The 47,053-nt window shown below is 56.9% G+C and carries 53 protein-coding genes; 21 read left to right on the top strand and 32 right to left on the bottom strand.

Translation table 11 applies throughout. From position 1 onward, the window contains the following. The first annotated feature begins 499 nt into the window (after window positions 1–499). Genes dapF through xerC form a run of 3 tightly spaced genes read left to right on the top strand, consistent with a single transcriptional unit; the run spans window position 500 to window position 3,033 of the window. Window positions 500–1,390, top strand: coding sequence for a diaminopimelate epimerase (gene dapF, locus ABWO67_RS04060; RefSeq protein WP_353147876.1), 891 nt, complete (start codon window positions 500–502; stop codon window positions 1,388–1,390). Continuing rightward, the gene (locus ABWO67_RS04055) at window positions 1,390–2,073 is read left to right on the top strand and encodes a DUF484 family protein (RefSeq protein ID WP_353147873.1); all 684 of its coding nucleotides are present in this window, start codon (window positions 1,390–1,392) and stop codon (window positions 2,071–2,073) included. The genes dapF and ABWO67_RS04055 overlap by 1 nt, the downstream gene beginning before the upstream one ends. Window positions 2,074–2,082: 9 nt before the next feature. Then, the gene (gene xerC, locus ABWO67_RS04050) at window positions 2,083–3,033 is read left to right on the top strand and encodes a tyrosine recombinase XerC (RefSeq protein ID WP_353147870.1); all 951 of its coding nucleotides are present in this window, start codon (window positions 2,083–2,085) and stop codon (window positions 3,031–3,033) included. A gap of 16 nt (window positions 3,034–3,049) precedes the next feature. On the opposite strand, the gene ABWO67_RS04045 is transcribed toward xerC, so the two are convergent. From ABWO67_RS04045 to ABWO67_RS04035, 3 genes are read right to left on the bottom strand one after another with little or no spacing between them, the layout of a single operon-like run. Then, window positions 3,050–4,069, bottom strand: coding sequence for a metal ABC transporter substrate-binding protein (locus ABWO67_RS04045; RefSeq protein WP_353147867.1), 1,020 nt, complete (start codon window positions 4,067–4,069; stop codon window positions 3,050–3,052). Then, a complete protein-coding gene (locus ABWO67_RS04040) occupies window positions 4,069–4,920 on the bottom strand; it encodes a metal ABC transporter permease (RefSeq protein WP_502929958.1) in 852 nt (283 codons plus the stop codon). The genes ABWO67_RS04045 and ABWO67_RS04040 overlap by 1 nt, the downstream gene beginning before the upstream one ends. A 47-nt stretch (window positions 4,921–4,967) precedes the next feature. Next, complete coding sequence (locus ABWO67_RS04035; RefSeq protein ID WP_353147861.1) at window positions 4,968–5,684, bottom strand: metal ABC transporter ATP-binding protein; 717 nt, start codon at window positions 5,682–5,684, stop codon at window positions 4,968–4,970. Between the two features lie 296 nt (window positions 5,685–5,980). Between ABWO67_RS04035 and ABWO67_RS04030 the strand changes: the two genes are divergently transcribed. The 5 genes from ABWO67_RS04030 to hslU all read left to right on the top strand — a co-directional run bounded on the left by ABWO67_RS04030 (window position 5,981) and on the right by hslU (window position 10,321). Continuing rightward, entirely contained in the window at window positions 5,981–6,481 is a 501-nt protein-coding gene (locus ABWO67_RS04030) for a Fur family transcriptional regulator (protein ID WP_353147858.1), read from the top strand. Window positions 6,482–6,670: 189 nt separating this feature from the next. Continuing rightward, on the top strand, window positions 6,671–7,762 hold the full coding sequence (locus ABWO67_RS04025; protein WP_353147855.1) for a CobW family GTP-binding protein: 1,092 nt from the start codon (window positions 6,671–6,673) through the stop codon (window positions 7,760–7,762). A 70-nt stretch (window positions 7,763–7,832) separates the two neighbouring features. After that, window positions 7,833–8,276 carry an RNA polymerase-binding protein DksA gene (gene dksA, locus ABWO67_RS04020; protein ID WP_353147852.1) on the top strand — a complete coding sequence of 148 codons (444 nt, stop codon included), beginning with the start codon at window positions 7,833–7,835 and terminating at the stop codon, window positions 8,274–8,276. 126 nt (window positions 8,277–8,402) lie between these two features. Further along, window positions 8,403–8,936, top strand: a complete 534-nt coding sequence (gene hslV / locus ABWO67_RS04015; RefSeq protein ID WP_132638368.1) for an ATP-dependent protease subunit HslV — start codon at window positions 8,403–8,405, stop codon at window positions 8,934–8,936. A 53-nt stretch (window positions 8,937–8,989) separates the two neighbouring features. Next, the gene (gene hslU / locus ABWO67_RS04010; protein WP_353147848.1) at window positions 8,990–10,321 is read left to right on the top strand and encodes an ATP-dependent protease ATPase subunit HslU; all 1,332 of its coding nucleotides are present in this window, start codon (window positions 8,990–8,992) and stop codon (window positions 10,319–10,321) included. Between the two features lie 56 nt (window positions 10,322–10,377). Here hslU and ABWO67_RS04005 read toward each other — a convergent pair whose 3' ends face one another. Continuing rightward, entirely contained in the window at window positions 10,378–10,680 is a 303-nt protein-coding gene (locus ABWO67_RS04005; RefSeq protein ID WP_353147845.1) for a copper-binding protein, read from the bottom strand. A 51-nt stretch (window positions 10,681–10,731) separates the two neighbouring features. Between ABWO67_RS04005 and ABWO67_RS04000 the strand changes: the two genes are divergently transcribed. Next, a complete protein-coding gene (locus ABWO67_RS04000) occupies window positions 10,732–11,232 on the top strand; it encodes a GNAT family N-acetyltransferase (RefSeq protein ID WP_353147843.1) in 501 nt (166 codons plus the stop codon). Window positions 11,233–11,247: 15 nt separating this feature from the next. Then, window positions 11,248–11,787, top strand: a complete 540-nt coding sequence (locus tag ABWO67_RS03995; protein WP_353147840.1) for a cob(I)yrinic acid a,c-diamide adenosyltransferase — start codon at window positions 11,248–11,250, stop codon at window positions 11,785–11,787. On the opposite strand, the gene ABWO67_RS03990 is transcribed toward ABWO67_RS03995, so the two are convergent. Continuing rightward, complete coding sequence (locus tag ABWO67_RS03990; RefSeq protein WP_353147837.1) at window positions 11,784–12,308, bottom strand: carboxymuconolactone decarboxylase family protein; 525 nt, start codon at window positions 12,306–12,308, stop codon at window positions 11,784–11,786. The genes ABWO67_RS03995 and ABWO67_RS03990 overlap by 4 nt on opposite strands. A 20-nt stretch (window positions 12,309–12,328) precedes the next feature. After that, a complete protein-coding gene (locus ABWO67_RS03985; protein WP_353147834.1) occupies window positions 12,329–13,654 on the bottom strand; it encodes an aspartate aminotransferase family protein in 1,326 nt (441 codons plus the stop codon). A gap of 149 nt (window positions 13,655–13,803) precedes the next feature. Between ABWO67_RS03985 and ABWO67_RS03980 the strand changes: the two genes are divergently transcribed. Further along, window positions 13,804–14,691, top strand: coding sequence for a MurR/RpiR family transcriptional regulator (locus tag ABWO67_RS03980; protein WP_353147832.1), 888 nt, complete (start codon window positions 13,804–13,806; stop codon window positions 14,689–14,691). An 8-nt stretch (window positions 14,692–14,699) separates the two neighbouring features. Beyond that, a complete protein-coding gene (locus ABWO67_RS03975) occupies window positions 14,700–15,743 on the top strand; it encodes a C45 family autoproteolytic acyltransferase/hydrolase (protein WP_353147829.1) in 1,044 nt (347 codons plus the stop codon). 13 nt (window positions 15,744–15,756) lie between these two features. Here the strand turns inward: ABWO67_RS03975 and ABWO67_RS03970 are convergent, their stop codons facing one another. From ABWO67_RS03970 to nirK, 8 genes are all read right to left on the bottom strand, one after another. Beyond that, entirely contained in the window at window positions 15,757–16,617 is an 861-nt protein-coding gene (locus tag ABWO67_RS03970) for an N-formylglutamate amidohydrolase (protein WP_353147826.1), read from the bottom strand. Continuing rightward, window positions 16,614–17,660, bottom strand: a complete 1,047-nt coding sequence (locus ABWO67_RS03965; RefSeq protein ID WP_353147823.1) for an ABC transporter ATP-binding protein — start codon at window positions 17,658–17,660, stop codon at window positions 16,614–16,616. Before ABWO67_RS03965 ends, ABWO67_RS03970 begins: the two co-directional genes overlap by 4 nt. Further along, window positions 17,657–18,655 (bottom strand): ABC transporter ATP-binding protein, encoded by a 999-nt coding sequence (locus ABWO67_RS03960; protein WP_353147820.1) that lies wholly within the window; start codon window positions 18,653–18,655, stop codon window positions 17,657–17,659. Before ABWO67_RS03960 ends, ABWO67_RS03965 begins: the two co-directional genes overlap by 4 nt. After that, window positions 18,652–19,563, bottom strand: coding sequence for an ABC transporter permease (locus ABWO67_RS03955; RefSeq protein WP_353147817.1), 912 nt, complete (start codon window positions 19,561–19,563; stop codon window positions 18,652–18,654). The genes ABWO67_RS03960 and ABWO67_RS03955 overlap by 4 nt, the downstream gene beginning before the upstream one ends. Beyond that, entirely contained in the window at window positions 19,560–20,534 is a 975-nt protein-coding gene (locus ABWO67_RS03950) for an ABC transporter permease (RefSeq protein WP_353147815.1), read from the bottom strand. The genes ABWO67_RS03955 and ABWO67_RS03950 overlap by 4 nt, the downstream gene beginning before the upstream one ends. Before the next feature lie 15 nt (window positions 20,535–20,549). Beyond that, window positions 20,550–22,133 (bottom strand): ABC transporter substrate-binding protein, encoded by a 1,584-nt coding sequence (locus ABWO67_RS03945; protein WP_353147813.1) that lies wholly within the window; start codon window positions 22,131–22,133, stop codon window positions 20,550–20,552. A gap of 197 nt (window positions 22,134–22,330) precedes the next feature. Next, window positions 22,331–22,666, bottom strand: coding sequence for a c-type cytochrome (locus ABWO67_RS03940; RefSeq protein WP_353147811.1), 336 nt, complete (start codon window positions 22,664–22,666; stop codon window positions 22,331–22,333). A 64-nt stretch (window positions 22,667–22,730) separates the two neighbouring features. Beyond that, window positions 22,731–23,750 (bottom strand): copper-containing nitrite reductase, encoded by a 1,020-nt coding sequence (gene nirK / locus ABWO67_RS03935; RefSeq protein ID WP_353147888.1) that lies wholly within the window; start codon window positions 23,748–23,750, stop codon window positions 22,731–22,733. A gap of 425 nt (window positions 23,751–24,175) precedes the next feature. Between nirK and ABWO67_RS03930 the strand changes: the two genes are divergently transcribed. Beyond that, window positions 24,176–24,913 (top strand): Crp/Fnr family transcriptional regulator, encoded by a 738-nt coding sequence (locus ABWO67_RS03930; RefSeq protein WP_353147808.1) that lies wholly within the window; start codon window positions 24,176–24,178, stop codon window positions 24,911–24,913. Between the two features lie 43 nt (window positions 24,914–24,956). Here the strand turns inward: ABWO67_RS03930 and ABWO67_RS03925 are convergent, their stop codons facing one another. The 8 genes from ABWO67_RS03925 to ABWO67_RS03890 all read right to left on the bottom strand — a co-directional run bounded on the left by ABWO67_RS03925 (window position 24,957) and on the right by ABWO67_RS03890 (window position 32,646). Continuing rightward, complete coding sequence (locus ABWO67_RS03925; protein ID WP_353147806.1) at window positions 24,957–25,910, bottom strand: SUMF1/EgtB/PvdO family nonheme iron enzyme; 954 nt, start codon at window positions 25,908–25,910, stop codon at window positions 24,957–24,959. A gap of 928 nt (window positions 25,911–26,838) precedes the next feature. Then, window positions 26,839–27,834 (bottom strand): lipoyl synthase, encoded by a 996-nt coding sequence (gene lipA, locus ABWO67_RS03920; protein WP_353147803.1) that lies wholly within the window; start codon window positions 27,832–27,834, stop codon window positions 26,839–26,841. 185 nt (window positions 27,835–28,019) lie between these two features. Next, window positions 28,020–28,805, bottom strand: a complete 786-nt coding sequence (locus ABWO67_RS03915) for an enoyl-CoA hydratase (protein ID WP_353147800.1) — start codon at window positions 28,803–28,805, stop codon at window positions 28,020–28,022. A gap of 22 nt (window positions 28,806–28,827) precedes the next feature. Beyond that, window positions 28,828–29,478 (bottom strand): lipoyl(octanoyl) transferase LipB, encoded by a 651-nt coding sequence (lipB, locus tag ABWO67_RS03910; protein ID WP_353147797.1) that lies wholly within the window; start codon window positions 29,476–29,478, stop codon window positions 28,828–28,830. A gap of 15 nt (window positions 29,479–29,493) precedes the next feature. Beyond that, window positions 29,494–29,769 carry a DUF493 family protein gene (locus ABWO67_RS03905; protein WP_353147794.1) on the bottom strand — a complete coding sequence of 92 codons (276 nt, stop codon included), beginning with the start codon at window positions 29,767–29,769 and terminating at the stop codon, window positions 29,494–29,496. A 28-nt stretch (window positions 29,770–29,797) separates the two neighbouring features. Further along, window positions 29,798–30,661 carry a D-amino acid aminotransferase gene (locus tag ABWO67_RS03900; RefSeq protein WP_353147791.1) on the bottom strand — a complete coding sequence of 288 codons (864 nt, stop codon included), beginning with the start codon at window positions 30,659–30,661 and terminating at the stop codon, window positions 29,798–29,800. Window positions 30,662–30,676: 15 nt separating this feature from the next. After that, the gene (locus tag ABWO67_RS03895) at window positions 30,677–31,930 is read right to left on the bottom strand and encodes a D-alanyl-D-alanine carboxypeptidase family protein (protein WP_353147788.1); all 1,254 of its coding nucleotides are present in this window, start codon (window positions 31,928–31,930) and stop codon (window positions 30,677–30,679) included. A gap of 71 nt (window positions 31,931–32,001) precedes the next feature. Beyond that, window positions 32,002–32,646 (bottom strand): alpha/beta hydrolase, encoded by a 645-nt coding sequence (locus ABWO67_RS03890; protein ID WP_353147785.1) that lies wholly within the window; start codon window positions 32,644–32,646, stop codon window positions 32,002–32,004. A 63-nt stretch (window positions 32,647–32,709) separates the two neighbouring features. On the opposite strand from ABWO67_RS03890, the gene ABWO67_RS03885 reads away from it, so the two are divergent. Then, complete coding sequence (locus ABWO67_RS03885) at window positions 32,710–33,588, top strand: biotin--[acetyl-CoA-carboxylase] ligase (protein ID WP_353147782.1); 879 nt, start codon at window positions 32,710–32,712, stop codon at window positions 33,586–33,588. After that, a complete protein-coding gene (locus ABWO67_RS03880; protein WP_353147779.1) occupies window positions 33,585–34,391 on the top strand; it encodes a type III pantothenate kinase in 807 nt (268 codons plus the stop codon). Before ABWO67_RS03885 ends, ABWO67_RS03880 begins: the two co-directional genes overlap by 4 nt. Here the strand turns inward: ABWO67_RS03880 and ABWO67_RS03875 are convergent. Beyond that, entirely contained in the window at window positions 34,388–34,561 is a 174-nt protein-coding gene (locus ABWO67_RS03875) for a hypothetical protein (RefSeq protein ID WP_353147776.1), read from the bottom strand. The two genes, ABWO67_RS03880 and ABWO67_RS03875, sit on opposite strands and share 4 nt — an antisense overlap. Window positions 34,562–34,779: 218 nt before the next feature. Here ABWO67_RS03875 and galU point away from each other — a divergent pair, with 218 nt between their 5' ends. Continuing rightward, window positions 34,780–35,610 carry a UTP--glucose-1-phosphate uridylyltransferase GalU gene (galU, locus tag ABWO67_RS03870; protein ID WP_353147774.1) on the top strand — a complete coding sequence of 277 codons (831 nt, stop codon included), beginning with the start codon at window positions 34,780–34,782 and terminating at the stop codon, window positions 35,608–35,610. Here the strand turns inward: galU and ABWO67_RS03865 are convergent. From ABWO67_RS03865 to ABWO67_RS03850, 4 genes are all read right to left on the bottom strand, one after another. Next, entirely contained in the window at window positions 35,605–36,948 is a 1,344-nt protein-coding gene (locus ABWO67_RS03865) for a 3-deoxy-D-manno-octulosonic acid transferase (protein WP_353147771.1), read from the bottom strand. The two genes, galU and ABWO67_RS03865, sit on opposite strands and share 6 nt — an antisense overlap. Window positions 36,949–37,038: 90 nt before the next feature. Beyond that, window positions 37,039–38,046: a lipopolysaccharide heptosyltransferase I gene (gene waaC, locus ABWO67_RS03860; RefSeq protein WP_353147768.1), complete on the bottom strand. Its 1,008-nt coding sequence runs from the start codon at window positions 38,044–38,046 to the stop codon at window positions 37,039–37,041. Window positions 38,047–38,085: 39 nt separating this feature from the next. Further along, window positions 38,086–39,060, bottom strand: a complete 975-nt coding sequence (locus ABWO67_RS03855; protein WP_502929957.1) for a DMT family transporter — start codon at window positions 39,058–39,060, stop codon at window positions 38,086–38,088. 30 nt (window positions 39,061–39,090) lie between these two features. Next, a complete protein-coding gene (locus ABWO67_RS03850; RefSeq protein ID WP_353147765.1) occupies window positions 39,091–40,059 on the bottom strand; it encodes a D-2-hydroxyacid dehydrogenase family protein in 969 nt (322 codons plus the stop codon). A 28-nt stretch (window positions 40,060–40,087) separates the two neighbouring features. Here ABWO67_RS03850 and ABWO67_RS03845 point away from each other — a divergent pair, with 28 nt between their 5' ends. Beyond that, on the top strand, window positions 40,088–40,300 hold the full coding sequence (locus ABWO67_RS03845; RefSeq protein WP_353147762.1) for a hypothetical protein: 213 nt from the start codon (window positions 40,088–40,090) through the stop codon (window positions 40,298–40,300). A 13-nt stretch (window positions 40,301–40,313) separates the two neighbouring features. Here ABWO67_RS03845 and ABWO67_RS03840 read toward each other — a convergent pair whose 3' ends face one another. The 4 genes from ABWO67_RS03840 to def all read right to left on the bottom strand — a co-directional run bounded on the left by ABWO67_RS03840 (window position 40,314) and on the right by def (window position 43,074). Further along, window positions 40,314–40,835: a gamma carbonic anhydrase family protein gene (locus ABWO67_RS03840; RefSeq protein WP_353147759.1), complete on the bottom strand. Its 522-nt coding sequence runs from the start codon at window positions 40,833–40,835 to the stop codon at window positions 40,314–40,316. Window positions 40,836–40,919: 84 nt separating this feature from the next. Then, window positions 40,920–41,549 (bottom strand): class I SAM-dependent DNA methyltransferase, encoded by a 630-nt coding sequence (locus tag ABWO67_RS03835; protein ID WP_353147757.1) that lies wholly within the window; start codon window positions 41,547–41,549, stop codon window positions 40,920–40,922. 14 nt (window positions 41,550–41,563) lie between these two features. Then, complete coding sequence (gene fmt / locus ABWO67_RS03830; RefSeq protein ID WP_353147754.1) at window positions 41,564–42,508, bottom strand: methionyl-tRNA formyltransferase; 945 nt, start codon at window positions 42,506–42,508, stop codon at window positions 41,564–41,566. 53 nt (window positions 42,509–42,561) lie between these two features. Further along, window positions 42,562–43,074, bottom strand: a complete 513-nt coding sequence (gene def / locus ABWO67_RS03825; RefSeq protein WP_353147752.1) for a peptide deformylase — start codon at window positions 43,072–43,074, stop codon at window positions 42,562–42,564. A gap of 126 nt (window positions 43,075–43,200) precedes the next feature. Between def and dprA the strand changes: the two genes are divergently transcribed. From dprA to ABWO67_RS03805, 4 genes are all read left to right on the top strand, one after another. Next, complete coding sequence (gene dprA, locus ABWO67_RS03820) at window positions 43,201–44,331, top strand: DNA-processing protein DprA (protein WP_353147882.1); 1,131 nt, start codon at window positions 43,201–43,203, stop codon at window positions 44,329–44,331. An 86-nt stretch (window positions 44,332–44,417) separates the two neighbouring features. Beyond that, window positions 44,418–45,326 (top strand): hydroxymethylglutaryl-CoA lyase, encoded by a 909-nt coding sequence (locus ABWO67_RS03815; RefSeq protein ID WP_353147749.1) that lies wholly within the window; start codon window positions 44,418–44,420, stop codon window positions 45,324–45,326. A 2-nt stretch (window positions 45,327–45,328) separates the two neighbouring features. After that, window positions 45,329–45,805, top strand: coding sequence for a hypothetical protein (locus ABWO67_RS03810; RefSeq protein WP_353147879.1), 477 nt, complete (start codon window positions 45,329–45,331; stop codon window positions 45,803–45,805). Between the two features lie 49 nt (window positions 45,806–45,854). Next, window positions 45,855–46,844: a Bug family tripartite tricarboxylate transporter substrate binding protein gene (locus tag ABWO67_RS03805; RefSeq protein WP_353147746.1), complete on the top strand. Its 990-nt coding sequence runs from the start codon at window positions 45,855–45,857 to the stop codon at window positions 46,842–46,844. 20 nt (window positions 46,845–46,864) lie between these two features. Here the strand turns inward: ABWO67_RS03805 and ABWO67_RS03800 are convergent. Further along, window positions 46,865–47,053: hypothetical protein (locus tag ABWO67_RS03800; protein ID WP_353147743.1), on the bottom strand; the 189-nt coding region annotated here is incomplete at its 5' end.

The following is a 47,053-nucleotide window of genomic DNA, read 5'->3' as shown; positions in this document are numbered from 1 at the left end:
GGCACTCCGGACATTGGGCCAGGTATAAGCGACGGTCGTTGCGATGATTGCGCCTGTTCGCTCACCTGTCACCTGCCGCCAATCGCCAGCCTCACGCAAAGATGCCAAGCACGCTGCCCGTCTCAGCGATGTTTCAATCTTCCATGACACAGCGGGACAGGTCCTGGGAGGGGATGTTGCAGCGACTTTCGGGGCGCCCGGCGTAGGGGGCGAGCGAGCCGGAAGTGAAGGGAACCCCGGACGGGGTGGACGAACGAGGCAAAGCGATGTTCGGCGCCGCAGGGCGCCGAACCGTCAACGAGGAGCAAAACATCCCCTCCCAGGACCTGGCCCGCGTATCAAGAAAGAAACAATGACGCTAAGACCCTGACATGCGCACTAGGAAAATATACAAACGCGAAGAATCTAACATACGGACTAGGGACAAAGTAAACTCAAAGACGCAAACATGCGGATCAAACTGCGGACAAACCCGCCGTAATCCGGGATAATTGCCCTCATGACCTGGAACTTCGCAAAAATGCATGGCGCCGGCAACGATTTCGTTGTCCTCGACGGCGTGCGACAAGCTATCGACATGACGCCCGAACGCGCGCGTGCATTGGCCGACCGACACTTCGGCATAGGCGCCGACCAGATACTGCTGGTCGAAACCCCATTGCACCCCGAAGCCGATTTCCGCTATCGGATTTTCAACGCCGATGGCAGCGAAGTCGAGCACTGCGGCAATGGCGCCCGCTGCTTCATGCAATTTGTGTATGAACAGGGATTATCCCGGCGCACTCCCCTGCGCGCCGAAATCTGTACTGGCCTCATCACCCTGACCCGCCTGGACTCTGGCGAGATCTCAGTCGAAATGGGCAGCACCCGATTCGAGCCTCAAGCCGTCGCTTTCGACACGCAAGGGCTGCAATCGGCACCCTGCAGCGACGATACGCTTTGGACCCTGCCGCTGGACGGCCACAATGATGCCGTGTTGTCTCTCGTCGCCATTTCCAACCCTCATGCGGTGCAAGTCGTTCCCGATGTCAGTACTGCAGCCGTTGCCGAAACCGGCCCGCTGATTGAATCGCATCCGCGGTTCGCGCAGCGCGTCAATGCCGGCTTCATGCAGGTTATTGACCGCCACACCATCAAGCTGCGGGTTTACGAAAGGGGCGCTGGCGAAACTTTGGCCTGCGGCACTGGGGCATGCGCGGCCGTCGTTGCCGGCATCCGGCGCGGCCTGCTCGATAGCCCCGTGCGCGTGCATACACGCGGCGGCCTGCTTACGGTGGCATGGAACAACAACGTCCTGCACATGAGCGGGCCGGCCGTTACTGTCTTCACCGGACAAGTCGATATCGACGCTTTGACTGACTCGTCCAATACCAAGGATTCCCTACTCTAATGACCACAAGCAGCTTTTCTCCCGACGATGTCGCGCATTTTCTGAAAGAACACCCTGGCTTTTTCCAGGAGCATGCCGAACTGTTCTCCAATTTGCGCGTGCCCCATCCTAACGAAAGCCGCGCCATCTCGCTGGGAGAGCGACAAATCATGACTTTGCGCGCCCGCACCAAGGACTTGGAATGGAAACTTTCCGGCTTGGTTCACAACGCCAATGGCAATGAAAAAATCAGCGACACTATTAACCAGTGGTGCTGCCGCATGTTGGCCGAAGATGATGCCAAGCAGATTCCTGCCCATATCATACGCAGCCTGGGCGACTTGTTCGACCTTCCCACGATTGCGCTACGGGTCTGGAACCTGCCCAAGCTGGGCGATAGCGAATTCACCCAAGATGTGACCGATTCCATCCGCAGCTTTGCACGCGACCTGACCAAGCCTTATTGCGGGCCGCTGAATGACCAGGAAGCGGCGGGATGGCTGGGCACGCCGCCAGCGTCGTTGGCCATCATTTCCTTGCGGCCTACAGGCCACATCGAACCCATCGGCCTGCTTGTGCTCGGCTCGGACGATGCTGAACGATTCACCCACGACATGGGCACCGCCTTTTTGGACACGATTAATGAGTTAGCCAGCGCCAGTCTGCTGCGCTTGCAGGATCCAGCCACTCAAGAGCGCGCTTAGGCGGTAGCCATGCACGCCTTGCCTTCACCCATGGAACAGTGGCTGCGGCATTTGCAGGCCAACCGCCGTTACTCGCCACATACGCTGGCGGCTTATCGGCAAGACTTGCGACACCTGGTTCAATGCCATCCCGACACGGCACTGGAAAGCATTACTGAAAGCCATATCCGCCACGCTATCGCGCGCCTGCACAGCCAGGGCCTCAAACCTCGCAGCTTGGCGCGGGCGCTTGCAGCCTGGCGGGGCTTTTTCCAATGGCGCGCTCCGCTTGCCGACATGGATAGCAATCCGGTCGCAGGTGTGCGCGCACCGAAAGCGCCACGCGGTCTGCCCAAGGCCTTGTCGGTTGAACAAACCCAGGTTCTGCTTGATCGGCCCGGCTTGCCTGAACCGGCGAGCGCGGCGGATTGCCGCGACCAGGCCATGTTTGAAGTCCTGTATTCCAGCGGTTTGCGCCTGGCAGAACTCGTCAGCCTGGACTGGCGCTATACCCGTCAGGGGCAATACGAATCCCAAAGCTGGATCCAGCTTGCAGAGCAAGAAGCGATCGTCAAAGGCAAGGGAAACAAGACGCGCAGCGTGCCGTTGGGCGGCAAAGCGATAGTCGCAATAGAACGTTGGCTGGCGCTGCGGCATCAAATGCTCTCAGGCCAGCAAGACACGGATACGACGTCGGCACTTTTCCTTGGCGTACGGGGCAAGCGTATCAGCCCACGTATTGTTCAGTCGCAACTGGATAAGCTGGCTATCCTTGTCGGGCTACCGGTTCATGTGCACCCGCACAGTCTGCGCCATAGTTTTGCCAGCCATATGCTGCAATCGGCGCAAGATTTGCGCGCAGTCCAGGAGCTGCTGGGCCATGCCAACATTAGCACCACGCAAATTTATACGCGCCTTGATTTTCAGCACCTGGCGCAAGCGTACGATCAAGCTCATCCCCGCGCCAACCGCAAACCTTGATATGCCAACGCCGGCGCTAATTACTTGGTTTCATCAAGTAAATCAACCGCCCCGCGTTCCAGCTGAACATGCCTAAATAGGTCGCCGCAGGCTGGTCCGCCGGCGCAAGCGCATCGGAATATAAAGTCCCAACCACTTGAGCGCCAGTTTCCCGGGCAATTTGCTTGGCCAGCTTCGAGTTCGTGGTGTTCTCAATAAACACCCCTGAAATACGCTCTTTTTTTGCAAGGCTGATGATGGCCGCGACATCCTTGGCCGACGGCTGTGCGTCGCTGGACAAGCCCACTACCGAAATGAACTGTATGCCGTAGGCCTGGGCAAAATAGCCGAACGCGTCATGCGAGGTAATCACCTTGCGCCTGGCCAAAGGAATTTCAGCGAACCCTTGCCTGATCTCGGCATCCAGCTTTTTCATCTGGGCAACATAAGTTTGCATACGGCTTTGATAATAGGCTCGGCGCTTAGGGTCCGCCTGCGACAAGCCATCCGCAATATTCTTTGCATAAATCATGCCGTTGCTCAGATCCTGCCAAGCGTGAGGATCGACATCACTATGGGCATGCCCGTCCTTCGCCACACCATGACTGTGATCATGTTTGTGATCGAGATCACCGTCGTTATGGTTATGGCTAGGCTGATCGGCTTCGGTCAAATGGCGTAGGGCGACGTCTTTGGAGGCAAGTACTTGCACTCCCTTGAAACCCGAGGCCTGCACCAGGCGCGGCAACCACCCTTCAAAATCCAGCCCGTTGATGACAAGCACCTGAGCCTGCGATAACGCCTTGGCATCCTTGGGAGTAGGCTCGAACGAATGCGCATCGGCATTAGGACCAACAATAGTCGTCAGGGAAATTTGTTCCCCGCCAATTTCCTTGACCATATCGCCCAAAATCGAAAAACTGGCAACGACACGCAAGGGCTCGTCGGCAGCGAACCCTGCGGGTACCCCCAAGATCAATATGCCGCCAGCCAATATCGAGAGCGCGGTGCGGCGGGAAAATCGAAAAGCATGCTCAATGCTATTGGCTCGTAACATCAAAGTCGCTCCGAAATTTGGGATAAGCGCTGGTGGCGCGCATGTGCCTGCTTGACTGCCTGCAATAACCCACCCTGCGGGCCAAAAAACACAGATAAAAAATACACAGTCCCTGCAGACAAAATAATAGACGGAGAAGCCGGCACATTGGCATAGTAAGAAAACAATAATCCGACGTAGGACGAAAAACTACCTATGATGGCCGCCAGCACCATTTGCCGGCCAACAGATCTAGCCCAGAATCGCGCCGCCGTTGCCGGCAACATCATTATCCCCACCACCATCAACGTTCCGAGCACCTGGAAGCCCGCGACCAAAGTCATCACCAAAAGCACCAAAAAAACCATATGAATATACGAACCTGCCCTGCCTTCCCCCTGTAAAAACAAGGGGTCCAGGCACTCCAGCACCAAAGGCCGGAAAATCGCAGCCAGCAACAGCAAGGTAATCGTGGATGTCGATGTAACCAGCAATAGCGAGCTATCGTCCAGGCCCAGCACCGTACCGAACAAGACGTGAATCAAGTCCATGTTCGAGCCGCGCAAAGACACCAGCATCACACCCAGCCCCAGCGAAACCAGATAAAACGCCGCGAAGCTGGCATCTTCACGCTGGGGGGTCAGCCGCGCCACCGCGCCAGCCAGCATCGCCACCACCAGTCCGGTAATCATGCCGCCTATCGTCATGGCGCTCAACGACAAACCTGCCGTCAGGAAACCCACCGCCACACCTGGCAAAATGGCGTGGGCCATGGCGTCGCCCATCAAGCTCATGCGGCGTAATACCAGGAACACGCCTAGAGGGCCTGCGGCAAAGGCCAAAGCCAGTGCACCCGCCAGCGCACGGCGCATGAAGTCATATTCGATAAAGGGGCCGAATAGCCCATCCAAGATCCATGTCACAGATAGTCTCCTGCGCATAGATGACGCGCCAAATGCAGATTTTCAGGCGTCAGGACGGTATCAGTGGGCCCCCAGGCAACTGCCTGCCCAGCCATCAGCAAGGCTTGCGGAAAGCATGCGCGCACCATATCCAGATCATGCAATACGGCGATCACCGTACGGCCTTCGCGATGCCAGGTTTGCAACAACAACATCAAGTCTTCGGTAGTATTGCGGTCCACCGCGGCAAAAGGTTCATCCAGCAATAACGTGTGCGCATCATGCAGCAAGAGCCGTGCGAACAGCGCGCGCTGCAACTGTCCGCCTGAGAGCGTCCCTATGATGCGCGGGCCGAAATCAGCCAGCCCTACCGTATCAAGTGCCGCATGTACGCGCTCGCGCTCGGCCGCATCAAACCGTTTCCAGGCACCAACCCGCCTCCATGCGCCCATGGCAACCAAATCATAGGTGCTGATGGGGAAGCTGCGGTCGAGCTCGCCCAGCTGCGGCAGCCAGGCCATCTGGCTGCGCGAGTCGCCCGCCAGGCGAATATGGCCTCGCAAAGGACTGACCAGTCCCATGATGCCTTTGATCAGGGTGGACTTGCCGGCGCCATTCGGACCTACGATAGCAGTCAACGAGCCGCGGGCAAAAGCGCCCGTAACATCGCGCACCGCCACGCGATCCCGCCAACCCAAGGAAAGCTGATCCAGTTCGATAACAGAACTTGTCATGGTGCCATTACCACCATTCCATTGCCCATCCGGTCAATATCCACAGGAACGCCACTGCGAACAACATGCAGACCAGTCGCTGGACGCATGACGCTAACAGGGAGGAGCCGCGGTAAGCGCGCGGCTCCTGGGGTGAGGCAAAAAAAATTCGGCGCATGATTCCGCAGAGAAGGGGCGAGATGTAAGAATATGGCTGTTATGTTATAACATACGGAAGGTTGTTGCACAGCCTCACGTCCGGGAAGCACTCAGTTCGTGTGCGTTTCGTGTACTCATGAATCACATTGTCCAGCATCATGCCAGCCAAACATTCGACTTCTCCGCCTGCCATTGCGGCAACGCTACGTACCGCCGAATCGCTATGCATACAGCGCGGCAAACGCCTTACGCCCATACGGCGCAGGGTGCTGGAAATTCTGCTTGTACAACAGCGCAGCCTGAAAGCCTACGAGTTGCTGGAACTGATACGCGATGACCAGCAAGGCGCCGCGCCCCCCACGGTCTATCGCGCGCTTGATTTTCTGGTCGACGAAGGCTTGGTGCACAGGCTGGATGCCATCAACGCCTGGACGGCATGCCTGGACGCCGGCGGCGAACGTCATGATTTGCTAGTGGTGTGCACCCAATGCGGCGCAGTCGCCGAGTTAAGCGATCCCGAACTAAGCCGGCAACTGGCCGGTAAAGTGGCAAATGTGGGATTTATGCTTTCCGGCCACGAAACCGAGCTTAGGGCCTTGTGTGGCAAATGCAGCCTGCTTGCGCCGCCCCACAACCACGCGCACGCCCACCACGGCTAAGGCGTCTATACCCGCCAAACGGCGTTTATTCCACAGAGAAGTAAAGTTTCCCCCCCGTATATTTGCTCTAAAGCGTATGCTGTGATGTAATCGCACGTTATGTTTTTTTTGCGCGGTACGAAATTTATGATATAGCCGCCTCTTTTTCCGGCGGCATACATATTTGACCCGCGCCATGCGAGGCCTACGATGAAACCCGCTATTAGTACAGAAAAAATGGTGCCGGTCACCATCCTTACCGGTTTCCTCGGAGCAGGGAAAACCACACTGCTCAAGCGCATTCTTACCGAATACCACGGGCGCCGGATCGCTGTCATCGAAAACGAATTCGGACCGGAAAGCATCGACAACGAATTGCTTATCCAGGACAGCGAAGAAGAAATCGTCGAACTCAGCAATGGCTGCGTCTGCTGCACGATCCGTGGCGACCTGATGCGCACGCTCAATGAATTGCGTGTCAAGCGTCAGGCCGGGCAACTGAATTTCGAACGCATCATCATCGAAACCACCGGCATGGCCAACCCGGGTCCTGTTTGCCAGACCTTCTTCATGGACGACGAAATCGCCGATTACTACCGGCTTGATGCTGTCATCACCGTGGTCGACGCCAAACATGGCATGCAAACCCTGGACGACCAGGAAGAAGCGCAAAAGCAGGTGGGTTTTGCCGACCGTATCCTGATTTCGAAAAAAGATCTGGTCAACGAAGTCGACTACCAGGCATTGCGCTCGCGCCTGATACGCATCAACCCGCGCGCCTCGATCACGCCAGTCAATTTTGGCGAAACCGACCTGAAGGTGCTGCTGGACATTAGCGGCTTCAACCTGAACACCATCCTGGATATCGACCCCGATTTCCTCGATAACGAACATCCCGACGCCGCCCATGATCACGGACATGGCCACGATCACGATCACGACCATGATGGCGAATGCCACGATCACTGCGGCCACCACCACGATCATCACCACGCGCAACACAACGACGAAATCAGCGCATTTGTGTTTCGTTCCAAGAAGGCCTTTGATCCCGAACGGCTCGAAGAATTCCTGGGCGGCATCGTTCAGGTGTACGGACCCGACTTACTACGCTATAAAGGCATCTTGTACCTAAAAGGAATCAACCGCCGCATGCTTTTCCAGGGAGTCCACATGATGATGGGTGCGGAACCTGGAAAACCCTGGCTATCCAGTGAAAAGCCTAATACCAAAATGGTGTTCATTGGCCGTAAACTTCCCCAGGAAATTTTTACCCGGGGCCTGGAGCAATGCTTGGTCTGAGAGCGAACCCCGTCGCCGCAGAAGTGCCGCAGTGGTTTCAAGCACCAACATGAAAAGAAAAGGACATACCATGGCAAGCAAATCAGCAGCCGCAAAGAGTCAAATCCACTTGCCCACAGAAAAAGAACTGTTGGCAATGCCGGAAGCCGAATACATGAATGACATCCAGCTGGCATTCTTCCGAAATCGCCTGAAGGAACTGGAACAGGAAATCCTGACCAACGCTGGCACGACTACCGAAAATCTGCGCGAAACCCAATTCGTGCCCGATCCTGCCGATCGCGCCACGATCGAGGAAGAACACGCCCTCGAATTGCGCACTCGCGACCGCGAACGTAAATTGCTGAAAAAAGTGCAGCAATCCATTACCCGTATCGATTCAGGCGATTATGGCTGGTGCGAAGAAACCGGTGAACCTATCGGCGTTCCCCGTCTTTTGGCGCGCCCTACGGCAACTTTGTCGCTGGAAGCCCAAGAGCGCCGCGAAATGCGCCAAAAGCTGTACGGAGATTAAGGCGGCATAGTGGCTTAATGCAGGATTTGGGCGCTTGGGCGCCTGATCCAGCTGCCACGTATTCTCTGGATTTACCCTTGAACTTTCTGGCATTGCCCCCAGCTAAGAAATTCAAAGGAAGAATCCATGGAACAATTTCACGCTACCACCATCATTTGTGTTCGCCGCGGCGATCAAGTCGCTTTGGGCGGCGATGGCCAGGTCACCCTGGGCAACATCGTCATCAAAGGCACAGCGCGCAAAATACGCCGTTTGTATAACGACAAAATTCTTGCAGGGTTTGCCGGCGCCACAGCCGATGCCTTCACGCTCCAAGAACGTTTTGAAGCGAAGCTGGAAAAATACCAGGGCAATCTCATGCGCTCGGCTGTCGAGCTGACGAAAGACTGGCGTACAGACCGCGTTCTGCGCCGCCTGGAAGCCATGCTGATTGTCGCCGATCGCGAACATACTCTTGTGCTGACCGGCAACGGCGACGTGCTGGAACCCGAACATGGCTTGGCAGCCATTGGCTCTGGCGGCGCTTATGCCCAGTCGGCCGCACTTGCGCTCCTGCACAATACCGATATGGCCCCTGCCGACATCGTCAAGAAGTCGCTGGAAATCGCTGGCGACCTGTGCATCTACACTAACCAGAACCATATCGTCGAAACGCTGTAAGCGCGGCTTCCGCCGCAAGGCACAACGCTCTCGCACCCAACATACAGAACATTATGTCAGCTACCACTATGACCCCCGGAGAAATCGTCTCCGAGCTCGACAAGAATATTGTCGGACAGAATCGCGCCAAACGCTCCGTAGCCGTTGCCTTGCGCAACCGATGGCGCCGCCAGCAGGTGCCCGAACCTTTGCGCAACGAAATCGTCCCCAAAAATATCCTGATGATAGGGCCTACCGGCGTGGGCAAGACCGAAATCGCCCGCCGCCTGGCCAAACTGGCCAACGCCCCCTTCATCAAAATCGAAGCCACAAAATTCACGGAAGTCGGCTATGTCGGCCGCGACGTGGACACGATCATCCGCGACCTGATCGAAATTTCCGTCAAACAGACTCGCGACGTGGAAATGCGCCGTGTCCGGACACAAGCTGAAGACGCCGCCGAAGACCGCATCCTGGACGTGCTGGTATCGCCTCCGCGTAATGCCCAGGGCGAACCCGAGCGCGAAGAGAACAGCGCCCGCCAGACCTTCCGAAAAAGGCTGCGCGAAGGCAAGATTGACGACCTGCAGATCGATATCGAAGTTGCTCAACAAGCGCCGCAGATGGAAATCATGGCGCCTCCCGGCATGGAAGAAATGACCGAGCAGCTTAAGGGCATGTTCGCAGGCCTGGGGCGCGATAAGAAAAAAACGCGCAAAATGTCGGTAAAAGAAGCCTTCAAGCTGCTGATTGAAGAAGAAGCCAGCCGCCGCGTCAACGAAGAAGATCTGCGCACGGCGGCCATCTTCAATGCCGAACAAAATGGCATCGTCTTCCTGGACGAAATCGACAAGATAGCTACCCGCCAAGAACACCAAGGCGGCGACGTATCGCGCCAAGGCGTGCAGCGCGACCTGCTGCCACTGGTCGAAGGCACCACCGTCAACACTAAGTACGGCGTAGTCCGCACCGACCACATCCTATTTATTGCCTCGGGTGCGTTCCACTTGTCGCGTCCGTCGGACCTCATCCCCGAACTGCAGGGGCGCTTTCCGATACGCGTCGAACTCGACTCGCTTACCGCTGATGATTTTGTGCGCATTCTTTGCGACACCGATGCATCGCTGACCAAGCAGTATCGCGCCTTGCTCGGTACGGAAGATGTCATACTGGACTTTACCGACGAAGGCATTCAGCGCATGGCCGAGCTCGCGTTCGAAGTCAACGAGCGTACCGAAAACATCGGCGCTCGCCGCCTTTATACGGTCATGGAGAAACTGCTCGAGGACTTGTCGTTCGACGCCTCGGCAAGCAGCGGAAAAACCGTGGTCATCGATGCTGCCTATGTCAACGACAAGCTCGAAGAGGCTGCCGGCAACCAGGACCTTTCCCGCTACGTACTGTAAAGCGGTATACCACCCTGGCGCTCATCTGGAGCGCCAGGGCCTTTATCAAGCCCGAATCACTTCGAAATTTGGGTCACCACATATTTGCCAGGCTCGCGCTTTGCGGTGAACTTCACCTTGTCGCCCGGCTTGATATCCTTGAGCAGATCGGGCGCTATGCGATACACCAGCGTCATGGCAGGCAATTCAAGGTCTGAGATTGCGCCGTGCTTGATTGTTATCTTTCCTGCTTGCGCATCCACACGGCGCACCTCGCCGGACGCGCTAGCCTCTTGCGCCGCAACTCCCGTTGAATAGAACGACGTCAACGCCAATGCCGCTGCAATAGTCCGCAACTGCCACTGATTAGCCAAAGCCATAAGCTACACTCCTGTTAAGTTCTTATCGTAACGCCAATCCAAGGAAAAGGTTTGACCGACGCAAGCAAACGCTACCAGTTGCGCACAGCTGTAGCACAAGACATCCCACACATCCTGGGCCTGATGCGCGAAATGGCTGAGTTCGAAAAGCTGACAGATATATTCAAAGCCACCGAAGCCAGCCTGCACAACAGTTTTTTTGGCGCCCAGCCTGCGGCCCATTGCCTGGTGGGGCATACCGAAGACGAGCCCGGGTTGCCCGTTGCCTATATCATGTGGTTTCACAATTACTCCAGCTTCCTGGACAAGCGCGGCCTGTATCTGGAAGACGTCTATATCCAGCCTGCGCATCGCGGCAATGGCTTGGGAAAAATGGTGCTTAAACACCTTGCCCGGCTAGCTATCGAACTGGACTGCGGACGTTTCGAATGGACCGTGCTCGACTGGAACCAGAACGCCATCGATTTTTACAAACATCACGGCGCCGAGATTCTGCCGGAATGGCGCATTGTCCGCGTCACAGGCGATGCCATGCGGCAGCTCGCTGAATAATCAGGAAAACTTAATATGTCCATACGCCTTTCAGTGATTACGACCCGTACCGGCGACCAAGGTACAACAGGCCTGGGCGACGGCAGCCGCGTCGACAAAGATGCGCCGCGCATTGCTGCATTGGGTGATGTCGACGAATTAAATAGCACCATCGGCGTATTGCGCGCCGAACCACTGCCGCACGCTATCGATATGTTGCTGGGCCGGGTGCAGAATGACTTGTTCGACATGGGCGCCGAGCTGTGCATCCCCGGTCATACGGCAGTAAACCAAGACCACGTCCTGTTCCTGGAAGAAGCCTTGGCAGAACACAACGCCAAGCTGGGAAAACTGCAAGAATTCATCTTGCCCGGCGGCTCGCGCCCTGCGGCACTGGCGCATGTTGCCCGCACAATCTGCCGGCGCGCCGAACGCGCCGTCATTACACTGAACCGCAGCGAACCCGTCAATGCACCGGTTATTCAATACCTGAATCGCTTGTCGGACTTATGTTTTGTGTTGGCTCGTATATTGAATAACGCGGCCGACAAGCCCGACGTGCTGTGGGGCCGTTAATGCCCGTCGGCAGTATGGATTTCCAGCGCTTCCAAAAAGCGTGACACCATATTGTAGGTAGCAATGGTAGCAGTCAGCTCAACCAACTGGCGGGGCTCGAAATGCGGCTTGACCGCCGCAAAGACCTCGTCGGGCACCTGAACGTGGCGCGTCATTGCATCGGCATACGCCAAAACGGCACGCTCTTTATCGCTGAACAAAGACGATGACTCCCATTGGGGCAAATCATCCAGTTGCGCCTGCGTCATGCCTTCCTTCAGTGCGATAGGCGCATGCTGGTCGGCTTCGTAAGGCGCACGATTCACAATGGCAATACGCATGATCACCATCTCGCGCAGATCGCCAGTCAATGAGCTGTTATGCCGTATACCTGTCAGGTGATTAAGCCAGCCACGCGCAACTGGCGGGCTTTGCAATAGCATTTGGTACAACAGCAGCACGCTGCCGCGCTCGGCGACAATCTGCTCGACTAGCGGACTGACCTCGGGATGGGCCAGATCGGCGTAAGGTAAACGGGCCATGTAAAAAAGCTTCCTTGAATTCAAGCCGGTAATATCTGGCTTACTGTGCTGACAAAACGTGCAACGATTTCGCTAATATTGGCATCGGTGCAAATGAAAGGAGGTGCAAGCAAGACATGGTCGCCGTGCACGCCGTCGATGGTGCCGCCCATAGGGTACATCAGCAAGCCATTTTGCATTGCCTGTTTCTTGAGCTTGGCATGAGTTTTTTGAGCCGGATCCAGAGTCGCCTTGGACGCTTTGTCTTGCACAAACTCGACACCAACGAAAAGGCCCCGGCCGCGTATATCGCCAACGTTAGGGTGCTCGCCAAGCGCGCTACGCAATTCCGCACGCAACTGTTCACCCCGCGCCAATACATTGGCCAGCAAATGATCTTGTTCGATAACTTGTTGCACTGCCAGCGCAGCCGCGCACGCCGTGGCGTGCCCCATATAAGTATGGCCGTGCTGGAAGAAACCGCTGCCGGCCAACAGCGCATCATAGATTTTGCTGCTCGCGATCATGGCCCCGATAGGCTGATAGCCAGCGCCCAAGCCTTTGGCAATGGTAATGATGTCGGGCGCGACGCCATCTTCGGCACATGCAAACAAATGCCCGGTACGGCCCATGCCTGACATGACTTCGTCCAGAATCAGTAATACGCCGTAGCGATCACACACCTGGCGAATACGTTGCAAATAGGTATTGACCGGCGCTACCGCCCCAGCGGTTGCACCCACCACGGTTTCAGCAACAAACGCCGCCACATTCTCTGGGCCAAGTTCAAGTATTTTCTGTTCCAGTTCCTGGGCCAGGCGCTCTGCATACTGTTCCTGGGTTTCGCCAGGCAACTGATCGCGATAGGCGTAGCAGGGTGCAACATGATGCGCCGGCACCAATAAAGGCAGAAAGGGCTCCCGCCGCCAGGCATTACCCCCTATCGCCAATGCGCCCAACGTGTTGCCGTGGTAACTTTGACGTCGCGCAATGAAGTGGCGGCGTGTAGGCTGACCGATTTCAACAAAATACTGACGCGCCAGTTTCAAGGCAGCTTCTACCGCCTCGGAACCGCCCGACAGAAAATAAACATGATTCAAGTCGCCGGGCGCCCGACTGGTCAGGAAATCGGCCAAGTCTTCGGCGGCCTGCGTGGTAAAGAATGAAGAATGGGCGTATGCAATCTTGTCAAGCTGGTCTTTGATAGCCTGGATGACGACCGGATGGCCATGCCCCAGGCACGACACCGCCGCCCCCCCAGACGCGTCGATATAGCCCTTGTTGTTCTGGTCGAATAGTTCGATACCCTGGCCGCGTATGGCAAAGTCGAGCTGCTGTTTAGGATTGCGATGGAAGACGTGTGTCATGGGTTTCTCAACCAGAATAATTCAACATTTGGATCTTTAATCATATACCAAACAACAAATAAATCAATATGCCTGAGATCAAAATGCATTTATGATTATCGGGTGTTGCTGTTTTCTCACATATCAGCCGATCAACCGATTAAATTCCTATGACAGAAGAACAACATACACCTCCCCAAAGCCTGGATGCTCTGATCGTGCTTATACAGCAAAACTTTCCCAGCATGACACGGCAGTTCCAGGTCAGCGCACGATATCTGATCGATTTCCCTGGGGAAATCCCGATTGCGTCCATGCGCCAGGTCGCCGCACAGGCCGGCGTGCAGCCCGCCACGCTGGTGCGACTGGCGCAATCCTTGGGCTATGAAGGCTGGAACGCACTCAAGAGCGTTTTTGCCCAGTCCCTCAGGCAAGTACCGCACCGCTATACCGAGCAAGCCCGCAAGGTAATCCGCAGCAAAAATCCACGTGATGTGCTGGGCAAGGCCGTCGCAACACAAGCCCGCAATATCACCCTGCTCGAAGAAATGAATGCTGATCGCCTTGCCTCGGCGGTCAGCTTGCTATCGGCCGCCAAGCGGGTCTATATCGCGGGCTTTCGCGCCTCGTTTGGGCCCGCTTTTCTCTTCCAATATCTGTATCGGTTATTTCGCCCATCTGTCAGCATGTTGCGCGGGGATGCCGGTTCGCTCGATATGGAACTCCGCGCAATAAACAAAGGGGACGTCGTCGCCATCATCGGCTTTGCCCCCTATTCCCACGAGTCCATGCGGGTTGTGCAGGCGGCACGCCAGTCGGGCGCCCGCATACTCGCCATTTGCGACAGCATTGTGGCGCCAATCGCACTGGACGCCGACTGCGTGCTGGCATTTCCCACCGAAACCCCTTCTTTTTTTCCGTCCAGCTCTGCCGCCGTGGCGCTACTAGAAATTCTGACCGAACAACTGCTGGCCAAGGCCGGCAAGCAGGCAGTGAACGACATAGCGCGCACAGAAGATCAGTTGCATCAGGCTGGCGCCTATTTGAATACTAATTAGGATCAGTCATGTTGTCATTGCTTGAATTGTCGGGCTCACCGTTTCAAATTGGGCAAACCCTGGGCAAATTCGGTGCGCAAGCCGCTCATTCCTACTTGATATCGTCCTCTTCCTGGAACAGCGTCATGGCATGGCGCGGCAGCGATGCCGCCCGCGCGATGCAGGCGCTGGTTGAGCAACATTTTCCGCTCATTCACCAAGAGCTGCTGGGGCTGGCCGCCGGACTTGAACTTCCCCCTGAAGATGTATTTTTATGGAACTGCCGGGGCGACGTCTGGTCCATGGCGCCCGATGGCTGCACGACTGTACAACTGCCGGTGGCTGGCGGCTCGCGCATCACGCACAACGAAGATGGAGACCCCGGATTTGCCGGCTACTGCGGAATAGCGCAGGCGGCCCCTGACAAAGGGCCGCGTTTTGTATCGTTTGTGTACCCCGCGTCCATCCCTGGCCATACCTTTGCCGTCAACGAGCATGGCCTGGCCATGACCGTCAATAATCTGCGTTCCCGGCAAGTCACTGTGGGCGTACCACGCATGGTCCTGACCCGCGCCCTGCTGAATCAATCGGAACTGCCGCAAGCCGCCGAACTCCTGCGCAATACCCAGCGCGCTGGCGGCTTTCACTTAAGCGTGGCTCAACGCGCAAGCCCCGATCTGCTCAGCATAGAGTTCAATTCCCAGGGGGTTTCATCCCGGTCCATACAAACACCGGCCCTGCACGCCAACCACATCGTGCACGAGGCAATGCAAGCCTTTCCACAGGTTGTTACCGACTCGTCCCTGCATCGCCAACAGCGCGGCGACGCGTTACTTCGTGATGCCGAATCCGCCAGCCCAGGCAACCCCGCCGATATCGACCCATTGCGCATCCTGGCGGATCAGGAAAACAAGCAGTTCCCCATTTACCGCGCAGCCCCCGATGACAGCGACGCCGAAAACACCATGGCGACGGCCGATATGCGTATTGGTCCGAAACAGGTGGATTGGGAAGTTTACGAACGCCCGGGGCAATCCTCGCGCTTCACGTTTATCGACACGCAACTGGTTTAAGGCGGCACATCGGTCAGATCAACAGTTTCACGAAATCGGCAACTTTCACACCCAGTTGCGCCAAGTCTTTTTGCAGCGTCGTGAAATTGGCTGACTTCTCGTAGCTGTCTTCATCCATGTATAGCGCCCGATTCACCTCAATTTGCAAACTGTGGCGATTTTCTTCGGGGCGGCCAATGCGCGCAATCAACGCCACACCCTTGAATGGATCATTACGCGCTACCGTATAGCCGCACTCAAGAAGAAAGTCCTCGATAATTCCAGTCAAGGTCGGATCGCAGGTGGTTCCGTCGCGGTCGCCCAGCACAAAATCGGCCAAAGGCTTGTCGGTGTCGATTTCAAGCAATTCGTAGGAATTGGATGGCATGGAGTGCAGATTCAAATGCCATACGCCACCGAAGCGCTCGTAGGCGTTTTCGATCTGCTGGTTCAATGCCGCGTGATAGGGCTGGTGATACGTACCTATGCGGTTTTCCACCTCGGCCACCCACAACTTGCGATCGTACATCTCTTGATTGCGCACACTGCTCCATATCAAGCCGTGTCCCAGGCGCGACTTCTCGGTCGGGTGTAATTCCGACGTCCACGGCTCAGCCAATATATTCGGGTCGATGTCATCCAACTCTCGATTTGGGTCAATATAAGTGCGGGGAAAATTGGCAGCCAACAACGTCGCGCCCACCGACGGAAGCGCCTGCCAAAGCTCATCGACATAGGTGTCTTCGCCGGAACGCAACACCGACGCAGGCAGGCAGCTCAGGAAATCGGCCGGATAGATCACGCCGCTGTGCGGCGAGTCGCATACCAATGGAATAGCGGTACTGGTCGGCATGGACAACACATAAGGCTCAAAGCCTTCGTCGGCGAATCTCATTTCGTCTCCATAGATTGTGGGTCATTCAAATGACAGGCACTTTGATGCGGCGTAACTTGCGCGTGGAGCAAGCCGTATGCCTGCTGGCCCCGGCCTACCGTCTTCAGCAAGGGACGCTCAACCTTGCACCTGGCCATGGCCATGGGACATCGCGGATGGAAGGGGCACCCTGAAGGCGGCGCAAGGGGCGACGGCAATTCACCTTTGATCGGTACGAATTGCCGCTGGTCAGTACGCAATGCCGGGAGCTCCTTGATGAGCGCCTGCGTATACGGATGATTGGCGTGGCTGAAAATGGCTTCGGTATCGGCGATTTCAACGATGCGCCCCAAATACATGATGGCGACGCGGTCGGCAACGTGGCTGACCACGCCCAGGTTATGGCTAATGAAAAAATAGGTCAGCCCCAGGTCCCTGCGCAACTGGATAAACAAATTAAGCACCTGCGCCTGAATAGACACATCCAGTGCCGCCACCGGTTCGTCGCATACGATCAACGCTGGCTTAAGCGCCAAGGCCCGTGCAACCCCGATACGCTGGCGCTGCCCACCTGAAAACTGATGTGGGTAGCGGAATCGATACGCGGGATCCAGTCCGACCTGCTGCATGAGCTCAGCCACATACGCTTCCTTTCCACTTCGCTTGACCATGCCATGCACGACAGGCGCTTCACCGATAATATCGATAACACGCATACGAGGATTGAGCGACGAAAAGGGATCCTGAAAAATCATTTGCACGCCCAACTCGTAGTCGCGCCGGGCTGCTTTGTCTAGCTGGCTGACGTCCTGCCCTTTGTAAATGACTTCGCCGGATGTAGGCGGCAATATCCCAGTAATTACGCGACCGAGGGTGGATTTGCCACAGCCGGATTCGCCCACGATGCCCAAGACCTCGCCCGCCCTCACATCCAGGTCCACGCCCGCGACAGCCTGCACCGACTGCGGCTCGCGGCGCGCCTTCACCAGTCCGCCCAAACGTTCCAGCCAGTCCACGGGCTGCGTATAGTGCCGATGCACCTGGCGCAAGCTCAGTATGCTCATGTTTTTTCCACCCCCTTGTGCCAACAGCTCACCCAATGCCCAGGAGCAACCTCCTCAAGGACGGGATCACTTTCGCATTGGGCGCTGGCACGATAGCAACGCGTGCGAAACGGACAGCCCACAGGCAGGTTCAATAGCGACGGTGTGGAACCGGGGATCTGGAACAGATCATGGCCCCGCGTTTGCACAGACGGAATCGAAGAAACCAGCCCGTGCGTATAAGGATGCTGGGCCGCGCCTATGATCTGGCTCGTCGGGGCCGTTTCGACGATACGCCCGGCATACATCACCGCCAGCCTGTCGGCGAGACCCGACACAATAGCCAGGTCATGCGTAATCCAGATCAGCGCAGTACCGGTTTCACGGCACAGCTTCTGGACCTCGTAAAGGATTTGACCTTGTATCGTGACGTCCAGCGCCGTTGTCGGCTCGTCGGCAATGATCAATTTGGGCGAATTCAGCAAGGCAATGGCGATGGCGATGCGTTGGCGCATACCGCCCGACAAATGATGTGGATACACCCGCAGGCGCTCTTCGGGCGCCGGTATACCTACCTTCTTCAACACTTCCAGGGCCCGCGCCCTGGCAGCGCGGCGCGATATCGGCTGGTGCGCCTGCACGGCCTCTATCATTTGCGTGTCAATGCGCAATACCGGGTTCAAGGTTGTCGAAGGATCCTGAAAAATCATCGCCATATCGCGACCGCGCAAGTGACGGTATTCTTCGGGCGACAGCTTTTGCAGATCCTGGCCATCGAAGAAAAGGCGGTCAGCCCGCATGCGCCCTGGCTCATCTACCAAATTCAACAAAGAAAACCCGGTAATGCTCTTTCCCGAACCTGACTCCCCAACCAGCCCAAGGATTTCGCCCTGCCGCAACTGCAGTGATACGCCATCCACAGCCTTGACAATGCCCTCGCGCGTATGAAACCAGGTTCTGAGTCCCTGGACATCCAGCAGCAGTTCGCCGGATAGCGAGATGTGATCATGGTTCACAAGCTCGCCCCCTGGATCTCGTTTCGAGGATTGAGAATATCGCGCAAATGATCGCCGACCAGGTTGATGGCAATCACCACCAGCGCCAACGCAATGCCGGGGAAAAAAGATATCCAGTAATTGCCCGACAGCAAAAACTCGAAGCCATTGGAAATCAGCATGCCCAACGACGGCTCGGTAACCGGCACTCCCACGCCCAGGAACGACAGCGTGGCTTCCAGAGCGATAGCATGCGCCAGATCAATGGTGGCGATAACCATGAGTGGCGGAATGCAATTGGGAAACACATGGCGCCACAGGATGCGGTGCCACGACAACGACATGCACCTGGCCGCCTCGACATATTCTTTATTGCGCTCGACGATAGCCGCCGCCCTGGCTGCCCGCGCAAAATAGGCCCATTGCACGGCAATCAAGGCATAGATGACCTTATCCACGCCTTTGCCAAGCACTGCCAGCAATATCAAGGCCACCAGAATTGCTGGAAACGATAACTGAATGTCGACGATACGCATCAACACAGCGTCGACACGTCTTCCAAAGTAAGCCGACACCAGACCCGCGGCGGTACCGATAAGAAACGCGGCCGACACCGAAGTCACACCTACGAACAGACTAATGCGCATGCCGTACAAGATGGCGGAAAACACATCGCGCGCCTGTCCGTCGGTTCCCAGCCAATACGTCATGCTGCCATCGGCATTGACGCTGCCCGGCGGCAGCTTGGAGTCCATGATGTCCAAAGTAGCGATATCAAAGGGGTTCTGCGGAGCGATCCACGGCGCGAAGATGGCCAGCACCAGAAAGATCACCAGCAGCACCAGCCCCACGATGGCAAGCCGACTGGCCAGGAATTGCGCCATGAAGACCCGCCACAAGCTCTCATGTGCCAGCGCCGCCGCCGTCATGCCGCTCCCCCTAGACGCACCCGCGGATCCAGCAGCGTGTACGCAATATCAACCAACAAGTTCAAGCCAGCAAGAAAAACGACCGTCAACATCAAATAAGCCACCACGACGGGTCGATCCAGGGTAATGATGGAATCGATCAATAGCTTGCCCATTCCTGGCCAGGAAAATACGGTTTCGGTTACGACAGCGAAGGCGATGACCTGCCCATATTCCAGCCCGCCTATGGTCACGATGGGGATGAGTATGTTCTTGAGCAAATGTACGCCTAACACGCGCCGGTCGCGCAAGCCTTTAGCGCGTGCGTACTTGATATAGTCTTGTGGCAGGCATTCTCGGGTAGCGGCTCGGGTCACCCGAATGATGAGCGCGCATTTGGCCGTGGCAATCGTCGCCACAGGCAAGGCCAGACTTTGCAAACCCTGCCAACTGAAGATGCTGAGCTGTATCGGCCCCACCCACTGCACCGGCCCGCGTCCACCCGCAGGAAACCAGCCCAGCATGACGGCAAACAACATGATGAGCATCAACCCCACCCAGAAATTAGGCAAAGAGAAGCCCAGCACTGAACCCGTCATGATGGAGCGCGCACTGACGCTTTGCGGTTTGAGACCTGCATAAATGCCCAGCGGCACGCCGATAAGCATGGAACTGAGCATAGCCAACGTGGCCAGCTCGAGGGTGGCCGGCATGCGCTCCAGGATCAGGCGCATGGCCGGCTCGCCGGTCAAGAAGCTATTGCCGAAATCCAGCTGCGCCGCCTTGCCCAGGAAAATGAAATACTGTTGCCACAGAGGCAGATCCAGGCCCAGGCTTTGGCGCAAAAGTTCACGCTGGGCGTCGCTGGCCTCCGGGCTGGCAAGCATGGCCACCGGGTCGCCGACCAGGTAAAGGCCGGCGAACACCAGTGCCGACATGACCAGCACGACCAGCACCGTCTGCAGCAGCCGGTGAAGAATGGTTAGCAGCACAGGCTTTTGCCCGGCTTACTTGGCCAGCGTCATGTACTGCGCCAGCGTCATCTGGTCAGTCCGTCCCCCGTATTGAATGTCTTTCTTCATTGCCCATACGGACAATTCAAACTGCAACGGCAAGATGCCGTAGTCCGCCATGACCATGGTGCCGGCCTTCTGTAGCATTTCCGAGCGCTTGTCGTCGTCCAGCGTTCGGGAAGCCTCAAGCACCAGCTTGTCGAGCTCCGGGTTGGTGTACTTGCTCCAGTTGGTCGTGCCCAAACCCAAGGCAGGGTCTTTAGTGACCACGAGCGCCATAAGCGGGTTGAGCATTTCACCGGAACTTGCCGCCCACCCTGCCAAGTAGGTACTAAAGGCATAGCTGTCGCGTTTTTTGAAGAACACGGGTGGCGCCATGGTCTCGACCTCGGTTTTTACACCGATGCGCGCCCACATGGAGGCGACAACCTGGGCGATGCGTTGGTCATTGGTGTAACGCCCCGCAGGAGACCCCAACGAGACCGTAAAGCCATCAGGGTAACCGGCTGCCGCCAACAGTTCTTTGGCTTTGGCTGCGTCTGCCGGCGGAACTTCCGCTAAGGCCTTGGCTGTGCCAAAACCGGGATATGCCAGCAGATTGGCCGCGGTTTGCGCCGCCCCGCCCATTACCCGCTCGACAATGGCCTTGCGGTCGATAGCCAGCGACAAGGCTTCGCGCACGCGCTTGTCGGCCAGCGGGTTCTTCCCCGAAGTGCCAGACATCCCCGGGGGGACTTCCTTGCCCTGATTCAAGGCAATATAAATGACACGTACTGATGGGGTTTCCTGGACATGCAGATTCTTGTCTTGCTTTAATTTAGGCAAATCGTCCGTGGGCGGATCTTCGATAAGATCGACATCACCAGCCAATAGCGCGGCAACCCGCGCGGCCGAATTGGAAATTGGCCGATAGATGACCCTATCCCAATCGGGCTTGTCGCCCCAATAATGGGGATTGCGCTTGAAGACGATTTCAGCGCCGCGCTTCCAGGAAACAAATTGATAAGGCCCTGTACCCACCAGCCCATCGCCGCGATTGAGTTCGACTGTGGTTTTCCCCTCGGGCGCGGCGCCGGCCGCAGCCTTATGCGACATGATGGGCACCATGGACAAGTTGGGCAGCAGCACTGGTGACGGCCCCTTGGTCGTGATCTTGATGGTCAAGTCGTCTAGCGCCTCGACCTTGTCGACGGCGCTCAAGTACAAGGAATAGGACGACGGACTATTGGGCACCTTGGGAACCCGCGCATACGTAAACAGCACATCAGCAGAGGTAAAGGGCGAACCATCGGCAAACTTGACGTTGGGACGAAGCTTGAAAATCCAGACATTGCCATCGACCGTCCAGGATTCGGCCAACGAGGCTACCGGTTTGGCATTGGCATCAGTACGGACCAGAGGGTCGAAAAGGGTTTCAGAAAGCTGAGTGTTCGGAGTAAGCGAATGAAACTGCGGATCCATAGAGCTGGGTTCGGAACGCAGCGCAATGGTCAGATCACGTGCTTGCGCAATACCTGCCAAGCTGAAAAAGCCGGCGGCCAATGCGGACAAAAGTATGGTTTTCTGGATTAACTTCATGTTTATGCTGCCCTTTTTATAAATACGTTAGACGGGTAGACCAATAAAACAACGAAATAAAAAAGCTCCATGCCTATGACATGGAGCCAGTGTAACGAGCTAATCCAGTTTAAAGATCAGTATTTTCCCGATGCATTATGGGAATTGCATGGTGCAAAAAAGATACTGTCGATTACTTGCACCAGGCTCCCATCAGCCTATTGGGACGCATGCACCATATATTCAACAGCAGCGCGCAACGTGACGTCGTCAGCCGATGAAGCACCACGTGGCGGCATGGCACCCTTACCTTTGATGGCAACTTCCACCATGGCATCCATACCTTGCGCGATCAAGGGTGCCCAGGCAGCCTTGTTCCCAAGTTTGGGCGCATTGGCTATGCCAGTACTATGGCAAGTCACGCATGCGCTTTTATACAGTTTCTCGCCAGCCGGATTTACGGTTGCCGCAGCATCGCCTGCGGCGAAAGCCGCAACCGGCGCCAGCAGGACTCCCAGTGCAATGGCCAAGGCAGCATAGGCAAGCTTAAACATTATTGTCTCCAATATTTCGTCAGTCGGGTCCGCCGGTTGACGGACCTTTTTCTAAAAACCGCTTTTACTTCACAATAGGACCAGGCGCCTTGACCTGTTTCATCAAGTCGTCGTTCCATTTGCCTTCGACTACCACGTGGCCTGCGGCGCCTAATTCAAAGGCTTCGATCAGGTTGTGGTTGACGTAGGCGTACACACCAGGCTGCTTGAAGGTATAGAGTGCCGCGCCTGCCGAACCGCCGCGGATGAACCAGGTTTCAAGGTTCTTTTCAGGCGCGTTGTCGAACTTGCCAGTTTCCCAGACCCAGTCGCCATGCCCGCCGATAAGGTGAGGACGCGTATCGCGGTTGGCCTGTGAATGAATGAACAAGACAGTTTCCCCGACGTTGGCCTTCATGGCGCCTTCGCCCGTCAGTGCCCCGACCTTGCCGTTGAATACCACATGACTGGGAACCAGGGTGCGCATGACAGCAACCGTATCTTCGTAGCTATCGGCCAGGGTGGCGTATTCCTTGTACTTGCCATCGGCGCCTTTAGGAATGTAAAGGTCGAATTCGCCAATGGTGTAGACCTTGTCGTAACGCAAGGATTTGCCGTTGGGATCCTTTAGGCCACCGCGTGGCAGCACCATGACAGTACCGTTCATGCCCGACACTACATGCCATGGGACCATGCCCGTCGGCGCGCAGTGGTAAACGAACGTACCGGAACGGTCTGCCTTGAAACGCAGGGTTGCCTGTTCGCCGGGGTTAACGTTGGTGAGGGAGGCGCCGCCCAGTGCACCGGTTGCAGCGTGGAAATCCACGTTATGCGGCATGGCGTTGGCAGACGGATTGATCAGCGTTAGTTCGAGATAATCGCCTTCATGCACCACCAGGGTGGGACCAGGCATGGAGCCGTTGAAGGTCATGGACTGGATCGTTGTACCCTTGTCGTCGATCACCATCTTCTTTTCTTCTATTGTCATGGTGAACTCGACAACACGCGGGGCGGCATCGACCACCTGGTCATGTTTGTGCACCATGGGAGGCGCAACCAGGTCTACTTTGATGCGCTTGAGTTTGCCGATTTCCGCTTCCGTCATTGCCTTGCCTTTCACGGCATCAGGATTGCCTTTGGCTAATGCGGGAGCTGCCATTGCGGCCGAGCCGGCCATTGCACCCAAACCTGCTGTTTTAAGAAATGAACGACGTTCCATGATGAAGCTCCGTTTACAAAGAAAAGTTCGAATGATTTCGAACACCTACAAGGCTGGTTTGACGGTGAGGCAAACTACTTGAAGCCGTGTTATTGGTGCATGTGTCCATTTGATACTGGCAGCACAATGCCTTCTTTGTTGCAGCGCAAACTTCCAAGTACATTTATTCGGGTTTCTACTAATTATGTGCGATTCGTGGGTTTATTTACACAACGTCGTCGCCCGCCACAGCCGACCCTGGACCTATAAGCCCAATGTTCCATAGGCTGCAATGCTAAAATCGGCTTTCTGCTTACCCACATGGATTCGCAATGCCTGCTCAGCTGAGTCGGTCTATTATTAAAAATCTTGATCTATTCAAGTCACTGCCTGATGCGGCTTTGGATACCATATTGCAGACGGCTCAGGTCTGTCGTCTGAATACGGGCGACGCCGCCTTTCGCCAGGGCGAAGTGGCCGATCGTTTTTTCGTACTGCTTCATGGCCATCTGAAAGTCGTCCAGATAACCCCCGACGGTGAACAAATAGTGGTCCGCTATGTAAGCCCCGGCGAGGTATTCGGTATTGCACGCGCCATGCGCCGGCCCAACTACCCGGCATCGACCATTGCCGTTCAAGAAAGTCTTGCGCTTAGCTGGCCCTCAACGGAATGGGAGCAGTTCACCACTACAAATCCCCACTTTGCATCCAACGCACTACAAACCGTAGGCCAGCGCCTGCAAGACGCCCATTCCCGCATACAAGAACTTTCCACGGAAGAAGTCGAACAACGAGTCGCGCGCGCCATATTGCGGCTGGTAGACCAGTCTGGCCAGCAAACGCCCGAAGGCGTCATGATCGACTTTCCCATTACGCGCCAGGACATCGCCGAAATGACCGGCACCACGTTGCACACCGTAAGCCGACTGATGAGCGCCTGGAAAGAACGCGGCCTTGTCACTAGTGGGCGCAAGCGCATTGTGGTCTGTGCCATAGACGACCTGATACGCCTGGCCGAGGGGCCGCATGCTCCTGCCACGGCCCGCACCACACGCATCATCGTCGAGTAAGCCTGACGGTTTAGCTGCCCACCCGGCATTGCCGAGCCATTCCTCATGAAATGGTCAGACGGGAACGCAGGGTTTGTTCAGCCTTGCCCCCTTTGCCGGTAGTATCACGCACCAGACGGATCCCCAGGTTGCTGGGAGGCACGCCGACCGAGCATGCCCCGTTTTTAGGGTCGCGTATAAAATCTGAAATATAGCTGCGGTGTTTGCCCGCCGTGACACGAATCCCGCAGTTTTCCCCAGGCGGCATGACTTCGCCGCCATCCTGATCTACATACTGGCGCAAGTGGCAGGTATCGGTCCAGTCCCAAACGTTCCCCGCCATATCCAATACGCCCGTCGAACTAGTGCCAAAACGGCCAAAGACTTGAGGCTCCTCGTCCACGACAGCCTTGCGCTGGGTTTCAAGGGCGTATTCAGCTAACCAGCGCTGAGCAGGATCGTTGGGGTCGGAAACATCGACGATCAGCTCTTCTTCATAGGCCGAGCCAGCCGCATAGACCCATTCGGCATAGGTAGGCAAGCGATACGACTGCCCTACGCGCGCCGAGAACCAGGCAGCATAGGCAGTGGCATCACGCCAACTGATGCCTACAGCAGGCCGGTCGGGCGCGATCGCCTCACGCAAAGCCTTATCCAGCTTTTTGCATGCCCCGTCGCTGACGCAGGCCGCATATTCGGCCTGGCTGACCTGTCGTTTCATGATTTGAAAGTCGTGGTCAAACCGCAGGATGCGGGCCTTGGGGTTGACCGGATTGCCATTGTGCAGAAAATCGCCTGCCGGGTAATAGCTGAATTCACCTGCCTTGATGGTTACCAACTCGGTTAAGTCCTGTTTTTGCCAGGCGGTACCGTCCACTGAAAAGTACGTTGCCGTACCGGCTACAACCAAGCCGGCAATTACAGTGATCTTGAACAGGGTGCGCATGTCGCTACCTTCGGTGCTTTCCATGCAGGCCGGCAACGTGCCGCTGCAATACCATTGGACTCGCTGTTGCATGCGGCGTCTTTGTCGCAACGCAAACTCGGCACTGGAATAGAAAAGACGGCCCCTAAATACGCTGTTTTTTTATATACGCTAGTGGGCTAGGCGTTCTTGCTTGATTTTGGCTTCTTTCTTGATACGCGTGTCAGGTCCTGGGAGGGGATGTTTTGCTCCTCGTTGACGGTTCGGCGCCCTGCGGCGCCGAACATCGCTTCGCCCCGCTCGTGCGCCCATTCGGGCTGCCTTCGCGTGCGTCTCGCTCGCCACCGAAAGTCGCTGCAACATCCCCTCCCAGGACCTGCCCCGCTGCATCATGGAGGTTTGAATCGCCGCCGGGACGGATAGCGTGCTTGGCGTTTTTACGTGAGACTGGCGATTGACCTGTGCAGGCAACAGTTATGGCAATCGTCACCACTACCGACTACCGTCGCTCGTATCAGCCCCAATGTCCGGAGCGTCCCGGCTGGCGGGGCGCGGAGGACGGGCGCATGAGTTCTTTTGAACCTGCCGAGGCCGTCGATAGCATGCCAAGCACGCGACCCATCCCAGCGATCTTGCGAATCGATCTAACGCAGCCGTTGGTGTGGTGAGGGGGATATGAGCGACTTTCGGGGCACCCGGCGTAGGGGCCAGCCAGCGGGACGTAGGCGAAGGCAGCCCGAATGGGCGTACGAGCCAAGCCGCGCTGGTTCGGCGCGCAGGGCGCCGAATCGGGCCACGAGGAGCCCATATCCCCCTCACCACACCAGCGGCGTGTGACGGCAAGCATCACTGAACAAGAATCACTGAGCAACAATCATTACCGACACCAACGCATCAAAACCAAAAGGCCTGAACCCAGTGCAATACCGAATTCAGGCCTTATACCCTTAGCGTTTCACTGCCCAAACTTCTTCAGGCCAGTTCAAAACAGAGCTGCTTCTTATTCCAGCGCTTTACAGAATCATGCAACACCGGCCGAATGCGCCTGCTCGTCGGCATGGTAGGACGAACGCACCATGGCGCCCACGGCAGCGTGGCTAAAGCCCATTGCGTAGGCTTCGCGTTCCAGCATCTTGAAGATATCGGGGTGCGCATAGCGCAAAACCGGCAGGTGATGTTCGGAAGGCTGAAGATACTGACCTATGGTCAGCATATCGACGTTATGCGCCCGCATGTCGCGCATGACCTCGAGGATTTCCTCGTCGGTCTCGCCCAACCCAAGCATCAGGCCGGACTTGGTCGGCACATTGGGGTGCAGCACCTTGAAATCAGACAGTAGTTTGAGCGAATGATGGTAATCGGAACCTGGCCGTGCCTGCTTGTACAAACGCGGCACGGTTTCAAGGTTATGGTTCATGACGTCCGGTGGACCATCATTAAGAATACCCAGCGCACGATCCAGGCGGCCACGAAAATCGGGCACCAATACTTCGATGCGGGTAGTGGGCGACATTTCGCGCACCTTGCTGATGCATTCGACAAAATGAGCAGCGCCGCCGTCGCGCAGGTCGTCGCGGTCGACCGAGGTAATAACCACATACGACAGTTTCATGGCGGCGATGCTGCGCGCCAGGTTTTCGGGCTCGTTGACATCAAGCGGATCGGGACGGCCATGCCCCACGTCACAGAAAGGACAGCGACGGGTGCATTTGTCGCCCATGATCATGAACGTGGCGGTGCCCTTGCCGAAGCATTCACCTATGTTCGGACACGAAGCCTCTTCGCAAACCGTATGCAGATTATGTTCGCGTAATATGCGCTTGATGTCATAAAAGCGCGAACCAGGCGCAGCGGCCTTGACCCGTATCCATTCGGGCTTTTTCAGGCGTTCGGCCTGAACGACCTTGATGGGGATACGCGACGTCTTGTCACCCGCCTTCTGCTTTTGCGTTGGGTCGTAAGGGACGGGACGTACAGTAGGTTTACGTTCTGCAGGCTGGTCAACGGAAGTAGTCATACGATTTCCTGCACCGAAGCATATACGCTTCGTGCTCAAAAGCGGCAGCGTGCTTCACGCCGCCCGCTATCGGGTGAAAAGATCGACGTGGACTTGTAGGCGTTGCCGCGCAAGCCCCACGTAAAACGGTTGCAAGGTACTATTTTAACGCGCGCAGGCCCGGCCTGCCTAATCACCCTGCTGGCTCAGCGGCCTTTCCAGACAGGATGGCGCTTTTGCATAAAGGCGTCGATGCCTTCGCCAACATCCTCGGCCATCATGTTTTGGGCCATTACCTGGCCCGCATAATCGTAGGCATCGCTAAGGTTCATACCGCGCTGACGATGATACATGGCTTTGCCGGTACGCACTGCCACCGGACTTTTGGAGCAAATGGCCTGCACCAGGGCGTCGACCGCCGCATCCAATTGGTCGGGGGCTACCGCCTGATTGATCAGCCCGTTGTCCACCGCGTCGGCGGCACTGATGAACTGACCGGTTATCAGCATTTCAAACGCTTTCTTGGCGGGCACATTTCGCGTCAAGGCCACGGCGGGAGTGGAGCAGAATAAGCCGACATTGATTCCGGAAACGGCGAATTTAGCGGTATCGGCGGCTACCGCCAAGTCGCAGCTGGCCACCAGCTGGCATCCAGCCGCCGTTGCCGTGCCTTGCACTCGCGCAATAACCGGCACAGGCAAATTAACGATGCTTTGCATGACCCTGCCGCACTGCGCAAATAACTGTTGGTAATAACGCTCGTCGGGCGTCGCGCGCATTTGTTTCAGATCATGACCCGCACAAAAAGCCCGCCCCTCGGCGGCCAGCACCACGCAACGCAATGCGTCGTCTTGGGCGGCGCCATCAAGCTGGCGTTGCAACTCGGCCAACAGTTCCTCGGACAGGGCATTGAACTGATCTGGCCGGTTAAGGGTCAGTGTCAGCACCCCGTTCTGCTTGGCGGATAATAGCAATGCGTTTTGCGTAGTCATGTTTTTTGTCTCCGGAATTGGTCTAGGTATCGGTATTGCTGCCAGCCTGGGCGGCAAACGCCTGCGTTAAACGTACCGCGAGCATTTCGCCTACTTGAGCAACATTAGCGTCTACCCCACAATACCGCAAATCGACAGTTTCCAACCCTTCGTAGCCGCATGGGTTGATGCCCAGGAACGGCCCCAGATCCATGTCGACATTCAGAGCCAGGCCGTGATAGGCGCAACCCTTGCGGATCTTGATGCCCAGGGCGGCGATCTTGGCAAGACTGCCATTGGCCACAGGCACATAGACCCCTGGCGCACCAGGCTTGAGACAGGCGCCCGCTATGCCCAAATCGGCAAGCAGTTGAATGGCGACGTCTTCCAGCAGCGCGACATATTCTTTGACGAAAATTTTCAAGCGGCGCAAATCGATCAGGCAGTATGCGACCAATTGCCCCGGCCCGTGATAAGTGACTTGCCCGCCCCTATCGCATTGGACTATGGGAATATCGCCGCTATCCAGAATATGCTGGGGCTTGCCGGCCTGGCCCAGGGTATAAACCGGAGGATGCTCGACCAGCCAGATCTGGTCAGGGGTGCTTTCGTCGCGCGTTTCGGTAAACTCGCGCATGGCATCCCACACCGCCAGATAAGGCGCGGGACGCGGCCACCATTTATGCTCGATCATTGACGCAGCGCACGCCTATAGAACAATAGAAACCATGTCATGACCATGCAAGGCGCGATACAAATCATCCAGCTGCTGGCGCGAGGTGGCCCGAACAGTAAACGTCAGGCTTATATAATTGCCGCCCTTACTGGGCCGCATTTCTACCGTCGACGGGTCAAACACCGGGTCAAACTGCAGCACAAGTTCAGTTAGCGTTTGCGCAAAATCAGGATGCGCCTTACCCATCACTTTAATGGGAAAGTCACTGGGATACTCGATCAGAGATTCTTCGGGTGGTATTTCGTGCATACGCGTACTGATAACCTGTGCAATAAACTTAAAGAGCGGCAATGGCCTTGTCGTAGCCTGCCCGCAACGCGGCATAGACCTTGCCCGGCTTACCCGTGCCTACTGGCTTGCCGTTATGCGTGGTGATAGGCAGGATTTCTTTGGTGGCCGAAGACAACATCAGTTCGTCGGCGCTTTCAGCTTCTTGCTGGGAAATCGGACGCGCGTTGAATGCAATACCCGCTTCGGCGGCGAGCTCTTCCAGCAAGCCATAGCGTATTCCTTCCAGAATCAGGTTACTGCGCGGAGGCGCCAGTAAAACGCCGTCTTTGACGACCCAAATATTGCACGAGGAACCTTCCGACAAATAGCCGTCGCGAAATTGCAGGACTTCGTCCACACCGGCATCGACCGCGTATTGTTTGGCCAGCACATTGCCCAGCAAAGAAACTGACTTGATTTCACAACGCAACCAGCGGATATCCGTCATGCCCACAGTGCTTAGGCCCTGTTCGCGCGCGGCTGCGCCAGGTCGCGTAAATGGCGTAACCATGCAGAAAACAGTAGGCTTGGTGTCTTTAGGGAAAGCATGGTCGCGCTTGGCCACGCCGCGACTTACCTGAACATACACCATGCAGTCGCCCAGCCCGGACCGCTTGATCAAGTCATTGACCAGTTGCTCCCAATCGGAACGCTTAAGGTCAACCTTGATGTCGATGGCTGCCAGGCTGCGCTCAAGACGGGCCAGATGGCCATCCATGCGGAACGGCTTGCCGTTATAGGCAGGAACCACGTCATAAATGCCATCGCCGAAAATAAATCCGCGATCCAGCACGGAAATCTTGGCATCGCCCAAGCGCACGTAATCGCCATTCAGGTAAACAATACTGTCGCAATCGACATCAGGAATCATTTTCGGGACCTTTTATTATTCAAACATCAAACGAATCTTGTCGTACATGCGGCCAAAAAACCCCGCTTCCGGCACATCATCCAATACGTAAAGCGCATCTTCACGCAATACTTTGCCGTCAAGCGACAGCGAGACCGTACCGACCTTGCTGCCCTTTTTCAGTGGCGCAATGAGGGGCTGGGTGTACTGCGCCAGTGGGATGACTTGCGGGCCCTTGCCGCGCGGTACAGTGACCCAGGTAGGCTCCATGCTGCTCAGGCCAACTGTTTCGACCTCACCTTCCCACACGCGCGCTTTGACGGCGGGCTGAGTGTTGTCGAACAATTTGACGGTGTCGAAGTTCTGGAAGCTCCAGTTCAAGAGCTTCAGGCTGTTTTCCGTACGAGCCGCATCGCTGCTGGCGCCAACAATAACCGACACGACGCGGCGTCCATCGCGCATCGCGGTGGCCACCAGACAATATCCCGCCGATTGGGTATGACCAGTCTTCAAGCCATCAACCGTAGGGTCCGACCATAACAGGCGGTTGCGATTGTTTTGCTTAATCTTGTTATAGGTAAATTCTTTCTGGCTGTAATAATGAAGATACTGGGGATGCTTTTCCACCATATTACGAGCCAATGTCGCCAAATCGCGCACGGTCGTCAAGTGGGTGGGGTCAGGCAGGCCCGTGGAATTCACGAAATGGGTATCGCGCAAGCCTTGTTTGGCGGCTTCCTCGTTCATGAGGGCGGCGAACGCCGACTCGCTTCCTGCTACCGCTTCGGCCAGCGCCACTGTAGCGTCATTACCCGATTGGACGATAAGGCCCTGCAAAAGCTCATCCACCGACACTTGAGTGTTGGGTTTGATGAACATGCGCGAACCTTCGGTTTTCCAGGCCTTTTCGGAAACATTGACCAATTGATCCAAAGCCAGACGCTTATTGTCGATAGCTTCGAAAATCAGATAAGCCGACATCAGCTTAGTCAGGGAAGCAGGCTCGATTTTTTCGTCAGGGTTTTGCGCGGCGATGATTTGCCCGCTGTTGGCATCCAGCGTAAGCCAGGCACGGGCCGTCAGGTTAGGCGCCGGAACGGTTGCCAATTCGCCCACTGTAGCGATGCCGCCGGCGTTAAGCACTGCAGGCTCGACAACGGCGGGCGCATCAGCGGCCGGCGGTGTGGGGGTGTTTTGGGCCGATGCAAAAACTGGCGAAATGGCCAGAGCAAATCCGGCAAGGAAATGTGAAAAACGGGAAGATTGAAAGCGGAAATTATTGAGTGTCATCGCCATATCGTAAAGAATATCCGTTAGTAAAACAAACGGCATTGAAGCGCCATTATAGGGCCCGCGCATTTTTATACGGAAGCCAGGCGTTGCTCGATCAGTAGCCTGAGCGCAATTAGCTTGCCATGGAAAAAGTGGCTGGCCTCGGGCACGACGACCATAGGCAACCCATGCCTGCGTGCAAAATCCATAGCTTCTGACAACGGTACGACCTCATCGGTTTCACCATGCACCAGAAAAGTTGTTTCAGGAACGACAACATCACGGAATTTGAAGCGGTCTACCGCCGAACCGGCCAGCAACAGGGCATCCGGCAATTTATCGGCAGCTTCTGCCAGCTCGGAATACAGTTGCGCCGCCACAGAGGTGCCGAACGAAAACCCCGCCAGCACCCACTTGCCTGCCGCAGCATCAGGATAAGCACTGGTGAACTGGCGAACCAATTCCTGCATATCGGCAGTTTCGCCTACCGCACGGTCGAACTCCCCAGCCGAATCGCCCACCCCACGAAAGTTGGGGCGCACCGCTATCAGGCCGTGCTGCACGCAAGCGCGCGCTATGGTGGTAACGATTTTATTCTCGCGGGCGCCGCCATGTAGCGGGTGCGGATGCAACACCAGCGCCCAGCCACGCGGCGCGCCCATGGGGAGATCCAGCACGCAATCGATGGCGCCGGCCAAGCCTTGGAATGAGATTTTTTCGGTACGAGCAAGCATAATAGACCGTTTGAGTTATAACCTAAGCTTGCCCATTTTACGCTACACATTGTTGCCGAATTAATGTCTACTTCGCCCGCCCTGCTCCTGCCCTCGCCTGCCCAACTCACAGAGGGCTTGTCAGCCGCCCTGCCCGGCTTCAAACACGTCGAATGGAAAGCCAGGACCCTGTCGACCAACGCCGAGCTCATGGCCAAGGCTCGTGCCGGCAGCGGGCAATTGGCGCGCCCGTGGCTGTTGGGTGCCCATCTGCAGGACAGCGGCCGCGGCCGGTCAGGCCGCACCTGGCAAAACAGAGAGGGGGCCAACTTAATGTTTTCCTGCGCCTTCGACGTTTTTTTGCCGTCCCAGCAATTGCCCACGCTATCGCCTTTAGCAGGCCTTGCAGCCTGCGAGGCGCTGCGCGAACTGATCGGCCGGCCACTACGCAATCAATTGAGCATGAAATGGCCCAACGACCTTCAATGGAAATTCGCCAAGCTCGCCGGCATACTCGTCGAGGTCACACGGGCGGGAACGGCACGGCTATCCTCAGACCATTACGTTGCCATCATAGGAATGGGAATCAACTTGAGCGACGCTCGTGCACTTAGCCAATCGCTTAACCGCCAGGTAGCGGACTGGTCTGAAATCGTCCAGGAAGATCAAACCGCAGCAACCGTCGGTGCGGTCGACATCGTCGCCTGCATTGCCCGGGCGTGGTATGCCAGCCTTAATGACGCAACTGCACATGGTTTCGATGGCCTGCCTGCCCGTTACAACAATGTCGACGTTCTGGCGGGTCAGCATATCAATGTGCTGGATGACGGCCGCATTACGCAGGCAGGGATCGCTTGCGGGGTCAATACGCTGGGGCAATTGATACTGCGCACCCACGCAGGCGAAACCCCCATTTCCATTGGCGAAATTTCCGTGCGACCGCAACAGGACCCCGCAACGTGATAGTACTGATCGATGCCGGCAACACACGTATCAAGCTCGGCTGGCTGGACCCCGCCACCGGGCTTCGTGAATCCCTGGCCTTGGCGCTGCCCCATGCGGATATCCACGGCCTGTCATCCTGGCTGGGCCAATTGGCAGCTCCGGCTACAGCAGCGATCGGCGTCAACGTCGCAAGTAGCGCGGTAGCCCACAGCCTGGATGCCCTCTTTCAAGACAATGGCATCGGCATACAGTGGATCACCAGCCGCGGACTAGCGGCAGGCATACGCAATGCCTATGATGTTGCCGCCCAATTGGGCGCGGATCGATGGGTATCCATGATAGGGTTGGCACAACACACCGACCAGGCAGCCATATTGGCCAGCTTTGGCACCGCGACGACTATAGACACACTGGGGCCGCTTGCCGCAAGCCGCGCCGGTTCAACGCGGCTATTCCATGGCGGCCTGATTTTTCCCGGCCCGGCGTTGATGCGGTCATCGCTCGCGGCGGGCACCGCCAATCTGCCCCAAGCGACTGGGCCGGCCGCCGCATACCCCACGCACACTCACCAGGCTATCGTCAGCGGAATTGCTGCGGCACAAGCCGGGGCGCTGATCCGGCAGTGGCGTGAAGGGCTGGAACAATTCGGACAGCCGCCACTGGTGTTCAGTACCGGCGGGGGCTGGAACCTGATTGAAGATGAAACACAAAGGTTATTTGCCCGAGCACAGGCCGATTTACACTTGCCCAGGAAAACAATACAGTGGCTGGCGGCGCCAGTGCTGGACGGGCTGGCGCGCCTGGCGCTTGACCCGGATTAACGCGGCTGTTGAATAGGCAGCGGCGCACCCAAAGTTACGGCGAATTGATTTCTTTCCGACAACTGGCGCGGATCCCGCCCTTGCTCGCTGGGAGGCGTACCAAAAAAACCCTGGCCAAACGCCAGGGCGGCCACATTGGCCACCAACACAATCAGGAATAAAAAACGCATAAATGGCTATCGCTCCGGCCGCGAATCAATGCGGCCATGTCGGTATTCTAATCATCCTGCAACCAGATATCAAAATGCGCCGCCTCTGGTTTATGGCGTATTGCTCATTCGCAAAAATCGGACAACTATGGCCGTTGCCAAATGAAAGATGAACACCGTGCAGGATAGCGTATGATTTTGGCATTCTTTACATTTCATCTTAGAAAAACATAGCCGTCATGAAACCAATTCGAAAAGCAGTCTTCCCTGTCGCGGGCTTGGGCACCCGCTTTCTTCCGGCCACCAAGGCCATGCCCAAGGAAATGCTGCCGATTGTCGACAAGCCCCTGATCCAATATGCGGTCGAAGAAGCCATTGCGGCCGGGATTACCGACCTGATTTTCATTACCGGCCGCAACAAGCGCGCCATTGAGGACCACTTTGACAGGGTTCCCGAGCTGGAAGCCGACTTGGAAGCCAAGAACAAAATGGAACTGCTCGATGTGGTTCGCAACGTCATTCCATCGCATGTGAATTGCATTTATACCCGGCAGACAGCCCCTTTGGGGTTGGGCCATGCCGTATTGTGTGCCGCGCCTATCGTGGGCAACGAACCCTTTGTCGTGCTATTGGCGGATGACCTGATCGACTCAAACATTTCAGTTACGCAACAACTGGTCGAAGCTGCACATCAGCAAAACGGCAGCGTCCTGGCCATACAAAATATTGCCCGTGAGAACACGAATAAGTATGGGATTATTTCCGGCGAAACGGTCAACGACAAAACGATGCGCTTGCGCGGCATCGTCGAGAAACCCGACCCATCAGTTGCCCCTTCAACACTGGCTGTCGTAGGCCGATATGTATTGGAACCTGAAATTTTCGAACACTTGCGCCAGACTCAGGCAGGCGTAGGCGGCGAAATCCAGCTAACAGACGGTATCGCCAGCCTGCTCAAGACCCGGGCCGTATTCGGCCTGCAATACGAAGGCACACGCTACGACTGTGGAAGCAAGGCAGGTTTTTTCGAGGCGACACTGGAACTGGGCAGAAAATACCACGGGCTATAAGGCCTGGGACGCGCCCTGGTTTTTAATTTCGTTCAGGCCGGCCACGACCCGCTGCACCGCCCCTGCATGCTTTTGCACCCAGTGTGCGCCAGCCTCTCCCATACGGCTCAGGCGTTGCGGGTCGTTAAGCAATTGCAAGGCGGTCTGTAGCGCCGCGTCGGCGTCGGGCACGCGAATGGCTGCGCCCTCGTCCATGGCATCGACCACGGCCTGCTCAAAATTGCGAGTATGCGGGCCCACTAGAACCGGCACACCCACTGCGCACGCCTCGATCAGATTCTGCCCCCCCAAAGGCGCAAAGCTGCCGGCCACAATAGCGACCTGGGCGGAGGCGTAGTAACGCGGCATCTCGCCCAGGCTGTCGCCCAGAAGCACCTCGGCACCACCGCTTGCCCGTAACGCAGACGCTGTGCAATCCCCCATTTCCAGCGACTGCGAGCGCCTTACATAAACCAGCCCTGCCTTGGTCAGCAGATCGGCGGCCAATTCAAATCGCTCGGGGTGACGCGGGATCAGACAGTACAACACCTGTTCGTTAATATCTGTGCCTTGCGCCTGCGCCCGTTTAACCTGGCGCGCAATGGCCTGGACGAACATTTCGTCCTCGCCTTCACGAGTGCTGGCAATGACGATGATCTTGCGCTGCAGGGCCGCCGCGAACTGGCGTCCACGCAGGATTTTTTCTTGAGGCAAGGCAATATCGAACTTGAAATTGCCCGACACCCTGACCGCCTGCGCGCCGGCCTGCTCCAGGCGCTGTGCGTCTTGCAAGGTCTGGGCATACACCGAGTGGAAGCTGGAATAGGCGCTACGCATCACGCTGCCAGCCCTCAGGCTTTGTCGCAGCGAGTGGTCTGAAAACCGGGCGCTGGCCAGCAACATGGGAACCTTCGCGCGTTTTGCGGCGGAAAGCAAATTGGGCCAGACTTCGCGTTCGATCAACACCCCGGCCCGTGGACGAAAATGCGCCATGAAACGGCGTGTGCTGCCTGGAAAGTCATAAGGCAGCCATTGTTGCACCAACCGGCCCTGCTCGATGGCTTGCGCGAACTCGCGCTCACCCTCGGCGCGACCGGTAATGGTCATGTGGGTAAGCAATACATGTTCGCCCTGATTCAGCAACGCCTGGATAAAAGGCTGGGCGGCCCGGGTTTCACCGAGGCTTACCGCGTGCACCCACACCGGGGCCTTGAGCGGACTAGGTTCAGGATAGTGGCCGAATCTGGCCCGTGAACACACACCCCAGTCGCCGCCCGAACGGCGCGCACGCATAGCCATCCAGCCCAACAGGGCTGGAGACAGTAGTCGAACAAACGCGGTATAGAAAAAACGATTCAAAAAAATGCCGCCAATAGCCGTAACACAAGCTGCTGCGATTAAGAGTCTAGCCGAAGTCCACGTATTGCGTCATTCGGACGAAAAGAGACGTTACTGGCCCGATACCGGTGTATCGCTGCCAAGCAAGTCGGCACGGGACGAATCATCGAAAGCAAGCGCCTGTTCCACTGCGCTCAACACGGTCTCGGCCGAGGGGGCGTTGCCCCGCTCGCCCAGACTGGCCGTATACGCCGGCCCTTCAAGTGGCGTACGCACTGGTGTAGATGCTTTATAAATGCCAATAGTCGGCCGGCCCAGGCCTGCCGACAAATGCGTCAACCCGCTATCGAGTCCAACCATGATACGCGCACCGGCCAAAACTTTTGCAACATCTGTCAGACCCATGCGCGGCAAGACCTCAGCACGCGAATTGCCGGCGACCAGTTCCATTGCCCGCTCGGTTTCCGATGGACTGCCCGACAACAGCTTCAAATTCAAGCCATGCTCGTGGAGACGGCCAAACACCTTTTGCCAATCGGCGGCAGGCCATAGCTTGTCGTCCCGACTCGCCGAAGGCATGATAACCGCATAAGGCTGTATTTCAACGCCGGCAGTAATAGCGTCCAGTCCAAAATCGGGCTCGCCGTCGTAAACATAGTTGAACGCGGCCGCGGCAAGTTCGCGCTGGCGAGTAACCGCCGGTTGCCAGAAGTTGACCGTATGCTTTACATCGTAGAAGAAGGAAGCCAGCGGTTCGCGCGCCGATTTACGATCCAGGCCATGGCGCACCCCGTGAGTTTGCCTTACCAGCCAAACCGACTTCATCAATGCCTGCATATCGAGCACGATATCGTAGCGGCGCCCATCAAGGTTTTTTCGCAAGGCGTTTCGCGCGCTGCGGGTCTCGCCAGACCACCAATGCTTGCGCCAGCGCCGGTGCGCAACGGGAATGACTTCGTGGATGGCGGGATGCCAGGCTGGGATCTCGGCGAAGCTTTCTTCGACTATCCAATCGATTTGCGCATCCGCCACGTGCCGGGCAATATCAGATATGGCCGGCAGCATGTGCACCAGATCGCCCAGCGAAGACGTACGAACAATAAGGATTTTTTTCGTCATGCGGCGATTATAAAGTTAACGGGAGACCAGCGATATTGGCTATGTTTTTGAAACACGCAGTGCCCGGCCGCGATCACGCCATTCCCAGGCGCCCAGCACGATCCCGCTACCGCAAATAATAGCGATACCGACCCAGGTTACCGCATCGGGAAATTGTCCCCATACCAGCCACCCCAGGGTGGCTGCGCTGATGATCTGCAGGTAAATAAAAGGCGCCAGCATCGATGCCGGTGCGTTCCGGTATGCCTGAATCTGCAGCAAGTGCCCCGCTGCGCCCCAGAAACCTGTGGAAATCAGCACGATCCAGTGCCATGGACCCAATTCGGAAAGAAACGGCAAGGCCGCTGGCAAGATGAAAGGCAGCGCCACCGTCAAACAAACGCTACCTACCGCCCCGCTCCAGATCAATGTCGTGAAAGGATCGTCGACTGCCACGCGCCGGGTCGCAATAAACTGCCCTGCAAACAAGAACGCTGTGATAAGCCCGGATATCGTCCCGAGCGTATCCAACCCACCGTCCGGCCGGATAATGATCAACACGCCCAGGAACCCGACACCGGCCGCCACCCAGCGCGAGACACGCGCAGGCTCTTTCAATAACCAAGGCGCCAGCGACAACATGATCAAGGGCGCAAGGAAATTAATGGCGGTGGCCTCCGCCTGCGGCAGGAGGTGCAAGGTGGTAAAGAACGACAAGGTCGCCAGCAACATGACTGAACCGCGCACAAACTGCGCGCGTGGACGCACGCTGCGCAATACGCCCACCCCGCGAACAGGCAGCACCAGGCCCAATACCAGCAGCATGTGGACGACATAACGCACCCAGCACAGCATCAGCAAGGAAACACCTGCGCCCATCGCCCATTTGCCAGCAGCATCCAGCGTGGACAAGGCCCAACCCGACAACACCAGCAGCGCAATACCGACTATGGGCCGGGTGGCGCCATAGGCAAGCGGTGCGCGCGCACTTGCGGCCCCCGCAGCAACGCCTGAACCGGAATTAACCTGCGACATCATCATATTCCTGACAAACGATCATGGAAATCAACGTGCTATCACGTCGGAATTGACTACATTGACGGGCCGGCCAGCGGCAAACGCCAGCAGGTTGTCGAAAGCGGTACCCAGGTACAGTTCGTAATTGCCCCGCTCGACATAGCCTATATGGGGCGTGCACAACACATTATCCCGATTCAACAGCGGATGCTGTGCACCAAGCACCGGCTCGGTTTCATAAACATCGACTGCGGCAAAGCCGGGGCGGCCTCTGTCCAGTGCTGCCGACAATGCCCCGGGAGCGACAAGCTCCGCACGGCTGGTATTAACAAACAAAGCTGTCTCTTTCATGCATCCCAGATCGGACTCGGTAACAATACCCTCGGTATCAGAATTTAGCCGCAAGTGAACGGACACAACATCGCTATCGGCAAAAAAACGCTCGCGCGAAGGTGCGACCTCGAACCCATCGGCCTGCGCCCTGGCAATGGATTCCTCACGCCCCCATACCCATACCTTCATGCCAAAAGCCCTGCCATAGCCAGCAACCAGTTTGCCGATGCGGCCATAACTCCAGACCCCTAGCACCTGTCCATGCAATTGCTGGCCCAGATGGCCCTGCCACTTCCCGCTATTGAGACGATTCGCTTCGGAAACCAAGTGCCTGCGGCTTGCCATGATTAAGGCCCAGGCAAGCTCGGCAGTGGCGGTAGGACCGCCTGAACCTTCGGTAACTGTTATGCCGCGCGCGGTACAAGCCGCCAGATCGATATGACCCGACACCTTGGCTGTCTGGCTGATCAGGCGTAAATCGGGCAGCTTATCCAGCAACTCGGCGGTGATTCGTGTGCGCTCGCGGATCAGAATCAACGCTTGCGCGCCGGCAAAGCGCGCCGCCAACTCGTCGATATCGGTCACGCTATCATTAAAAACAGTGACATCGTGCCCCGCTAATTTTCCAAAGCAATCCAGGCGTCTCACGCAGTCCTGGTAATCATCGGGTATAACGATACGCATAAACTATCCTTTGACTTACTATCTGACCATGACTACCTGGTACATTTTGCCCAATGGCAATATCAAACACGCAACGGGACTGGAACTGCAGCCTGAACAAGACTGGTTCCCGACCTCTGAAAGCATGGTGCTTTTTACCGAACGCGAACGCGAAAAAGGCGCATCCGATGTACTAATCGTGAAGTACATGATGGACCTGGCCCGGGATGGCGAACAGTGGGTGCAAGACAACCTGACTTAACACCGCCGACACCCTACAACGCAACGAGATCAGTTTTGTAGCGCGCGGCACGCTCGGCATAGCCCTTGGCATTTTTGTGCATATTGGCGATGTCCTCGTCCGTAAGGGTGCGCACGACCTTGGCGGGAGAGCCCAGGATAAGCGAGCGCTCTGGAAATACCTTGCCTTCGGTTACCACGGCACCGGCCCCGACCAGACTATTTTTGCCGATGACGGCCCTGTTCAGGACGATAGCCTGGATACCGATCAGGGCGCCATCTTCAATAGTACAGCCGTGCAGCATGGCTTGATGCCCGATAGTGACGTTTTCGCCTATGGTCAGCGGGCAACCGGGATCCGTATGCAATACCGCGCCCTCTTGGATGTTGGAGCCTTTGCCCACCACAATAGGCTCGTTATCGCCCCGTATGACAGCGCCAGGCCAGATGCTGCTATTGGCAGCCAGCGTTGCCAGGCCGATAACCGTAGCTTCGACAGCTACGTAAGCAGATTCATGCACGCAAGGGGTCAGCTCGCCTAATTTGTAGCAAGTCATTGTATGGGGCTCCCGGATAGTTGTTGCTTCAAGGAATCGTAGCACAAGGCCAGAGCCTCGATCAGGGCGCCATTTAAACCCATACTATGCTGGCTTGCGCCATACGCTGGCCAACCAGGGCTGTTGCTCGCGCGGTAGGCCTGGCGGGCGGTAATAATGCTCTAGCTCGGAAAAACCCGCTGAGGTAACGAATGCGCGCCAGGCGTCGATATCGTGATAGGCCCCATAGCGTCCACCGCTCCAGCCTTCTTGGTTTTGCCCTCGAGGATTGGAACTGAACAGAACGCCGCCCGGCTTGAGGCTGGCATAAAGCTGCTCCAGCACCCGGGGCAAAGCATCGGTCGGCACATGAAACAAAGACGCGTTGGCAAAAACACCATCAAAGGTATCGTCGGGCAGCTTAAGTGCCAGGAAATCCTGATGCCACACCTCGCAGCCGGTTTCAGCCCTGGCCATAGCAACGAAAGAGGCCGATCCATCCAGGCCGATCGCGATATGTCCCATGCTGGCAAACGCCTTCAAATCGCGGCCCGGCCCGCAACCAAAATCCAGGATCCGATACGGCGGTGCCGCAATAATATGGCGCAGCAAGGCGTCGATATTCTGACGAACGTCGTGATCGCGCGTGCCAGCCTTGAAGCTATCGGCGTTCTGGTTGTAATAATCCAGAGTCAGTGCCGAGATACCTGGGATGTCGCCAATACGATTAGGCATGATGAGGCCCCAACCTATGAGGGTTTCTGCCAGCCCTGCACAAAAGCGGCAACAGGCTGACGCTTGCCCCCCGCTTTTTGCAGTTCCAGCAAACGCAACACGCCGTCGGCCGTTGCGATGTCGATGCCTTGTGCATCGGCTTGCAGTACATCGCCCGGCGCACCGCCATGCGACGTGTCGATGGCTAGTGCCTGCCAGGCCTTGACCGGCTCTGCCAGGCCTGGCAGATGCAATGTGGCGCCCGGCACGGGGTCGAAGGCACGAATGCGGCGCGCCAACACCGCAGCAGATTGGCTGAAGTCCAGTGGGGATTCAGCCTTATCCAGTTTGGCCGCATAGGTAACGCCCTCTTGGGGCTGAGGCTGGGAGACCAGTGTACCTCGCTGTAACTCGTCAATGGCTTGAACTATCGCCTTGGCCCCCAAAGCGGCCAGCTCATCGTGCAAGACGGCAGCGCTATGCTGAGCAGTAATAGGCAAAGCACGGGTGAACAGCATGGCGCCGGTATCCAGTCCGGCGTCCATCAGCATGATGGTGACGCCGGTTTCGTCGTCGCCCGCCTCGATGGCGCGCTGGATAGGTGCCGCGCCGCGCCAGCGGGGTAACAGGCTGGCGTGGATGTTGAAGCAGCCATAAGACGGCAGCGCAAGCACCCACTCTGGCAAAATCAGGCCATAGGCGGCCACGACCAGCAATTCGGGCTCTGCGGCCAGCAACGCTTCGCGCGCAGCCTGGGCTTCTTCAGGATATTTGCCATCCAATTTCAAACTGCGTGGCTGACATACCGGAATGTTTGCCGCCAGCGCCGCCTGCTTGACCGCACTGGGAGTCAGCTTTAGTCCGCGCCCGGAGGGGCGGTCTGGCTGGGTCAGCACCAGGGGGATCTCATGCCCTGCGGCAATAAGGGCGTCAAGCGCCAAACGAGCAAACTCGGGAGTTCCGGCAAATACAATACGCATAGATACGCCAATTCAAAGGTGGAACGGGCATGATACCAAGCGAACGGGAAAGGTCAGGCTTTCACGGCCTCGCGCTCTTGTTTGCGCAAACGGGTCTTGATCCGGTTTTGCTTCAGAACGGACAAGTATTCCACAAACACCTTGCCCATTAAATGATCGAGTTCGTGCTGCACACAGACGGCCAGCAAGCCTTCCGCATCGAATTCCACGGTTTCGCCCTGCTCGTTCAAGGTACGTACGCGAATGCGCGCCGAGCGCTGCACTTCGTCGTAGACGCCGGGCACGGACAAGCACCCCTCTTCGTACACCTGGGTTTCTTCACTTTTCCAGATGATTTCAGGATTGATCAGGACCAAAAGATCGTTGCCGTCTTCAGAGACATCGATAACCACTACCCGTTCGTGGACATCGACCTGGGTGGCGGCCAGACCCACGCCGGGCGCGTCGTACATAGTTTCAGCCATGTCGCGAATAAGCGTGCGAATACGGTCGTCGACGACCTCGACTGGCTTGGCAACCTTGTGCAAGCGCGGATCGGGATATCGAAGAATAGGAAGCAAAGCCATGAAACGTGGTCCAGATAATCGTCTAAGTCTCTATGATAAAACAAATTTTGCTTTAAAGATGAACTGCACTATGACATTTCGCTTCACGCCGCCTCCAAAAGCGGTTGCACTATGCCACACTTACGTATGCACCTGAACTTATCCACTGAAGAGCTCGGCGCCTGGGTACGCCTGTCGCTGGAACCCGGCCTAGGCCCGGCACAAGCGCGCAGTCTGCTGGCGGCGATCGGCCTGCCCCAAGACATCTATGCCATGTCAACGGCCGGGCTGGGCAAATTCCTGCCTGGCGACCTTGCCCGCCAGCTAAAACAAGCCCCCAGCGATGAAATGCAGGAAGCCATACACAATACCCTGCAATGGCTGGAGTACCCCAGCCACCATCTGCTCACGCTGGCCGACCCCGCCTACCCACGGGCCTTGCTTGACACGCACGACCCGCCCATTTTGCTGTACGCAAACGGAAACCTGGGCCTGCTGAGCAGGCCAATTATTTCCATCGTCGGCGCACGTAGCGCGACCGCGGGTGGCACAGACAATGCACGCGCCTTCGCCCGCTATCTGGCCGAACAAGGCTGGTGCATCGCCAGCGGCCTGGCCCTGGGCATCGATACAGCCGCCCACGAAGGCGCCCTGCTGGCGGGTCCCAACGGTGCCAGCACGATAGCCATTTTAGGTACGGGCATAGATATCGTCTATCCGGCCCGCAACCGCGAGCTAGCCCACCGCATCGCCCAGGACGGTATACTGATATCCGAATTCCCCTTGGGCACGCGTGCACTTCCATATCAGTTCCCAAAGCGCAATCGCCTGGTTGCAGGTGTCGCCCGCGGCGTATTGGTAGTGGAAGCCGCCAAACAAAGCGGGTCGCTGATCACCGCAAGGCTGGCTTCCGAAATAGGCCGCGAGGTATTCGCCATTCCTGGCTCCATTCATTCTCCGCTATCGCGCGGCTGCCATGCGCTTATCCGGCAAGGGGCCAAGCTGGTTGAGTCCGGCAAAGACATACTCGAAGAACTGGGCTCCGCACCGGTTGAATCCCCCACGCCAGGTCCGGGAAAAGGCACGGCGCGCAAACAGCCCGCTGCCGACCCCAGCGGGCTGCTCGTATTGGAAGCGCTGGGCTATGATCCGGTTCACCTGGACGCGCTACAAGAACGTAGCGGGCTCGATATAGCCACTTTGACCGCCCGTCTGCTGGAATTCGAATTGCAAGAAGTCGTTGCACGACTTGACGATGGTCGTTTCCAGCGCCGTTAACAGGTATTATTTCCGGCAAAATCCGCTATATGATATTTACTGCTTGATATTTACCCCTGGCAGCAACCACACCAAGGAACACTCCCATGCCTTTGCCGACCAAAGTCAAAATCGTCGAGGTCTCACCCCGCGATGGGCTGCAAAACGAAAAAGAATTCATTGCCTCTTCCGTAAAAATCGAGCTTATTGACCGCCTGTCGCAAGCCGGATTTCCCAATATCGAAGCCGTGTCCTTCGTTTCCCCGAAATGGGTGCCGCAAATGGCGGACGGCGCCGATGTGATGGCCGGCATCCAGCGCAAGCCTGGCACCATCTATTCAGCGCTTACGCCCAATCTGCGCGGCTTCGAAGCCGCGCTGGCTGCCGGCATTGATGAGGTCGTTATTTTCGGGTCGGCCAGCGAGGCATTTTCACAAAGAAACATCAATTGTTCGATTGCGGAATCAATTGCACGTTTTGAGCCGGTCGCGGAAGCCGCCAAGGCTGCCGGCCTGCGTCTGCGCGGCAGCATCAGTTGCGCACTGGGCTGTCCTTATCAGGGCGAAACGCCGGTCGAGTCCGTCGTTGACGTAACCCAGCGCTATCTGGCCCTGGGATGCGACGAAATCGATGTCGCCGATACCATAGGGGTAGCCAACGCCCGCCAGGTCGATAAGGTCATGCGCGCTGTCACCGAAGTCGTCGACCCCGCCCGCGTGGCAGGACATTTCCACGACACCTACGGACAGGCGCTCGCCAATATTCTTGCAGCGCTACAAGCAGGCATTTCCATTTTTCACACCTCCGTAGCGGGCCTGGGCGGCTGCCCCTACGCCAAGGGGGCAACCGGCAATGTTGCCACCGAAGATGTGCTCTACATGCTGCGTGGGCTGGACATCGACACCGGCATTGATCTGGATGCCGTCGTCGATATCGGCCAATGGATATCCGGCCACATTGGGCACAAATCATCAAGTCGCGCAGGCAATGCCCTGGCTGCGCGCAAGGCGGCCTAGTGATATTCTCCGCGCAACATATACCCAGCGAGCAAGAGCGGTCCGAGCTTCTCGATTCTATTGGGCCGCTCCCCTTACAAGGCGTCGCATGGCCTAAATGGATCAAGATACTTGCCTGCCTGGTCCTGGTTTTCATCGGTGTGATGATTATTCAAACCGCGGCCGGTCCAACAGGCAAGGCCGTCAGCCCCATGGTCGCGGGCAGTATTCTGCTGTGCTTTGTGGGTTTGGTCGTACTGGCGCGCTATATGCTGATTTCTCAGACCCGCATTACCCAAAAAGGCATTGAGCAGTCATGGATTTCACGGCGCGAGGTCGCCTGGGAAGACATCCAGTTCGCCAAGTTCATTCCATTGGTGGCGTCAAAACGCCTGATTTGCTTTACCGCCCGGGGACGACCTGTTGTATTCCAGGCCGGCACGCGCGAACTGCAGGTCGCCTTCGCACGCATTGCTCTGGTGTATCGGCGACAGAAGTAAAATTTTTTGTTCTGTTTTACCCTCCTATTTTTATTCCCCAGGAAACCTTATGTTGTTGCTTAAGAAAACAGTCGCCACCGCCTTGGTCGGTGCCGTGTGCGCGGCAATCGCGCCAAGCTTGTCGTACGCCGACGATACCTGGCCGTCCAAGCCCATTACCTTCATCGTGCCTTACGCTGCAGGCGGCTTTGCCGATACCCGCATGCGGTTGCTGGCGCGTGAGTTGGCCGATGAAATCAAGACCAGCGTTGTAGTCGAAAATAAGGCTGGTGCAGGCGGCGTTATCGGTACGGCCTATATCGCCAAGTCTAAGCCCGACGGCTACACCATAGGCAGCGGCAACCTGGCGCCCTTGTCGGTCAATCCGACGTTGATGCCGAAAAACGTCTCCTACGACGTTCAAAAAGACTTTGCTCCAGTGGTGCTGGTCGAAGAAAGTCCTCTAATTCTCAGCGTCAATAACAATGTCCCGGTGAAAACCGTCAGCGAACTTATCGCCCTAGCGAAGAAGGATCCGGGCAGCCTGACCTTTGGCTCTTCTGGCGTCGGTGGGGCTCACCATCTGTCGGGCGAACTGTTCGCCTCGGAAGCCGGCCTTGATTTGTCGCACGTTCCCTACAAGGGCGGCGCGCCCGCAGCAACCGACCTGATGGCCGGCCACATCGACATGATGTTTGAAATGGGCTATGCCGCCATGCCGGCGATTGAAGCGAAAAAGGTCCATCCTCTGGCGGTCACCAGCGCCAAGCGTCTGGCCTTGCTGCCTGACGTACCCACCATGGCCGAATCGGGCCTGCCTGGCTTTGAGTCCTACAACTGGCAAGGCGTTATCGCCCCCGCAGGCACGCCACCAGAGGTGATTCAAAAGCTCAATGCGGCGTTCAATAACATCCTGAAAAAACCGGAAGTCCTAAAAGCATTTGAAATCACTGGCGGGCAGGCTGCCGGCGGCACGCCCGAAGAATTCGGCAAGTTCATCCAGGATGAAACCGCGAAATGGGCCAAGGTGATTGAAACGTCCAAGATCTCGGTCGATTAGAGTATTTTTGGCCGAGGTGTTTACAAGGCTTGCGGCAGTGCAAGCGCGCCAAGAGGCCGAAGTCGGGGGCGTCGAACCTGTCTCGGCGCCAAGGTCGCGTTACTGTGCGGACGTGGTCGGGACGGTTTTTCGTTCTTGAGAAAGGCGGGTGTGTCAGGGGCTGTTTCGGCTTCGCGCGCTACGCCCCTGGCGTTGCCAGGGGTGCCCGT

It is taken from the genome of Pollutimonas bauzanensis (genome assembly GCF_040393045.1).
Taxonomy (GTDB): Bacteria; Pseudomonadota; Gammaproteobacteria; order Burkholderiales; family Burkholderiaceae_B; genus Pollutimonas; species Pollutimonas bauzanensis_A.
Note: the sequence above shows the minus strand (reverse complement) of the source record. Positions and strands in the feature narration are given on the sequence as shown.

Excerpts from the sequence above, each read along its gene's own strand:
- dapF (WP_353147876.1), top strand. The coding sequence starts at position 500 with ATGACCTGGAACTTCGCAAAAATGCATGGCGCCGGCAACGATTTCGTT.
- ABWO67_RS04055 (WP_353147873.1), top strand. The coding sequence starts at position 1,390 with ATGACCACAAGCAGCTTTTCTCCCGACGATGTCGCGCATTTTCTGAAA.
- xerC (WP_353147870.1), top strand. The coding sequence starts at position 2,083 with ATGCACGCCTTGCCTTCACCCATGGAACAGTGGCTGCGGCATTTGCAG.
- ABWO67_RS04045 (WP_353147867.1), bottom strand. The coding sequence starts at position 4,069 with ATGTTACGAGCCAATAGCATTGAGCATGCTTTTCGATTTTCCCGCCGC.
- ABWO67_RS04040 (WP_502929958.1), bottom strand. The coding sequence starts at position 4,920 with ATGCGCCGTGCGCTGGCGGGTGCACTGGCTTTGGCCTTTGCCGCAGGC.
- ABWO67_RS04035 (WP_353147861.1), bottom strand. The coding sequence starts at position 5,684 with ATGACAAGTTCTGTTATCGAACTGGATCAGCTTTCCTTGGGTTGGCGG.
- ABWO67_RS04030 (WP_353147858.1), top strand. The coding sequence starts at position 5,981 with ATGCCAGCCAAACATTCGACTTCTCCGCCTGCCATTGCGGCAACGCTA.
- ABWO67_RS04025 (WP_353147855.1), top strand. The coding sequence starts at position 6,671 with ATGAAACCCGCTATTAGTACAGAAAAAATGGTGCCGGTCACCATCCTT.
- dksA (WP_353147852.1), top strand. The coding sequence starts at position 7,833 with ATGGCAAGCAAATCAGCAGCCGCAAAGAGTCAAATCCACTTGCCCACA.
- hslV (WP_132638368.1), top strand. The coding sequence starts at position 8,403 with ATGGAACAATTTCACGCTACCACCATCATTTGTGTTCGCCGCGGCGAT.
- hslU (WP_353147848.1), top strand. The coding sequence starts at position 8,990 with ATGTCAGCTACCACTATGACCCCCGGAGAAATCGTCTCCGAGCTCGAC.
- ABWO67_RS04005 (WP_353147845.1), bottom strand. The coding sequence starts at position 10,680 with ATGGCTTTGGCTAATCAGTGGCAGTTGCGGACTATTGCAGCGGCATTG.
- ABWO67_RS03995 (WP_353147840.1), top strand. The coding sequence starts at position 11,248 with ATGTCCATACGCCTTTCAGTGATTACGACCCGTACCGGCGACCAAGGT.
- ABWO67_RS03990 (WP_353147837.1), bottom strand. The coding sequence starts at position 12,308 with ATGGCCCGTTTACCTTACGCCGATCTGGCCCATCCCGAGGTCAGTCCG.
- ABWO67_RS03985 (WP_353147834.1), bottom strand. The coding sequence starts at position 13,654 with ATGACACACGTCTTCCATCGCAATCCTAAACAGCAGCTCGACTTTGCC.
- ABWO67_RS03980 (WP_353147832.1), top strand. The coding sequence starts at position 13,804 with ATGACAGAAGAACAACATACACCTCCCCAAAGCCTGGATGCTCTGATC.
- ABWO67_RS03975 (WP_353147829.1), top strand. The coding sequence starts at position 14,700 with ATGTTGTCATTGCTTGAATTGTCGGGCTCACCGTTTCAAATTGGGCAA.
- ABWO67_RS03970 (WP_353147826.1), bottom strand. The coding sequence starts at position 16,617 with ATGAGATTCGCCGACGAAGGCTTTGAGCCTTATGTGTTGTCCATGCCG.
- ABWO67_RS03965 (WP_353147823.1), bottom strand. The coding sequence starts at position 17,660 with ATGAGCATACTGAGCTTGCGCCAGGTGCATCGGCACTATACGCAGCCC.
- ABWO67_RS03955 (WP_353147817.1), bottom strand. The coding sequence starts at position 19,563 with ATGACGGCGGCGGCGCTGGCACATGAGAGCTTGTGGCGGGTCTTCATG.
- ABWO67_RS03945 (WP_353147813.1), bottom strand. The coding sequence starts at position 22,133 with ATGAAGTTAATCCAGAAAACCATACTTTTGTCCGCATTGGCCGCCGGC.
- ABWO67_RS03940 (WP_353147811.1), bottom strand. The coding sequence starts at position 22,666 with ATGTTTAAGCTTGCCTATGCTGCCTTGGCCATTGCACTGGGAGTCCTG.
- nirK (WP_353147888.1), bottom strand. The coding sequence starts at position 23,750 with ATGACGGAAGCGGAAATCGGCAAACTCAAGCGCATCAAAGTAGACCTG.
- ABWO67_RS03930 (WP_353147808.1), top strand. The coding sequence starts at position 24,176 with ATGCCTGCTCAGCTGAGTCGGTCTATTATTAAAAATCTTGATCTATTC.
- ABWO67_RS03925 (WP_353147806.1), bottom strand. The coding sequence starts at position 25,910 with ATGCAACAGCGAGTCCAATGGTATTGCAGCGGCACGTTGCCGGCCTGC.
- lipA (WP_353147803.1), bottom strand. The coding sequence starts at position 27,834 with ATGACTACTTCCGTTGACCAGCCTGCAGAACGTAAACCTACTGTACGT.
- ABWO67_RS03915 (WP_353147800.1), bottom strand. The coding sequence starts at position 28,805 with ATGACTACGCAAAACGCATTGCTATTATCCGCCAAGCAGAACGGGGTG.
- lipB (WP_353147797.1), bottom strand. The coding sequence starts at position 29,478 with ATGATCGAGCATAAATGGTGGCCGCGTCCCGCGCCTTATCTGGCGGTG.
- ABWO67_RS03905 (WP_353147794.1), bottom strand. The coding sequence starts at position 29,769 with ATGCACGAAATACCACCCGAAGAATCTCTGATCGAGTATCCCAGTGAC.
- ABWO67_RS03900 (WP_353147791.1), bottom strand. The coding sequence starts at position 30,661 with ATGATTCCTGATGTCGATTGCGACAGTATTGTTTACCTGAATGGCGAT.
- ABWO67_RS03895 (WP_353147788.1), bottom strand. The coding sequence starts at position 31,930 with ATGACACTCAATAATTTCCGCTTTCAATCTTCCCGTTTTTCACATTTC.
- ABWO67_RS03890 (WP_353147785.1), bottom strand. The coding sequence starts at position 32,646 with ATGCTTGCTCGTACCGAAAAAATCTCATTCCAAGGCTTGGCCGGCGCC.
- ABWO67_RS03885 (WP_353147782.1), top strand. The coding sequence starts at position 32,710 with ATGTCTACTTCGCCCGCCCTGCTCCTGCCCTCGCCTGCCCAACTCACA.
- ABWO67_RS03875 (WP_353147776.1), bottom strand. The coding sequence starts at position 34,561 with ATGCGTTTTTTATTCCTGATTGTGTTGGTGGCCAATGTGGCCGCCCTG.
- galU (WP_353147774.1), top strand. The coding sequence starts at position 34,780 with ATGAAACCAATTCGAAAAGCAGTCTTCCCTGTCGCGGGCTTGGGCACC.
- waaC (WP_353147768.1), bottom strand. The coding sequence starts at position 38,046 with ATGACGAAAAAAATCCTTATTGTTCGTACGTCTTCGCTGGGCGATCTG.
- ABWO67_RS03855 (WP_502929957.1), bottom strand. The coding sequence starts at position 39,060 with ATGTCGCAGGTTAATTCCGGTTCAGGCGTTGCTGCGGGGGCCGCAAGT.
- ABWO67_RS03850 (WP_353147765.1), bottom strand. The coding sequence starts at position 40,059 with ATGCGTATCGTTATACCCGATGATTACCAGGACTGCGTGAGACGCCTG.
- ABWO67_RS03845 (WP_353147762.1), top strand. The coding sequence starts at position 40,088 with ATGACTACCTGGTACATTTTGCCCAATGGCAATATCAAACACGCAACG.
- ABWO67_RS03840 (WP_353147759.1), bottom strand. The coding sequence starts at position 40,835 with ATGACTTGCTACAAATTAGGCGAGCTGACCCCTTGCGTGCATGAATCT.
- ABWO67_RS03835 (WP_353147757.1), bottom strand. The coding sequence starts at position 41,549 with ATGCCTAATCGTATTGGCGACATCCCAGGTATCTCGGCACTGACTCTG.
- fmt (WP_353147754.1), bottom strand. The coding sequence starts at position 42,508 with ATGCGTATTGTATTTGCCGGAACTCCCGAGTTTGCTCGTTTGGCGCTT.
- def (WP_353147752.1), bottom strand. The coding sequence starts at position 43,074 with ATGGCTTTGCTTCCTATTCTTCGATATCCCGATCCGCGCTTGCACAAG.
- dprA (WP_353147882.1), top strand. The coding sequence starts at position 43,201 with ATGCACCTGAACTTATCCACTGAAGAGCTCGGCGCCTGGGTACGCCTG.
- ABWO67_RS03815 (WP_353147749.1), top strand. The coding sequence starts at position 44,418 with ATGCCTTTGCCGACCAAAGTCAAAATCGTCGAGGTCTCACCCCGCGAT.
- ABWO67_RS03805 (WP_353147746.1), top strand. The coding sequence starts at position 45,855 with ATGTTGTTGCTTAAGAAAACAGTCGCCACCGCCTTGGTCGGTGCCGTG.